Origin of the sequence: uncultured Shewanella sp. (genome assembly GCF_947501665.1) — a bacterium.
Taxonomy (GTDB): Bacteria; Pseudomonadota; Gammaproteobacteria; order Enterobacterales; family Shewanellaceae; genus Shewanella.
Window position 1 is genome coordinate 1 of record NZ_CANMWS010000036.1, and the last position, 48552, is coordinate 48552.

General features: G+C 42.1%; 34 protein-coding genes, 1 tRNA gene and 2 pseudogenes. 24 read left to right on the top strand and 13 right to left on the bottom strand.

All coding sequences use genetic code 11. The features are described 5' to 3' along the window. The first annotated feature begins 1128 nt into the window (after window positions 1–1128). Together Q0976_RS21310 and Q0976_RS21315 are read left to right on the top strand one after the other, a co-directional pair. Window positions 1129–1521, top strand: coding sequence for a hypothetical protein (locus Q0976_RS21310; RefSeq protein ID WP_299496255.1), 393 nt, complete (start codon window positions 1129–1131; stop codon window positions 1519–1521). 556 nt (window positions 1522–2077) lie between these two features. Then, on the top strand, window positions 2078–2737 hold the full coding sequence (locus tag Q0976_RS21315; RefSeq protein ID WP_299496257.1) for a hypothetical protein: 660 nt from the start codon (window positions 2078–2080) through the stop codon (window positions 2735–2737). Window positions 2738–3138: 401 nt separating this feature from the next. On the opposite strand, the gene nirC is transcribed toward Q0976_RS21315, so the two are convergent. Continuing rightward, a complete protein-coding gene (nirC, locus tag Q0976_RS21320; protein ID WP_299496259.1) occupies window positions 3139–3918 on the bottom strand; it encodes a nitrite transporter NirC in 780 nt (259 codons plus the stop codon). A gap of 324 nt (window positions 3919–4242) precedes the next feature. Between nirC and Q0976_RS21325 the strand changes: the two genes are divergently transcribed. After that, window positions 4243–4791: a hypothetical protein gene (locus Q0976_RS21325; RefSeq protein ID WP_299496261.1), complete on the top strand. Its 549-nt coding sequence runs from the start codon at window positions 4243–4245 to the stop codon at window positions 4789–4791. A gap of 94 nt (window positions 4792–4885) precedes the next feature. Here Q0976_RS21325 and Q0976_RS21330 read toward each other — a convergent pair whose 3' ends face one another. Both Q0976_RS21330 and Q0976_RS21335 read right to left on the bottom strand, forming a co-directional pair. Continuing rightward, window positions 4886–5617 (bottom strand): DNA/RNA non-specific endonuclease, encoded by a 732-nt coding sequence (locus tag Q0976_RS21330; protein WP_299496263.1) that lies wholly within the window; start codon window positions 5615–5617, stop codon window positions 4886–4888. 329 nt (window positions 5618–5946) lie between these two features. After that, window positions 5947–7197: a multidrug effflux MFS transporter gene (locus Q0976_RS21335; RefSeq protein WP_299496264.1), complete on the bottom strand. Its 1251-nt coding sequence runs from the start codon at window positions 7195–7197 to the stop codon at window positions 5947–5949. Window positions 7198–7470: 273 nt separating this feature from the next. On the opposite strand from Q0976_RS21335, the gene Q0976_RS21340 reads away from it, so the two are divergent. Both Q0976_RS21340 and Q0976_RS21345 read left to right on the top strand, forming a co-directional pair. After that, on the top strand, window positions 7471–8358 hold the full coding sequence (locus Q0976_RS21340) for a LysR family transcriptional regulator (RefSeq protein WP_299496266.1): 888 nt from the start codon (window positions 7471–7473) through the stop codon (window positions 8356–8358). A gap of 49 nt (window positions 8359–8407) precedes the next feature. Further along, window positions 8408–9109 carry an alpha/beta hydrolase gene (locus tag Q0976_RS21345; RefSeq protein ID WP_299496268.1) on the top strand — a complete coding sequence of 234 codons (702 nt, stop codon included), beginning with the start codon at window positions 8408–8410 and terminating at the stop codon, window positions 9107–9109. 14 nt (window positions 9110–9123) lie between these two features. Here the strand turns inward: Q0976_RS21345 and Q0976_RS21350 are convergent, their stop codons facing one another. After that, window positions 9124–9957, bottom strand: coding sequence for an alpha/beta hydrolase (locus Q0976_RS21350; protein WP_299496270.1), 834 nt, complete (start codon window positions 9955–9957; stop codon window positions 9124–9126). A gap of 315 nt (window positions 9958–10272) precedes the next feature. On the opposite strand from Q0976_RS21350, the gene Q0976_RS21355 reads away from it, so the two are divergent. Further along, window positions 10273–11079 carry a DUF1295 domain-containing protein gene (locus Q0976_RS21355; protein WP_299496272.1) on the top strand — a complete coding sequence of 269 codons (807 nt, stop codon included), beginning with the start codon at window positions 10273–10275 and terminating at the stop codon, window positions 11077–11079. A 76-nt stretch (window positions 11080–11155) separates the two neighbouring features. Here Q0976_RS21355 and Q0976_RS21360 read toward each other — a convergent pair whose 3' ends face one another. Further along, window positions 11156–12220, bottom strand: a complete 1065-nt coding sequence (locus tag Q0976_RS21360) for a potassium channel family protein (protein WP_299496274.1) — start codon at window positions 12218–12220, stop codon at window positions 11156–11158. A 166-nt stretch (window positions 12221–12386) separates the two neighbouring features. Here Q0976_RS21360 and Q0976_RS21365 point away from each other — a divergent pair, with 166 nt between their 5' ends. Beyond that, window positions 12387–14471 (top strand): methyl-accepting chemotaxis protein, encoded by a 2085-nt coding sequence (locus Q0976_RS21365; RefSeq protein ID WP_299496276.1) that lies wholly within the window; start codon window positions 12387–12389, stop codon window positions 14469–14471. A gap of 108 nt (window positions 14472–14579) precedes the next feature. On the opposite strand, the gene Q0976_RS21370 is transcribed toward Q0976_RS21365, so the two are convergent. Together Q0976_RS21370 and Q0976_RS21375 are read right to left on the bottom strand one after the other, a co-directional pair. Further along, window positions 14580–17501, bottom strand: a complete 2922-nt coding sequence (locus tag Q0976_RS21370; protein ID WP_299496278.1) for an Ig-like domain-containing protein — start codon at window positions 17499–17501, stop codon at window positions 14580–14582. 410 nt (window positions 17502–17911) lie between these two features. Next, window positions 17912–18445, bottom strand: a complete 534-nt coding sequence (locus Q0976_RS21375) for an MgtC/SapB family protein (RefSeq protein ID WP_299496280.1) — start codon at window positions 18443–18445, stop codon at window positions 17912–17914. Window positions 18446–18861: 416 nt separating this feature from the next. Between Q0976_RS21375 and astE the strand changes: the two genes are divergently transcribed. The 13 genes from astE (at window position 18862) to Q0976_RS21440 (ending at window position 38291) form a co-directional block, all read left to right on the top strand. Further along, on the top strand, window positions 18862–19923 hold the full coding sequence (gene astE, locus Q0976_RS21380) for a succinylglutamate desuccinylase (protein WP_299496282.1): 1062 nt from the start codon (window positions 18862–18864) through the stop codon (window positions 19921–19923). 178 nt (window positions 19924–20101) lie between these two features. Further along, window positions 20102–21280 (top strand): thiamine pyrophosphate-dependent dehydrogenase E1 component subunit alpha, encoded by a 1179-nt coding sequence (locus tag Q0976_RS21385; protein ID WP_299496284.1) that lies wholly within the window; start codon window positions 20102–20104, stop codon window positions 21278–21280. Window positions 21281–21282: 2 nt separating this feature from the next. Next, window positions 21283–22260 (top strand): alpha-ketoacid dehydrogenase subunit beta, encoded by a 978-nt coding sequence (locus Q0976_RS21390; protein ID WP_299496286.1) that lies wholly within the window; start codon window positions 21283–21285, stop codon window positions 22258–22260. Window positions 22261–22269: 9 nt separating this feature from the next. Then, window positions 22270–23874 (top strand): dihydrolipoyllysine-residue acetyltransferase, encoded by a 1605-nt coding sequence (locus Q0976_RS21395; protein WP_299496288.1) that lies wholly within the window; start codon window positions 22270–22272, stop codon window positions 23872–23874. 162 nt (window positions 23875–24036) lie between these two features. Beyond that, complete coding sequence (gene nadA / locus Q0976_RS21400; protein WP_299496290.1) at window positions 24037–25179, top strand: quinolinate synthase NadA; 1143 nt, start codon at window positions 24037–24039, stop codon at window positions 25177–25179. A gap of 197 nt (window positions 25180–25376) precedes the next feature. Beyond that, window positions 25377–25466: transfer RNA gene (locus Q0976_RS21405), tRNA-Ser, on the top strand. 90 nt (window positions 25467–25556) lie between these two features. Beyond that, a complete protein-coding gene (locus tag Q0976_RS21410; protein ID WP_299496292.1) occupies window positions 25557–26585 on the top strand; it encodes a hypothetical protein in 1029 nt (342 codons plus the stop codon). 1099 nt (window positions 26586–27684) lie between these two features. Next, window positions 27685–28704 carry a restriction endonuclease gene (locus Q0976_RS21415; RefSeq protein ID WP_299496294.1) on the top strand — a complete coding sequence of 340 codons (1020 nt, stop codon included), beginning with the start codon at window positions 27685–27687 and terminating at the stop codon, window positions 28702–28704. A gap of 327 nt (window positions 28705–29031) precedes the next feature. Beyond that, the gene (locus Q0976_RS21420; RefSeq protein ID WP_299496297.1) at window positions 29032–31746 is read left to right on the top strand and encodes an N-6 DNA methylase; all 2715 of its coding nucleotides are present in this window, start codon (window positions 29032–29034) and stop codon (window positions 31744–31746) included. Beyond that, entirely contained in the window at window positions 31739–33004 is a 1266-nt protein-coding gene (locus Q0976_RS21425; RefSeq protein ID WP_299496299.1) for a restriction endonuclease subunit S, read from the top strand. Before Q0976_RS21420 ends, Q0976_RS21425 begins: the two co-directional genes overlap by 8 nt. Before the next feature lie 88 nt (window positions 33005–33092). Next, window positions 33093–37079, top strand: coding sequence for a type I restriction endonuclease (locus tag Q0976_RS21430; protein WP_299496301.1), 3987 nt, complete (start codon window positions 33093–33095; stop codon window positions 37077–37079). Then, on the top strand, window positions 37079–37759 hold the full coding sequence (locus tag Q0976_RS21435; protein ID WP_299496303.1) for a SprT family zinc-dependent metalloprotease: 681 nt from the start codon (window positions 37079–37081) through the stop codon (window positions 37757–37759). The genes Q0976_RS21430 and Q0976_RS21435 overlap by 1 nt, the downstream gene beginning before the upstream one ends. 130 nt (window positions 37760–37889) lie before the next feature. After that, a complete protein-coding gene (locus Q0976_RS21440; RefSeq protein WP_299496305.1) occupies window positions 37890–38291 on the top strand; it encodes a hypothetical protein in 402 nt (133 codons plus the stop codon). Between the two features lie 137 nt (window positions 38292–38428). Here Q0976_RS21440 and Q0976_RS21445 read toward each other — a convergent pair whose 3' ends face one another. Continuing rightward, entirely contained in the window at window positions 38429–38923 is a 495-nt protein-coding gene (locus tag Q0976_RS21445) for a hypothetical protein (protein ID WP_299496307.1), read from the bottom strand. Between the two features lie 545 nt (window positions 38924–39468). Between Q0976_RS21445 and Q0976_RS24210 the strand changes: the two genes are divergently transcribed. From Q0976_RS24210 to Q0976_RS24220, 3 genes are read left to right on the top strand one after another with little or no spacing between them, the layout of a single operon-like run. Further along, window positions 39469–40497, top strand: coding sequence for a class I SAM-dependent methyltransferase (locus Q0976_RS24210; RefSeq protein WP_366525092.1), 1029 nt, complete (start codon window positions 39469–39471; stop codon window positions 40495–40497). 33 nt (window positions 40498–40530) lie between these two features. Further along, complete coding sequence (locus tag Q0976_RS24215; RefSeq protein WP_366525093.1) at window positions 40531–40965, top strand: hypothetical protein; 435 nt, start codon at window positions 40531–40533, stop codon at window positions 40963–40965. Between the two features lie 32 nt (window positions 40966–40997). Continuing rightward, entirely contained in the window at window positions 40998–41300 is a 303-nt protein-coding gene (locus tag Q0976_RS24220; protein WP_366525094.1) for a hypothetical protein, read from the top strand. Window positions 41301–41466: 166 nt separating this feature from the next. On the opposite strand, the gene Q0976_RS21455 is transcribed toward Q0976_RS24220, so the two are convergent. The 4 genes and pseudogenes from Q0976_RS21455 to Q0976_RS21470 all read right to left on the bottom strand — a co-directional run bounded on the left by Q0976_RS21455 (window position 41467) and on the right by Q0976_RS21470 (window position 46667). Then, window positions 41467–44766 carry an Ig-like domain-containing protein gene (locus tag Q0976_RS21455; RefSeq protein WP_299496309.1) on the bottom strand — a complete coding sequence of 1100 codons (3300 nt, stop codon included), beginning with the start codon at window positions 44764–44766 and terminating at the stop codon, window positions 41467–41469. An 83-nt stretch (window positions 44767–44849) separates the two neighbouring features. Beyond that, window positions 44850–45482, bottom strand: a complete 633-nt coding sequence (locus tag Q0976_RS21460; RefSeq protein WP_299496311.1) for an outer membrane beta-barrel protein — start codon at window positions 45480–45482, stop codon at window positions 44850–44852. 242 nt (window positions 45483–45724) lie between these two features. Beyond that, a pseudogene (locus Q0976_RS21465) lies at window positions 45725–46003 on the bottom strand (IS4 family transposase); the annotation flags it as partial. A gap of 109 nt (window positions 46004–46112) precedes the next feature. Then, window positions 46113–46667, bottom strand: coding sequence for a transposase (locus Q0976_RS21470; protein ID WP_366525095.1), 555 nt, complete (start codon window positions 46665–46667; stop codon window positions 46113–46115). A gap of 341 nt (window positions 46668–47008) precedes the next feature. On the opposite strand from Q0976_RS21470, the pseudogene Q0976_RS24225 reads away from it, so the two are divergent. Then, a pseudogene (locus Q0976_RS24225) lies at window positions 47009–47167 on the top strand (hypothetical protein); the annotation flags it as partial. Between the two features lie 89 nt (window positions 47168–47256). On the opposite strand, the gene Q0976_RS21475 reads toward Q0976_RS24225, so the two are convergent. Beyond that, the coding region (locus Q0976_RS21475; RefSeq protein WP_299496313.1) for an Ig-like domain-containing protein at window positions 47257–48552 on the bottom strand (1296 nt) is incomplete at its 5' end.

A 48552-nucleotide genomic window follows, 5' to 3' on the forward strand; every position in this document is an offset into this window, starting at 1 on the left:
GATTAGTGTAACGTTCATATTGGACACCTTTTGTTGATTATTGAACATGCAAACTCAATATGGCGCAAATGACGCCGATTTAACAAGAGGTGTCCATCCCATCATCCCTGTTTTGGAAGCTCTAAATCGTATTTACACTGATTTGAAAAGAAAAAGAAGCACAAAGTAGGTTTTCTTCGAATGGTTGTATTTGTCTTCCAACAACACCCATGTTTAAGAGCTAGTTCGATCTGATGTAAACGGCCTTTACTGTTCCAGACAGCAATTAGGCATTTCCAATATCGCTATCGGTTCATATTAGTCCATATCGGTCAGATTATGAATGCTGTGCCTGTTGATGTGTAAAAAAGAGAGATGTCAATGAACGACCTGACTCAACTTAGGCTATCTCGGCACTGATGTGAAGGGATCCACAAATGCAGTGATAACATGGACGTTAAGGAACTGCCGTCCCTCGTTCACGTAATAATTGATAAAATATTTTCGGTCACTTCGATGGGGAGCTTTAACAGCAAAAGCTTTAAAGTCAGAGTGTTTCTTCGAATTGTGTACGTATGTTGTAAGTCGAATCGTTATGGATATTTATCGCTTCCAGAGGGGGTTGTGCAGGTACTTCTGCGAGACGCTGTGAAGCTATCTGATCTGCATGGATAGCAGTAAATGCCTTAAAATGTTGGGAACATTTTTGGCCTTGGCCGCTTTACGGTTTCAAATGGCATCCTTGCCTAAGTGCCAGCCAAATATCTCTATTTGTCGCTCATCAAAGTCATATTTATGACCTTCGCCTTGAAATGGAAGCCCTCGAATTCACATACACTGAGTGGTAAAGCAACACTGTGAATATTGTCGAATGGAAGGTGTTATTGCAAGTATCTGATCTGCATGGATAGCAGGGAATGTCTTAAATTATTGGGAACAATTTTGACCCTGTGGGCTTAATGCATCACTGCCATCGCGTTAAATTCAGATGACATGACGACATAGACACCCAAGATTATTTGCCTGGTTTATGTTTGCACTTCTACTTTGAACAAGTGCTTCCCTTTTAACGCACAAATTATGAAAAAATATTGGTATACTTTCAAATGAACTATGTCGACAAAACATGATATCAAACAAGGAAGTGATATGGTAAGTGTTTATTATACCCATAGAGTGGGGGATAATCCTGAGTTGGTAGAATTTAAATGTGAAAATATTAGTTGCCAACGTGCTTATGAGATTATTGATGATTACCCTTGGGCTGCTGAAATTAAGTTTTTTGAGCAGTATGGTGAAGGGGGCAGTTTTTACTTTGTACTGGGTGATATGACAGGCCTTCATGCGGCTTTTCAATTTATTCCTGTTGATGAAGGTAATGGCTTATTGGATGTCGATATTCTACTTAAAAAGGGCTTTTTGGGGATCTTTGGCAGGAAGTCTAAGTCTATACATTTTGATTTACTTGCGATTGATGAAGCGAAATTAAAAATCAGAGATATGTTTCAATATAGCTTAAGTGCTTTGTACAATAAGTATTGATAATAACTTGAAATTTCGTTAAAAGTACTCTTATCCTAACTTCCTTAAGCATTTTAAAAGGATCTTAAGCTTGCCTACCTCTGATTGTTATAAAGCGTACAATGACAATGCGACTCAATTGTCTGTCTTGAATAGATATAGCCGTTCATCTTTGCTAAACAACTGTTTGCCTGTTAAACGAGGTGAACAATTGTGTCTCGTTATGCTTATTTGTGGGGACTTAAGCATTAAGATAATGAGCTAACAATATCTAATTAAACCTTTGTTAATGCATTACCGAATATTTAGCTTTTAAATACTAAAAGTAAACACTTAATCAGCTTATTATTGCACTGTTACCTAATGAAAGGTAATAATATAATCGGTTGATATTTAAGGTTATTTGTTTTGTCTTTACTGACGCATACCCGAAGGTTTTACGTTGATTTACTTTAAAATACATTAACTTAGTTAATGTATTTTAATATTACTTCAGTCAATTGCGATATATTTGCTTTAAAACAATAAACATAATTGATGTAAAACAACAAACTTAATCGATTAAGTTGGAGGGTGAATGAAAAGCAGTAATAGAACAAGCTCAACTAAAGCTACAGGCAATGATAAAAGTGTTGATTACACAATCACCAACAAAGGGCTTAAGGTGGTGTCAACTTTTTCCTACTCAATGACCACAGGAGCCAAAACAAGTATCACACTTGGTGCAACGAATTCGACTCAAATTGGGATTAAAACCAGTTTTTTTGCTGGCGCAAGTCTAGGGGTTACGCTTGGCGTAAAAACAGGCATTACCATTGAGGGGGATAAAACTTTTGCCATTGAAGATGGAAAAGTACAAAGTTCATCAACCATTGCGGCCGCTAAAAAAGCTAAGTTGATAGCGTCACTAACTGAAGTTTTTAATGGTCAGATCACTACATGCAATGAAAAGATAGCGAATAATTTAGAGAAAATTGAAACCAATGGACAAAAAGTTGAACAAAACACACAGAAAATAGTAGACTCGGATCTGGAAATAAAAAGTAATACAACTAATGTTCAGGATATTAATCAGGAAGTTAAAAAGGTGAGTAGCGCTCTTATGACATATGACACAAGTATGAAAGAGGTCACCTCTCAAATAAATACTATTAAGACTGAACTAAGTGAAAAAAGCACAGTTTTATTAACCTGTGATCTCAATGTGATAGATACCGACTTGGTAATGATGGGCTGAAATGACAAATGTGTTGCGTTAAAGCACTGTGAGATAAAAGCGCTGTAGATCACTTGTTGACCATCATCGTCATGATTGTTGCGAGCGAAAGATAGAGTCCCCTCTTTTACAGATCAACGGGCAAGACATTCACTGAGTGATAGGTATATTGTCAATACTTATATTAGAAATACCTGAATTGTAAGTGCCTGTATTAGAAATGCCATGGGGTTTTTGGGAAAATGCTCTTTTACAATGGAGCAGGCGGTTAGACATGGATGTCGTTATAAATCTTTACCTACATATCTACATACCTTTATGGCTAGAGGCTAACTGCACCGTTTCCATTAAGCTTCAGGCTTTCCTACATGAGGCCGAAGATTTTCCCCTTTTGTCTCTGTATTTCTAGGTTTCAAACAGTATTATTTGAACTGAGGTCGCTCGGCTTTGGGGGTGGCGTACCAGTAGCCGAGTCCCATCAATACGACACCGGATAACAGATTGCCTAGGGATACCCAAAGTAAGTTTCGGCCCATGCCCGCAAAGGAGAACGTGGCCTGATGTTCGCCAAAATAAGACAGGGCAAAAATACTCATATTGGCGATTGAATGCTCATAACCACATCCAATGAAAGCCAATAAGCACCACCAGATAGCGATAAATTTTCCTGTGCCTTCAAGCCGTTGGCACATCCAAATAGCAAGGCAAACTAACCAGTTGCATAACATACCTTTAAAGAAAAGCACGCTGATGGGCGCACTTGTTTTTGCCATGGCCACTGTGTGGAGTAAGCTGTCGGTGTGAGTCAGGAGTTGACCGCCTCCGGATAAATAAAATAGTCCAGCGACGGCGATGGAGCCGAATAAGTTATATAACCAAGTTTTAGGGAGAATTCGCAGACTATCTTGCCAGCCAATGGCACCGGTTTTGATGCCAAAGGTTAAGTACATAGTGTGGCCTGTAAAGAGCTCAGATCCTGCTATGATGACTAAGGTTAGCGCTAAGCCAAAAGTGGCGCCCATGACAAGTGGGCGTAGGGCTGGCTCAAGTTGAGCTCCTAAGGTGAAGACTAAGATGATTGCCAGTCCAATGTAAGCACCTGCCATGGCACCACTGATAAGAAAACTGACAGGGGAAGTGTTGTTTAACGCCACTATACGAATCGCGTTGGTTGAACATTTTCTGATGGTGTCTGCGTACATAAGAGAAGTCCGTTATTCATTATGTGTGATCGAGCATGGGTGAAGTCTCATGCATAAAGGGCCATGTTATCGTGCGTGATAGCTATACCGATTTAGCTATAGTATATACTCGCGTGTTTAAAGTGGAGTAAGAATGCCAGTGTGCCAAGGCCTTATGCGCATAAAGATGATCCAGATCAATATACACTTCATTTTTATTCGCTGAAAGTCGAATAGACTATGATATTTAAAATCAATAGGTTAAAAATAGAGTCATGATTGGGACATTGTATGATGAACCATGATTGCAGATCTGTAATGGAACTTTATTTAAAGGAATCGAACATGAAGTTAGCTCAAACACTTATTTCTGCCATAATCCCTTTTGCTTTTTTCAGTATGAGTTTTGCCAGTCACGCTGGCGGCGTTAAACAAGAAGCTTATTGTATTGATAACGGCGGCACGGTTGAAAAAATGATCGCAAAATATGGCAGTGATATGAATGGTTTTTCTAAAGCATTTTGTACTTTCTCAAAAGATAATGGTTTTGTGGCAGTGGGCTTAAGTACCTTTGCATCTAACACACCCAATATTGCAGCCACGTTAATGACACAATTGTCACCCATTGCGGAGGATTCCCCCCTTTGGGAGGGGGATTTCTTTAATCCGTCGATGAATGTATGTAAAAACTTAGGTGGCGCGACCATGAGCGAAAATGTGGTCTCAGGTGGCTTTACCAATGCGGGGGGCGCAAATGACATTTGTGTGTTTGGGGATACATCTATGGTGAGTGCTTGGTCATTGATTTATATCGCCAATGGTCGAGATCACTATGATGAAGTCAAAAATGCGGTTCGCTCATTACCTATCGATAATCTGTACATTCCAGAATAAATTAGGTCGTTCTAGGTATTCAGCGCAGTGCCGCGCTGAATACTCCTTGTATGTTAGGGGATTACTTGATTATAGCTTTTTGACTATCCCTGTATTACCATAATGTCCATTTAACGGCTTCAATGTCATTTTCAATACTGTCATCTAATTCACTGAAAAAATCTAACCCCGTGAGCGCTTCAACAGCATCTACGGTGGTGATGTAGTTGGCTAACTCACTGCTTGAAATACTTTCGTGAGGTAAGATAAAGGCAATAGCGTCGTTAAAATAAGGATCGAGGATCACTTTATAAAAGTGTGTGGGAATATACACACCGTTACCGATATATGTTTCATTACCATCCCATATTGGGCCAGTAACCACATACAGTGAAACATATTCATTGGCCCATTCTCGAACAATCTCTTCGAGACCTTTCCAGCCTCCACGATTGAAGCCGGCCAGTTGTGGTGCCATGTTAGACATCAGGAAACTTTCTTGCATTGAATCTTCGTTAAAATCCATTGTGCCAGATGGGGCTAAATGGCCTCTATCATAACCAGAGAAAGTATAATCATCACTGATAGATTGATAGTCACTGGGCAGATCACTGTCAGTTTTAAAGTAATTAGAACGCTCATAATAAGCATTAACACTGTCTGTCGTAATATAATAGGCGACCCAATCAGCGACTTTATTTTGATAGTTATAGCCAAGAGCGTAACCTTCTCGACATAATAGTTGATCGCTATCACTTGGTGTACCTAAGGTTAAATGTTCTCCACAGTCAGCGTATGCAGTAGTGGATATCACTAATATAAGTAAGGTGATAAGTGTCTTTTTCATGTTTATTCCTCAGGGGAGATATTATTGTTTGTATTATTTTTATTTTATAGCTAAGTGTATGTTTAAATTGATTTATATAAACACTGACTCAACAGGAATAGTACAAGTTAATGGATTAAGTTGTATTTATGAATGATATAAAATTGACATCTTTATGTTAATTTACTTACAAAGCGACTTTTTGTATTATTTTTGTATTAAATGTGAATCATATATTGTTTTTCGGTTTTAAAGTTGTTTTGTTTTAAGGGTGTTCGATAGAGAAACGGCACTCTAAGAAGAGTGCTGTTTATTGGTAAGGCAGAAATGGCGAAGAGAAATAGCGATGATTAAGCGTTGGGGATCGCAGTGAGAGCAGTATTTTCTTGTACTTGTAATTGTCCTAATCGCCTGACTAATATAAATAATACTATAAATAAGGTGATGTATATCCAGCCTAGAGAGGCAAGCGAGGACCAATGTAATTTAGCCATGGTTGCGGTAATGATGGCTGTGCCCACCATTTGAAACACGCCTGAGAGTGCGGCGGCAGCGCCAGCTTGATGTGAAAACAGCGCTAGCGCACCAGCCATTGCATTGACGAAAATAAAGGATACAGCTAATCCGTTAAAGGCTAAAGTGAGTAATATCGCGGTTAATGACGTGATGTTAAACGTATGCTGGATCAGGAAAGATAGCCCAACGACAGCAAGAATGAGCATACCCACTTGCAGTAATTGTTGCGTATTGACTGAACTGGGTAATCGGTTTTGCAATAAGTTACCTATGAGGAAAAAACTCGGCTGAACCAGCATTAAATAGCCCACTTCTTGGGGGCTGAATCCAAATTGGTTAGTGAGTAAAAAGGGCGTGTTCTCTAAGCACAAAATCATGGCAAGATAGCCAATAAGCGTCGAGATAGCATAGCAAATAAAGGGTTTATTTTTTAACACATGGGCATAATCAGCCACAATATTAGAGAAGGTGAGTGTTGATTTTTGTGATGTCATTGTTTGGTTATTATCAATGGGAACATCTTGGTTGCTTTCAGCCATTTTGAAAAAAATGATCAGTAGTAATAAGCCACTATAAACCGTCAAGATCATGAAGTTACTTCGCCAATCAAAGGTTTCTTGTATATACCCTCCAAGTGTTGGTGCTATGACAGGGGTAAAAGAAGCGGCGATGGCGAGCATATTGATGGCTTTTCTTAAGGCTTGGCCTTGAAACAGATCCCGTAAAATCGCTCGTCCGAGTACAGAAAGTCCGCCGCCACCGAGTCCTTGCAGTAACCTGGCGAATAATAGTTGTTCAAAATTATGGGCATAGACAGCAAGTAGACTGCCGCAAGTTAAAATGCTGATACTGACTAACAGCAAAGGCTTGCGGCCAACATGATCCGATAAGGCACCATAGAAGAGTTGCGATAGGCCAAAGGTGAGAAAGAACACACTTAATGTGAGCTGTGTCTGGCCTATGTTTAAATGCCATTCCTGTAAAATAGCTGGCAGAGACGGTAGGTATAAACTCACGGCGAGCTGAGAGGCGACAACGCCTAATATGACTAAGATAAAGTTTAGATTTCCAAAAGTGTGTTTCACGTGTTGTACCTTGTTTATGCCTGTAAAAGTCAATGAGACGAAAATGAACCGTTAAGAAGACGAGATGACCGTTTGAAGGTTTTTATTCTGTGTGTTTATTATAATTTATTTCCTATTAGATGATAATATTGTATTTTGGAAATTAATTACGTCCTAATTGGAATTAATTGTTTTATAGGTACTGTAGAATTAACAATCAAATGGGTCATCGGGTTAAAGGTTAAATGATGACCGAGATGAATAAGTAATAGACAGTCAAGAGGAGGAAGTAAGATGGATTGGCACAAGTGTTCGCAGAGTTTTATTCAAATTGTTGAAGATCAAAGTTTTACTCAAGCAGCGAATCATCTTTATACGTCTAGCTCCGCATTAAGTAAACACATCAATTGGTTAGAAGATCAGCTTGGCGTGCAGTTGTTACAGCGAACGACCCGTCGATTGGATTTAACCCTTGAGGGGGAATATTTTTATGAGCAAGCCAAGTCCTTATTGAATGAATGGCAGGACTTGAAAGAAACCGTGCGTAATCAGAGTGATGAACCGCGTGGCGTGCTGACCATTGGCATTTCCGTTATCTTTAGTAGTTTATATATTGCGCCATTGTTACCTCGGCTCCTTGAGCAATACCCTGAGCTGACCATCAATGTTAAAACCCTGACTTATCCGCTGTTATATCATGTGGAAAATTTGGATTTATATTTTAGTCATAAATCCCCTGATTTTTTTTCGGTGAATATGGATCATCATGTGATAGGTCAAGCGCATTTGAAATTGTTTGCTTCTCCCACCTATTTGCAGGAAAAAGGGACGCCGCAGACCTTGGCGGATCTATCAAAGCATAACTGTTTGATGAGTATGGGGAGCGATGCACCACAAGTGTGGGCCTTTGATAATGGAGAAACGGTGGCCATTCAGGGTAATTTAATCTCCGATAATAGCACCACTTTGATTAAGGCCGCTGTTGCAGGGTTAGGCATTGTGTTTGCCAGCCCCACGGCTTTTAATGATGAAGTGAAAGGAGCATTAGTGCCGGTGTTGCCGGAGCATCAATCCCAAACGTGGACGATTTATGCTTATTACCCTAAATTGAAGACGCTGCCATTTAAAACCCAATCTTTTTTAGATTATGTCGAAGATAAATTAAGAAGTGCGTTGAAATAGGCACCAGATTGACTATAGTCGTCATATTTAAACGCCATGTTTAGGGGAAATGATGACGTTAAATGTGTTATTTATTCCGGGCTTAGGGGGAGATGCGCAGATGTGGACAGCGGTAGGAAAGGCGATGTCTCCTCAGCTGAAATTGCATTATGCTTCGGTTTTAAAAGGGAAGAGTGTGACCCAGCTTGCTCGCAGCATTTTAAAGGATGCACCAGAGAGATTTGTGGTTGTTGGTTTTTCTTTAGGGGGCTGGGTTGCGATGGCGATGGCCAATATTGCTCCAGAGAGGGTATTAGGGTTAGGATTGATCAGTACAACAGATGGCACGATGTCACATCAAACCATCGCAGCAATGAAGGCATCACAAAAGCAAATTATTGAACAAGGTTTGAACAGTGTTGTTGAGCAATCTCTTTCCCATTACTTTACTCAAGAAGATCGCCACTGTGATTCGATAATTGACACTTATCAAGCAATGATGTTGAGGGTTGGTGCTGAGGTTTGCATGGCACAATACCAAGTTATTATTGATTTTCACGGGCCAATGCCATTTCTATCTGCCATTAGTTGTCCAGCTTTGGTGATTAGAGGGGAACAAGATGAACGGATCCCTCTATCAATTAGTCAAGATTTATGTCAAGCAATCCCTTTGTCCCAGTATGAGGTGATTGATGACTCATCTCATTACGTGCCATTAAGCCAGCCACAGTCAGTGGCTAATTGCCTTAATCAATGGTTAAGTCACCTGTAGTGAGGAGGAGACTATCATATCAAGTTAGCTATCCATTGGTTTAAGTGAGTCACAAAAATATCTGGCTGTTGTTGTGCACAAAAATGTGAATCGGTGTGTTTCATCATAAAAGTAGGAATATTGTTTTGTTCCAGAAAAGGAAGGTTAATGCGCTTTTTACCTTTATCGGCTAAGCAATAGAGTTTTGGTATCGCCAGTTTTCTGAAATCTTCGCCTATTTGACTGGTAAAGGTTTGCCTCGGTATAGCATATGCTAGGGATTGGGTGAGTAGACATTGTTTGATAAAGCAGGACTGATCGACAAGTTGCAGACCACAGAAATAACGCTGCATGGCTCGCTCACTGAGTCCAGCTTGATAAATACGCTGGCAAAAATCGGTATACCAAAGAGTGAAATCACCTCCTTGGTTAATGCATTGAGCCACTTCTTTAGAAATAAAAATACCATGTTGAGTGACAGTGGTTTCAATGGCATAGACGCCTTTAATAAGAGGGGCAAGTTCACTTTTCGCTAACTGATTGGCGTAAATACCGCCTTGTGAGTGGGCAATAAGAAAGAGGTTATCATATTGACGTTCCAGTGACTGAATTTGTTTTATGATCCCTTGGGTTCCCAGCTCAAATGAAAATGGTGTTGTTTTTAAGTGACCACTTTTTCCATGACCCAGTAAGTCAGGAATGAAGATGTCATAGTTTTTGAGTTGGCTTGAATGGGCAAAATCACAGTAATTTAAATGTGAATCCCCACAACCATGTAAAAATACCAGTAAGGTATCACTGTGTTTGCTGTATAAGCGTGCAAACAAATGGCAGTATTCTGTTTGAGTGTAAAATTCAGTTATCATCATGATTATCTTGACATTGAATGGAATATAATGAGTATAGACTTAAGATGTGGTTTTTATATATTATTGATTATTAATGATTTAATCTCTTTTTTACCTTTATTGAGTGTATTCAGTGATCAACATGGAATAATGAGAATGGAACGACTTGACTATCTCGAGACGCATTTATCTCAATACACATTTTTTAACGGAACAAGCACTTTTAGCAGAAGTGAATGCTGATTTTACAACACTTGAGCAGTATCAATTATCGGCTTAAGTTTTTTCCGTCTTACCGACTATGCTTATTGTAGGATTTCATTACTTGGAAAAGTCATGATAGAAAGCATTATGCTGGCTTGGTTATGGGTGGCTGGAGTGATGATTTTAGCTTGGTGTATTGGCTTGTGGATCCACAATCCCAGTGTGATTGATGTGTTTTGGCCAATGACAATATTGCTTGCCAGTCTTATTCTTGCTGGGGGAATGGCAAGTGGTTTAATATCTCAATTACTGCAGTTATTACTCTTACTTTGGAGTCTGCGCTTGGCGGGATACTTGCTGTTTAAGCGTGTGTTACCTCATCATTTAGATAAACGCTATACCTATATCAGTTCGAGTTGGGATGGCTCTAAGAAGATAGGCTTTTTTCTTCACTTTCAGCTTCAGGGGGTGTTGGCTGTAGTGATCGCGCTGCCTTTTTTATTTATCGATCATCATTTATCCTTTAACTTTTTTAATGGTATTGGGCTCTTGTTAGTGTTGATTGGTATCATTTTTGAAAGTGTGGCAGATGTTCAACTCATTGGCGCTAAAGAGCAAGGTCTGACGCTTTGTCAGAAGGGGTTATGGCAATATTCACGGCACCCTAATTATTTTTTTGAGTGGATTATTTGGCTAGGGTTTGCGATGGCAGGTTGGAGCGCCAGTTTGCAGATGACACTCAGGGATGAGCGTATATTGGATTTTGCTTGGCTCAGTTTATGCTCACCAGTGTTACTCTTAGCTATCATGTTAAAAGTGACCATACCGCTCACGGAGAAATTGTCGATACAAGCCAAAGGAAGCATTTATCGCCAATATCAACAAAGTACTTCCATGTTTGTCCTTTTACCGCCTAAAAAACGCCTTCCCAAAACATAAAATATTGGAGCCATACATCAGGGACTCACCGCTGCGAATGGCTTCAATGATTGCTTACTCCATTTTATGACGGTCGTTAACTTACAAAATGCCAGTTTACTTCACTTGCTAAAATTCGCTCTGACGCAATATAGTGAATAAAATGCCCAGAGGTGAGCTGGCGATTCGAAGGAGGATTGAGCTCGACATCATCACCAGACAACATAGTGGAAATGGCGATAAGAGTGGCATTGTTGTCATTTTTCATTTGTTGCCACAGTTGCCCAACGGTGAAAGAGGGGACATTGTCAGGGATCATCAATGAAAATTGTGTTGCACCGGTTTGTGGGCTGAGCAAGTGACTAATGACTCTTGATGAACCGGGATCTTGCATAGAACGAGCCAATAATTCGGCTGAGCGGTTACTGCCGGATTCAATATTAGGGCAATGTTTATCTAATAAAGCGGCATTTTGCTCATCGTTAAAATAGGCAACAATGTGGCAATCGGGTTTTACTCTGGGGGAAATAGCGAGTGCCGCCATGAGGGTTTGATCATCGCTTTCTCCGTAAATAATGACTCGATTGGCATTATCCACACTGATCCGATTTAATGCCTCTTCATTCGAGAAGGAAGGCATTTTGGCAAAGTCCACTTGATCATTGTCTGGATAAGGATGGGTTTGTTCATCATTATTCACACAGAGCACAATTTGTCCATTTTGTCTGCGTTTATCCGATAAAATACAATCAATGAGTTTGCGAGTGCCTTTAGGGTGCCAACCGATAATAATGACATGATTACTGTAATGTGAAAAATTTCTCATACCGTTGATATTCCGTTCAATAAATGTTTTTGTTGTGGCAATAATTTTGGCCAAAACAGACCCAAAAATACCGATGCTGGCAGGTATTTGATACCAAGCGACAAATTGTTGCCCACCTGTGGTTATGGGTGACATATCGCCAAATCCTACTGTACTGCCCACAACAGACATGAAGTAGAAAAATTGAGGCAGCTGTACCAGCTGTGTTTCTCCTAAGGCATCGAGGGCTAACCAGCAAATAAAATAATGTGCAATAGCGCCTAATAATAGCGAGGGCCAGCTGATTTTATGTAAATGCACTGAACATAATAGGTAAATACGTCTAAATAAGTACATGACAAACTACCCGTTTGGCGGTTGTTGAAGGTGTATGAACCATGGATGACTCTGTCCTTTTTGTTTAATTAGCGAAATAAGTGTAAATAAATTTCATTGAGATTGAAAGATTTACAATATTGTAATGGTCTTATCTGAATAACAATTACAGTAAGGATACCCTTCTATGATGTCCCCGAAGAAATGGACAATCTTTTTCTTGGATCAATTGAACTTCAAAGCGAAGTTTTCGTTATTAGCGTTTTTATTTTATTTGCCACTGATTGCTTGTTTTGTGTGGATAATGAAAGATAAGTTACTCGTGATGAAACAATATGAAAATAGGATAGTGGGACACACGATAATTAGCGAAATAGCTGCTATTGAGCGAGGGCTAAGATTTAAGACCGATACTCCCGCGCCAGACAACGATCTCGCCCCTTTTTGGTTACAACTTAGGGAAGATAAGTACATTTTGACACCTTGGCAGCAGTGGCAAATGCTGTTGAATACACTAAAAAATGTTCATAGTCGTGCAATGGAGGCTGAGCTTATACGTGGATACGAGCAATCTTATGCACTCAGAGAGGATGCGGCGAGCTTAAGTGGGTTAAATCGTGACACGGATAGGGAAAATTTTTATTTTACGAAATTGATTGTTGATGATCTTCCTGCGTTATTTGAATATGTTGGCCGTTTACAGGTGATTAGCCTGACTATTTTGCAGCAAGGGCATTTTACGGCAAATTCTTATACCCATATTGTTGCTTTAGATAAGCGGGTGAATGAATTACAGGTGGCTGTGTCAAATAATATGTCTCAGTTATTATCGCGTTATGGGGTAAAAACGGCCATTAATGGCAAGGAGAACATTGAACGAGAACAAACAAGTGAAAACGCCTCTTCTCAAGAAAAGCCAAGGTTTAAATCAAGCATCCAAACCTTATCTACCGTTAAATATGACAAACTTGAGCATACAGCTATCGATGATTTACACTCTCTGTTACTTGAAATTGACCAATTTCAGACAGTATTACGGCAGTCTCTCATCGATCCCGATACGATTGTATTGAGTCAGGACATGTTAATGCCTTATTTTGAGAACGTGTCCCAGCAAAGTGAGATAGCAGCGTTGAGCACAGAACAAGCTTTATTGAGTCGTTTAACGCAAAGTGAAACGCAGCATTTTAATGAATTATTATTGTTGGCTAGCTTACTGCTATTCGTAATTTTTCTCATTAGCTATGTATTGATAGCGATTTATCGTTCACTCAGTCAACATGTTAAAATGATCACTCAAGCGTCTGCTCGGCTTGGAAAAGGGGATTTTTCTCAAGTGATGAATATTGTATCAAAAGATGAATTTGGCGATATTGGGCATAATTTCATGAATATGCAAAACAGTATTCATGCTCTTTTGTATGGGATATCTAAAGAGGTTATGCAATTAAAAGTGGCTGCGACGCAAATTGACCGGTTAACCCAAAGCATGGCAGATAATTTGTCGATACAAAGGCAAAACACCCACAGCGTGGCTGATGGTGCTGAGCAAGTGACTCATTCGTTGTCGGTGATCCGTAATAGCACTGAGCATGCTAATAACATGATTCATTTAACCAGTGAAAATGTTCAAATGGGAGGGAGGGTTATCAAGGACACGGGGATTGCGATCACTGATATTGCTGAGGAAGTAACGTGTTCTGCTGATGTGATTAATGAACTGGCGGAGCACAGTGTCGAAATAGGTCAATTCGTGAATGTGATAAAAGAGATTGCTGAACAAACGAATTTATTAGCATTAAATGCAGCGATTGAGGCTGCAAGAGCAGGTGAACAAGGGCGAGGTTTTGCCGTTGTCGCCGATGAGGTGAGAACGTTAGCGAGTCGCACGCAAGATGCGACCAATGAAATTCAACGGATCATAAAACAATTGCAAGAAGGTACTGCACGTTCTGTCACTGTGATGAATACGGGGGTGAAGAAAGCCGAATATGGGGTGAGTAAAACCCAAGAAGTGTCGACGGCTTTTGAAGGGGTGACGCATAATGTGAAGGATATTATGTTGGCCACACACGATATTACCGCTGCGGTAGAAGAGCAAGAGAGTAAAGTGGTTGATATTGAAACAAATACGGCCAATATTGCAAAACGTTCGGATGAACTTTCTATTGTGGCAGAGGATGCATTTCAGGCTGGGCAAGCACTGAATTTGCTAGCGGAACGGATTGACCATCAATTATCTCAGTTTACTTTATTGATGAGAAAGAAATAGGGTTTGTCGAGTTCAGGTGACTTGGCCCCTTATGAAGAGAATAAAAGGATTGATATTGGTGAAGTGAATAGACCAATACCAATCCTTTAATTTAAGTGCCCCTAGGCTTTATCTGGTAATGGTCAGCTTCGCCTCACTTTTGTAGGGTGTGCTGTTACTTTGGTCGTAGTAGTTTCCTTTAATATCAACTTCGCCATTCTTATGGGCTGTCACAGTACCAGCTACGGGACCACCGTTAGCGACACTGGCTTTATTATTACTGGTATACCAATCTGTTTGGGCACTGACGTCTATTTGAGCACCACTGTGATAAATGAGATAAGCCGTGAATTTTTTCGTGGTGGGTTTACCGTGAGTTCTTTCGGGGATCCTGGCTTCTTTAGGTAAAATGACAAACGCTTCAATTGTGTCATGGATGACTTGTACTGAAGTGGTGGTTGTGATTGGTTCTGCACCTGGCATAAAGTAGGAAACGGTGATGTCTGTTGTGCCATGTTTATGTGCTGTTGCCAGCCCTTTATTGTCTTCATTATTACTGATACTGACGATGTGGCTTTTATCACTCACCCAGTACGTATTATCATCGTCGGTGATATTTTCCTCACTGCCGTCAGAGTAATGGAGTTTGGCAGTAAAATGGATGGTTTGATTGACATAAAGCACGGGATTATCAGGTTGCAAGGTTAAATGAAGGGGAGTGGGGTTGGTGACGATAAGTGTAGCCTCAGCGGTTAGGCGTGTATTTAAGTGCTTGTCAAAAGTGGCGATGATAGGTGCGGTGCCAGGGCTCCTGCCATAGGTGAGTGCAGTGCCTGGGCTATCTGGATCCATTATTGCGGTATCTGGATGTAGACTGAGCCAATCAACCTCGTTGGTCACATCCGTTTTATGACCATCTGAATAGGTCAATATCGCATGAAAATGGGCTTCACTGCCCAGTGGTTTACTTTGATGTTGAGGCTCTATGGCCAAATAGGTAGGGATGGGAGGGGTAATGATTAACTCTCTGGCTTCTGCATAAATGAGATGATTATTGTTAGCATCATAATATTGGGCAGTGATTTGTGTGGTGCCTTTTTTATATGTGATTACGAGTCCTTTTGTTTCTCTTTGATTGTTTTCTATGGTTGCACTTTGTCTGTTAGAGCTGTGCCAATGAGTATGCGAATTTTTTGTCACATCAATAATGGTTTCATTGTCAAAATGTAGCTCAGCTATATATTGTATCGTTTCACCCGCTGCTCTAGTTTGTGTTCCTTTTGGGCTAATAACAAGGAACATGGCTTTTGCTGGTTGTACGGTTAATTGAGTGTCTGCTTCAAACTCTTCATCATTGGGATAATCTTGGTATTGTACTGAAATTGTTGTTTCCCCTGGCGTTTTTGCTGTTGCAATACCTTTATCTTCGCCAATTTGACTGTTAATACTTGCAACAGAGGTCTTTGTACTGACCCAATGTGTTGCTGGATGATGAGTGACATTGTGAGACGATCCATCAGTGTAAATAATGTCAGCATCGTAAGCTTGAGTACTGCCCACAGGAATATGGACATTACGGGGTGAAATCAATATTTCTTTTGGAATGGCTTCACTGACATAAAGCTCAGCAATATCGCGTAACTGACTATTCTCATTAAGATCATAAATGGCGGTTATTTCAGTGAGGCCAGTTTCACTGTGTGTTGGGCTGGGGTTGGTATCGGCAATGCCGTATTGATCAATGGTGGCTATTTGGGTGTGTTCGCTAAGCCAAGTGACTAAACGGGTAACATCTTCTGTTGTGTGATCGGTATATGAAAGGGTCGCTTTATATTTTACGATATGCCCCTTAGGTACCGTTTTGACTTTAGGACTAATGACTAAGCTGTCAATGATAGCTTCGGTGACGAATAATTCTGCACTCGCGCTGTGCGCTTTATAGGCTGCAGTAATGATTGATTTGCCAGTATTGAGAGTATTAGTTTGCCCTGATGCCACATTGTCCATTAAGGCAACGTGTTCATTATCGCTACTCCACACTGTATCACTGTCATTCGTTGCATTATATGTACTACCGTCACTGAGTAATGCGTTGACCTCAAACTGTTGAGATATACCATTAGGGATAGATGCGACTAAGGGACTTATGATGAGTTCACGCACAGTGGCATTACTCACATTTAATTTAGAAGAGCCGGATAAACCATTAAAAGTGGCGGCAATGCTTGTTTGACCCACAGAGAGTCCTTCTGCTATGCCATTTTCAGTGATATTGGCTATTTGTTCCTCGCTGGAGAACCAAAGGGTATGCATATGGCGGGTAACATCGGCAGTGGTTTTATCATTGTAAATAACGGTGGCGGTATAAGCTTGTTTTAATCCGACAGCAATATTGGCCATTTCAGGTAATACAATGAGTTCAACGGGGATAACATTACTGATGGTTAAGGTGGCATTCGCGGTTAATGTTTCATCATTGTTATATTTTGCGGTGATGTCAGTTGTTCCTTTAACGTTATCCTGTGCTTGGGCAAGACCTGTTTGGCTAATAATGGCGTAATTTGTGTGACTACTTGACCAATCAATATAAGGGTCATCAGTCACATCGACAACAGTGTCATTATCTAAAATTAAATCTGCTGTGTACTGGAGTGTGGAACCTTGTTGAATAGTATGATATTGCGGAGTAATAACGAGCTTTTTGGGGGGGCTGTTATTCACAACCAGTATTGCTGAGGCGCTGATCCCATAAAGCGTGGCTGTAATATTGACTGTGCCATTGTCAATCCCCGTTGCGATGCCAATATCATTAATGATTGCAATTTCTGTGTCGCTGCTGCTCCATTCTGCGTCATCGGTAATGGTTTCGGTATTGCCGTTATTATAAGTGGCTTGTAAGGTATAAGATTGGGTTTCATCGATTGAGATTAATGTTGACTCAGGGCTTATTATAAGAGACACAATCTCGTTACGATTATCGCTTGAATTGTTACAGTTGATGACCATTAAGGTAAAGCTAACAATGGCCATGTATTTTAATATAGTATTCATTTTATGTTCCTTACTGCGTAAACTGGATTTTTAATCGAGTTTTCAGGCATCGTATTGCTAATGGCATGGATACGAATAAGGAACTTGTATCGTTTAATGTCTATAGCAATTTATGTGCTATTGGGTATGTTGATTAAGATACGAATGCTCAAATTGAGGTTGGATGGATGGTGAGAACATTATAAAGGTTAACTGAAGTTAACTTTTGCATGAATTGTAATTATTTGTTTTATATTAACCACTGATTTTAATGCATTTTAAGTTTGTTTTTTAATTAATGTGTGTCTATTTGTGTTGCTGGTTTTTCAAAAGAGATCGATTTGGGTAACTTGTCCCCTATCTGTGTTTATCCTGAGTTCAGGTTAGTTATCATTGAGGGAGGACAAGGTGTTGAGAAACGAGAGCTTGCGTTATTGAGTGTTTTCTTTTTTATGCAGTGAAGTGGGTATGGCAGATGAGTGGGAATGGGGTATTTTATTTATTTTTGCTTGTGTTTTATGCTCTGATCCTGAAAAAAGATAAGACAGAAACACAATAATGGTCATACCAAAACCGATAATGTACATGTTGATGCCGATGGCCATCCCGATCACAGCCGCCGCCCATAATGTCGCAGCGGCTGAGATCCCCCGCACGGCATTATTTCTATCTTCAAAAATCAGTCCAGCACCCAAAAAGCCAATACCCGTTACGACACCAGCAATAATGTTAAAGGTATAATCGACTTGATAGATATAGTAGAGGTGGATGGCTATTTCACTAAACCCACAGGCACTTAATGCGGTGATCCCAAAAATACGGATCCCATTTGGATGTGTTTTTCTGACCGAATACCCCACAATACCACCTAATATCGAGGCAATAGTAATTTTAGCGAGATAGATAACTTCGATCATTTCAAATACTGGAGTCAGATTTTGCAATTCTGTTGAAACAGCGGGCATAGAAAGAGCGTCCTTTTAAGTAAAGTGAGGTTCACTATTTAGTGAGCAGTAACTATCAAGTCTCAGTCTACAATGGAGTGGTATGAGTGAATATACAGATAAGGGGCTTATTTTAATCTGGTTATCATTGGTTGATATTATAAACAGGGATGTGCTTTGCTTGTATGATTTTTGAGGTGATTATGTTTATTTTATGTATGACGGATGGAGTATTATAAGCTGTAAAGCTTGGTATACAGGTTTGCTAATGAAGGTAAACACAGGTAAAGTCAGTGACTTTGTGGCGGCAAGATTTGAGCCGTTATGCAATAAAAGTGGACTATATAGGAGGCTTTTTGGGCGGTATGTTGATACTGAATCAATAAGTGGCCTGCTATATACTCCAATTATTTTACCTAAAGTATAAGGAATTTTACGTGTTAGATACTTTAATGGGATCCAAAGACTTTTTAGCGTTGACATTAGCGCACTCCAACACCCCCACATTTGCCTCTTTTTCATTTGCCTTAAGTGAGCATACTCAGGTTCACGTTTGGGATAGTGGAGTGATTGTATTTGAGCCCCATGCGTGTTTAGGTAAGGATATTGTGTTGTCGTGTGCAGTTCATGGAAATGAAACAGCGCCCATTGAGCTATGTAATGCTTTGATAACACGTTTGTTAGCCCAAGACATCAAGCCTAAGCAACGGGTTATGTTTCTTATTGGTAATCCGCAAGCCATTAAATTAGAGCGGCGTTTTGTGGATGAGAATTTAAATCGTTTATTCAATGGCGGCCATAGCAAAGGAGATGCGGTTAATCCTGAAAGAGTGCGAGCGAAAAAGCTAGAAGACTATGTCGAGCGTTTTTATAACCAGCCTTTGAAAGGCCAAAAGAATGATGAGACCTTAGTAGCTCGAACCCGTATTCATTATGATTTACATACGGCTATTCGCGCGTCTAAACATGAAAAATTTGCCATTTATCCTTATTCACCTAATAAAAAATACAGCAGTGAGCAAATCATGTTCTTAGCCAAATCTGGCATTGATACGATTTTGTTTCATAATGAGCCAACCACCACATTCAGTTATTTCTCTGCTCATCATTTTCAAGCGCATGCCTTTACCATTGAATTAGGGAAAGTGTATCCATTTGGGCAAAATGACATGTCACGCTTTTCTGCGTTAAATGAGCGCTTAATCGGGTTGATTACTGCCCAAGACTTGCCTATTCCTTCGCTGAATATGGCTGACGTTAATTTGTATCGTGTGGCTCGCTCCATCAATAAACATGTTGAGGATTTTCGTTTTTCATTTAGTGATGATGTGGAAAACTTCACGGCTTTTAAGCAAGGAGAAGTACTAGCAACAGAAGGTGGAAAAGAGGTGGTCGTGGAACATGAAATGGAAGCCATCGTGTTTCCTAATGCTAAGGTTCCTGTGGGGCAACGGACCTTATTATGCTTAGTACCAGCTTCGGCGGATAACATCGAATAATGCAAAAGTCACTATTGTAAACCATTATATACATAGTCAGACGAGCTTAGTTGTCATTTTTACTGTGATAAGTATTGATACACAGTTTACGTTAACGTAATGTTCTTCTCGCGTAGGATAATAGACTGGCATGTTGATTCATTCGGTGAAGCTGCCAGCAAAATAACAAGAGCACAATATGAGCAACGCAAAAAACAAGACAGAAACGATCCATCGTGTCAGTTTTCTTGATAAAGACGCGATGTCGATCCCTATTCTTAAAATTCTTCAAGCCGACGGTACGGTTTATGATAAAGCGGTATTGCCTGCCATTGATCAAGCATTGGCGAAAAAAGTCCATGATACCTGTGTATTTACCCGTGTCCTAGATGAGCGAATGCTAGGTGCTCAGCGACAAGGACGAATAAGCTTCTATATGACCTGTACCGGTGAAGAAGCGGCTGTGATTGGCAGTGCTGCGGCATTGGATGATGAAGATGTCATTTTAGCTCAGTATCGAGAGCATGCCGCTTTACGATACCGTGGGTTTAGTACTGAGCAGTTTATGGATCAAATGTTTAGTAATGGACGGGATTTGGGTAAGGGTCGTCAGATGCCCATTCATTATGGTACCGCTCAGTTACATTATCAAACAGTTTCTTCGCCATTGGCGACTCAAATTCCCCAAGCCTCAGGTGTGGCTTATGCCTTAAAAATGCAGAAAAAACGCAATGTTGCGATTTGCTATTTTGGAGAAGGTGCCGCATCAGAAGGGGATTTTCATGCGGGACTGAATATGGCTGCGGTGTTAAATGCGCCAGTGATTTTCTTTTGCCGTAATAATGGGTATGCCATTTCAACGCCAACAGACGAGCAATACAAAGGCAATGGAATTGCCAGTCGTGGTGTGGGGTATGGCATGCATACTATTCGTGTGGATGGTAATGATATGTTAGCCGTTATGGCGGCCACTCAGCAAGCAAGGGCGCATGCCATTAAGCATAATGCCCCCGTTCTCATTGAAGCTATGACGTATCGATTAGGGGCGCATTCTTCATCGGATGATCCTTCTGGCTATCGCTCTAAAGAAGAAGAAGCTAAATGGCAACAACATGATCCTGTTCAGCGGTTTAAATTATGGCTGATTAATAAAGGTTGGCTCAATAATGATGAAGACACGCAATTATATGAGCAATATCGTCAAGAAGTGTTGAGCGAATTGAAGTTGGCCGAGAAACGCCCTCAAATGGAACTGGATAGCATTATTGATGATGTGTTTGATGAGCCTACACCACTGCTGAAGAAACAACTTGCACAGTTAAAACAGCATGTTAACAAATACCCTAAAGCCTATCCCAAAAGTGCGAAGGAGCAATAATAATGGCGAAGATGAATATGTTACAAGCCATTAATTCAGCGCTAATGGCTGAAATGGAAACGGATCCTAATATGCTGGTTTTTGGTGAAGATGTCGGCCACTTTGGCGGCGTGTTCAGAGCAACTTCAGGGCTACAGGAAAAGTTTGGTAAAGAAAGGTGTTTTAATACACCATTAACCGAACAAGGTATTGCGGGATTTGCGAATGGTTTGGCATCAAACGGTATGACTGCTGTGGCTGAAATTCAATTTGCCGATTATATTTTTCCTGCTTTTGATCAAATCGTCAATGAAACGGCTAAGTTTCGCTATCGCAGTGGCGCACAATTTAATGTGGGTGGATTAACCTTTAGAACGCCTTATGGTGGAGGCATTGCGGGTGGGCATTATCATTCTCAATCTCCAGAGGCGTATTTTACGCAGACGGCAGGGTTAAAAGTGGTGATCCCAAGGGATCCTTATCAAGCTAAAGGGTTGTTATTAGCCTCTATTCGCGATGACAATCCAGTGATATTTTTTGAGCCTAAACGCTTATACCGCGCTTCAGTTGGGGAGGTACCCAGCGAAGATTATGAGATTGAGATTGGTAAAGCAGATGTGATGCAAACGGGCACTGATATCACCTTACTGGCGTGGGGCGCTCAAATTGAGATCATAACCCATGCGGCAGAATTAGCCGCTAAAGAAGGGGTGTCTTGTGAACTCATTGATTTGCGTACCTTATCGCCTTGGGATGTGGAGACCGTTGCAAGCTCTGTGAAGAAAACAGGACGTTTATTAATTAACCATGAAGCGCCGTTAACCGGTGGTTTTGCCGGAGAAATTGCCGCGACCATTCAAGAAGAGTGCTTTTTGTATTTAGAATCGCCTATTGCCCGAGTATGTGGGCTAGATACGCCTTATCCGCTTAATCATGAAAAAGAATACATGCCGGATGCGTTAAAGACCTTTGAAGCTATTATGGCTTCAGTGAAGTTTTAGGAGCTTGCAATGATTAAAGAATTTATTCTACCGGATATTGGCGAAGGCGTAGTGGAATGCGAGTTAGTTGAATGGTTGGTAAAAGAAGGGGACAGGGTGATTGAAGATCAGCCTGTTGCCGATGTCATGACAGATAAAGCGTTAGTGCAAATTCCTGCGCCTTATGGCGGGATCATCAAGCAGTTGCATTACGCCAAAGGGGACATTGCCAAGGTACATGCGCCTTTATATTCTGTTGAAATCATGGAGCATGGTGAGGATGAAGCGCTTCATTTTGTTGAAGGCTCGATTGTTGATGACCCCGTCGATGAGGCTGAGCCTGAGCCTGTAAGCTCCTCGATATTGGAGTCAAGCACTTCAAGTGGTGTTGTTTGGCAGATTGAAGAGTTTTTACTGCCGGATATTGGCGAAGGTATTGTGGAGTGTGAACTAGTTGAATGGCTGGTGGAAGAGGGTGATACCGTTGTTGAAGATCAAGCCGTTGCCGATGTGATGACAGATAAGGCTTTAGTGCAAATTCCGGCAATAAAAAGTGGTCGTATTGCTAAATTGCATTATCGTAAGGGCCAGTTAGCGAAAGTTCATGCACCATTATTTTCCATTGAAGTGGCAAGAGAAGTGGTTGAGGCGAGTCACGCACAGATCAATACGGCTCCAGTAAATGCCGGAGAATCAAGCCCAGTATCCAATCAAGAGCAAGTTAATGTCCCCCAAGGCAAAGCGTTAGCGAGTCCTGCCGTGAGGCGCATGGCGAGAAGCTTGGATATTGATATTACCAGTGTGTCAGGCAGTGGTAAAAATGGCCGTGTGTATAAAGAAGATATTAGCCGTCATCAACAAGCATCAATGGCGCCAACAACCTCGGCTATGCCAGCAGTGCAGGCACCAAAGATTGTGACGACTGAGGAGGCCTACCGCGTTGAGCCTATTCGCGGTGTGCGTGCGGTGATGGCAAAAATGATGACAGAGTCCGTCTCGACTATCCCGCATTTTACTTATTGTGATGAGTTTGATTTAACGGACTTAGTGCAATTGCGTGAGAGCATGAAAAAGGCCCATTCAACGGATGAGGTTAAACTCACCATGATGCCCTTTTTTATGAAAGCGCTATCCTTAGCGCTGAAAGAGTATCCTGATTTAAACAGTCAAGTAAACAGTGATTGCACCGAGCAAACGTTTTTTACCCGTCATAATATCGGTATGGCGGTGGATTCAAAGGTGGGCTTACTGGTGCCCAATGTCAAAGATGTGCAAGATAAGTCTATTTTAGCCATTGCGGCTGATATTACCCGCTTAACTGCCGCGGCCCGCAGTGGGCGAGTCAGTCCTGAAGACTTGAAACAAGGTACGATTTCCATTTCAAATATTGGTGCGCTTGGCGGCACCATCGCGACGCCGATTATCAATAAACCTGAAGTGGCGATTGTGGCATTAGGGAAATTACAACATTTACCGCGCTTTAATGGGCAAGGTGAGGTGGAAGGGCGAAAAATCATGCAAGTGAGCTGGTCTGGGGATCACCGTGTTATTGATGGTGGTACCATTGCGCGTTTTTGTAATTTATGGAAGCACTATCTAGAGCAACCTCAAGAAATGTTATTAGCCATGCAATAAGCGATTTTTAGCTTTCAAACACAAAGGCGCCGTCGGGCGCTTTTTTTTATGGCTCACCGTCTTTATTTTGTGCTCTGTTTTCGCTTATCGCCTAAAAAGAGTGTAAAATAAAATAAGTATTCCGTATAATCCCGCTAATTAGTTAAGTACCTTGGATCCTTCATGAGCCAGTTATCCCCTATTGTTGCACCTATTCAGTATCCTTTTCCGCCTAAACCTATGCCTTTGACCGATATTGAAAAAGCCGCAGCAAAAGCAAGAATTAGACAGTTATTGATTGAAAAAAAAGCCGTTTTAGTTGCCCATTATTATACTGATCCTGAAATTCAAGCCCTCGCCGAAGAAACAGGTGGGTGTGTGTCTGACTCCCTTGAAATGGCGCGTTTTGGCCGCGATCATCCTGCGCAGACCTTGATTGTTGCAGGGGTGAAATTCATGGGGGAAACGGCAAAAATTCTCAGCCCTGAAAAAACCATTCTAATGCCAACGCTTGACGCGACTTGTTCGTTAGATTTAGGCTGCCCTATTGAGACATTCAGTTCTTTTTGTGATGCACATCCCGATCATACGGTCGTGGTGTATGCCAATACCTCAGCCGCAGTCAAAGCTCGGGCTGATTGGGTGGTGACCTCCAGTATTGCCCTTGAAATTGTTGAGCATTTGGACAGCGAAGGCAAACAGATCATTTGGGGACCGGATCGCCATTTAGGCAGCTACATCGCCAAAGAAACTGGCGCAGATATGTTGATGTGGCAAGGTGAGTGCATTGTGCACGATGAGTTTAAAGCCAATGCCCTACGCGAACTTAAAACTCAGTATCCTAATGCCGCGATCTTAGTTCACCCAGAATCACCAGCCAGCGTGGTGGCGCTTGCTGACGCTGTGGGGTCAACCAGCCAGTTAATCAAAGCTGCTCAAACCATGGATAATGACACTTTCATCGTGGCTACCGATAAGGGTATTTTTTATAAAATGCAGCAAGCTGCCCCAGGTAAAAACCTCATTGAGGCGCCAACAGGCGGCAATGGAGCCACTTGCCGAAGTTGTGCTCATTGTCCTTGGATGGCGATGAATGGTCTTGTTGCCATCGAAAATGCGCTTAAAGATGCCCCGAATTCCAAAGAGCGTACACTCAAAGAGCGCACAGTGGATGGCAAAAAGGGAGAGCCGCTTACTATTGAGCCGCAAGTCTCACCCCATGAAATCTTTGTTGATGAAAGTTTGCGCCTTGATGCATTAAAACCCCTTGATCGTATGCTGGACTTTGCTCAAACATTGAATATGAAAGTTAAAGGTAATGCGTAAACATTGTCAGAAAAGCCTTGATGCTTGCTTTTTTGGTTAATAATCCACTTATCTGATTAGCAAATGTGCAACCGTTTGAAAACCGTATTTTTTAGCTTGACCACCGCCAAGCTTTTGCGTAAAGTACGGCTCCGTTAACAGGGAAAAGCACACAGAAAGCCAAGTGCGATAAAGATGAACTGTTAGCAACAAATATTGGTGAGGTGTCTGAGTGGCTGAAGGAGCACGCCTGGAAAGTGTGTGATGGGTTAAACCATCCGAGGGTTCGAATCCCTCCCTCACCGCCAAATTGAGAGAAAGCGACCTAAGGGTCGCTTTTTTGCTTTCTGATGTTTTTAATTTTTATTTTGCAGTCTAAATAGAGTGTTTGAGGTGTTATGCGATTTTTAGTTTTATTGTGCATGTTTTCATTTTCAGCTCAGGCTGCAACGGATTGTATGAAAGCCATTTTAAATGATGATATTAACAATATTATGCCATCTTGTGTTGAGCTGGGTGGTGAAGATTTTCAGCAGAAGTGGTATCAGGGACGATTAACGCATGAGTTTGGTACTAAGGAGCAGCCGAGTAAGGCCGCTATCATTATTAAAGGCAAAGCTGAGGCGGGGCAGGCGGATTATCAGTATTTGTGGGGACTGATCTCTCAGTTTATCTATCGTCAATTTTCAGTTGCGCATATAGGCTCACAAATCGATAAAAAATGGATTATTGCTGCTGCGGATAATGGCCAAGTTGCCGCCATGGCACAAGAAATACAAGCGTTTATGGGTACTATTTCAATGCCTAAACGAGAAAGACAACAACAAGTGCTGGATTATGCTGTTGAGCTTCACGAGCAGTATAACAATACTGATACTGAATTATTGATTGCGGCGGTTAAATCACGAGAAACCATTGAAGATGTCATTGAAAGAATGCGTTTTCTATATGACAATTACACTCAGTTATCATCTGAGCAACTCAATTCTTTGTGGCGTTTTTATTTGTATGGTCACTATGAGAGTGCTGAAAAAGTGGTCTTATTTGATAAAGAGTTTTCAGTGAGTGGTCGTTTCGACCCCGATTTGGCTAAGGGAATGAGGATATTAAAATATAATTTCTCTCATTTTAAGAGTATTTCAGCGACAATGACATTAGCAAATATATATAGTCGAAGTTATATTACCGAACAAACGGAATGGAATAAACAAAAAGCTTTAAATTATTATAAGGTTGCAAAAGATCTGAATCACCCTCGAGCAGTCACTTGGTACGGGGATTATTTACACTGTATTGGGCAGAAAACAGAAGGGATCGCGTTATTACGCCAGGCCGCATCACTTAATGATGAAGATGCAAAAGAGTCGTTAGAAGACATTAAACAACTGGGCTATACCGTCAATTGTAGCCAAGGGTGGATTTATTAATTTTATTTTAAATTAATAAGGTGAATTAAATAAAGGGGGGAATTGCTATGTATCTCGTTCATAGTGATCACTATGATGAGCTTCACCTTGCAGCGGGCTAAGGTTGTGAGTTTCCCACTCATAGTGGGGTATTGGATATTAAGCTGCGCTTAATAACAGGCCGTGAGTGCCCACTCACACGGGGCCAAAAGGGGATTAACAGCAATCCCCTCTTGGATCTCCTGTGCCGCCCCAGACGAAGTTGAGCACCTTACTATTTTATTAACAGTCATTGCTATCGCCTCATATTCGCCGTCCATGGCTCAACTAAGGCTATCTCGGCATCCATGCCTCACTCACACGATGACTGATAAAATATTTTCGGCAATTTCGATGGGGAAATTTAAGAGCAAGAGTAAATCAACAGCGTTAAAACGGGTGGCTCTCTTCGATTTGTTGGTGTTTATATTTGATGCGTTTCATATGGCTACCTACATTCTAGTACCTTATTTTAATAATAAGGCCTGTTTAGCAGCTAATGGCATGTTGCTTGATAGTAAGTGTGTGAAAACAGCAAACGCTCACAGTTTGAAGTGAGCTATCACCACTGAAAAATGTACAACAGATAGTTTATGGCACTCGTACTTCACTGCTTAGTAAAAACGAATATAGCTAAAGCGCCTCGAATAAAATAAGTAGGCCAGTAGCCCAAGAAGTGAGAAAAATCATGGTTCGCTAATGGTTTGCTGATGGTTTTTAGAGGGATCTGAGTGTTATTTTTATTTCGCTACCTACATTCTACTTGTTATATCTAAAGAATGAACAGGCTTAGTAGGGTTTAGTCGATGATTGAGAGCGGGAAGGGCGTTGAATGGGTTAATGAGACTGCTCGTTACATTAGGCTCGTCATATTAGGCTCGTTATATTAGTGGTTAATAATGAACACTTAAACGATAAAAACCTGACGAATAGCCTTGTTTATTGTGGTATTATCCGGTTTTGAATGGTCGGCTGAAGTAATACAACAAACGCATCAATTGAATGAAAGCCTCGTGTGGTCGTGTGATTAGTAATGGGCTAACAGCAGGATAAAGGATAAAAAAGAACAATAAGGACTCTTATGATCCCAACCTACCAAGCGTTTATGCAGCCTTTGCTGAAACTGGCAAAGAGTAAAGCTGAGCAAACTGAGATTAAGTTTCGGGATGCCGTTAATCAATTGATTAGTGAATTTGGACTCTCCGAGGCCGATTGCACGGAAACGTTACCCAGCGGTCAGCAGTCTATGGTGGATAACCGTATTGGCTGGGCGAAAACCTATTTAGTGAAAGCAGGGTTATTGGAAGCGACTCGACGAGCACATTTTAAGATAACGCCAAGAGGTTGCGAGGCTTTAAAGGATGCCAAGGCGACTCATGTTACCATAGATAGCGACTATTTAAAGCAATTTGATGAGTTTATCGCGTTTAAATTAAAAGTGAATGATGCCGTTTTTGTGGCAGAAAAACGTGATCCTGCCATGGAGTCTGCATCTGTTAAAGGAGCTTCGAGTACAAAACTAGTATCAATACCAGCACCCACTTCAATATCAATAACAGACAACGACATGACCCCTGATGAAGCCCTAAGCGCGGCTTATCAAAAGATTAACGCTACACTCGCCGAAGATATTTTGGCACGCACTCGCAAAGTGACTCCCGCTTTTTTTGAGCAGCTGTTAATCGATTTGCTGCTAGCCATGGGTTATGGCGGCGCAGGTGACGGAGCTGCCCATGCCTTTGCTCAGGTATTAGGGCAAAGCGGGGATAACGGTATCGATGGCGTAATTGATCAAGATCCTTTAGGTGTTGATCAAATCTACATTCAAGCCAAGCGTTACGGGGAGGGTAATAACGTGGGAGCAGGGGATATTCGTGATTTTTTCGGTGCGCTGAACTTGAAAAAGGCTCAAAAAGGCATTTTTATTACCACCTCGAACTTTACCGCCTCGGCCAGACAAACCGCCAAAGCCTTAGGCATGCGCATCGTGCTGATCAACGGCACTGAACTTGCCAAACTCATGTTACGCTACAACATAGGATCGCGTGATAGACAAGTATTGCATCTTAAGCAAATCGATGAAGACTTTTTTGAACAATGAAGCGTTTGAGCAATAAAGCGTTTGAAGAATAGCTTTGCAGAGTGCAGAGTGGCAATCTTGCCATGCTTATGAGCCAAATGAGACTTGTCAGCTCCCTCATTTTCCCATAATCTCTCACTGCGATTTTGAACAGGCTAACGAACTGAAATATCAGACCAATTTTTGCCCTTAAAATGATAGTGACTGATGTGACATTGGCTGAAAAAAACGACGACAAACCTCACTTTGTATATACCTAATTTTTATATATATCAGGCTTTATACTCCTGAATTTTTAACCGATTTTAAAAACTGATTTGGTCATGCTGGATCAGTAATGGAAATTTTATGCAAAAACTGACGCTTAACAAATTGTCCAGCAAGCTATTTAAGGCGTGTGACATTCTACGGGGAAAAATGGATGCCTCTGAGTACAAAGAATACATCTTTGGCGTGTTGTTCCTCAAACGTATGTCGGATCAATTCCATAAGGACTATCAAGCGAAAGTCAGTGAGCTGACAGCAGACGGGCATGACGATGAAGAAATTGAACTTTTGCTTGAAGATGAAGAGCAGTTTGATTTTTACGTGCCGGAAAAAGCGCGTTGGGAAAACCTCAAGCACTTAAAAACCAATGTCGGCTCAGGGCTGAACAAAGCGCTTGAAGCTGTGGAAGAAAAGAACACCGCTAAGGGCTTGGAAGGCGTGCTCAAGCATATCAACTTCAACCGTAAGGTGGGTAAAAAGCCCATCCCCGATGAGCGACTGGTTGCGTTTATTCAGCACTTTGACAGTATTCCACTGTCAAATGACGATTTTGAGTTTCCTGATTTATTGGGTGCTGCATACGAATACCTGATTAAGTATTTTGCAGACAGTGCGGGTAAGAAAGGCGGTGAGTTTTATACCCCTGCCGAGGTAGTGCGCTTGTTGGTGGAAATCCTTGAGCCTGCCGAAGGTATGGAGATCTACGACCCAACTTGTGGCTCGGGCGGTATGTTGATCCAAAGCCGCAATTATGTGCAAGAAACCGGCGGTAACGTCAAAAAAATTCACTTGTTCGGTCAAGAAGACAATGGCGGTACTTGGTCTATCTGTAAGATGAACATGATCTTGCACGGCTCAGGCGGCGCAGACATTGAAAACGGTGACACCCTTGCGGCTCCGTTGCACAAAACAAAAGACGGCGAAGCGCGTCCTTTCGATCGCGTGATTGCCAATCCGCCGTTTTCACAAAACTACAAGAAAGCGGATATGCAGCTTAAAAACCGCTTCAATACCTTTATGCCTGAGTCTGGTAAAAAAGCGGACTTGATGTTTGTGCAGCATATGCTGGCTTCGCTCAAAGCAAGCGGTAAAGCGGCTGTGGTGATGCCCCATGGCGTATTGTTTCGTGGGGCTGAAGAGCGCACATGCCGCCAAGACTTTATTGAGCGTGGCATTCTTGAAGCCGTGATTGGCCTACCGCAAGGTTTGTTCTACGGTACGGGCATTCCGGCTTGTGTATTAGTGCTGAACAAAGCCGATCGTGAAAACCGCGATGCAGTGCTGTTTATTAATGCTGATCGTGACTATCGTGAAGGGAAAAACCAAAACAGTCTACGCCCAGAAGACATTGAGAAAATCACCAGCGTCTATAAAGCTCTGCTGACAGATGAAGCGCACCCTAGCGTCGAAAAATATGCACGTCTGGTTCACAAAGATGAGTTAGCGGCTGAAGACTACAACCTCAATATTCGCCGTTATGTTGATAACAGCCCAGCACCTGAGCCACAAAACGTCAAAGCGCATTTAAATGGCGGCATTCCAACGGCTGAAATCGATGCGCTGCAAAGCACGTGGCATGATTACCCAGGATTGAAAGAAAGCCTGTTCGTGCCACGTGTTAACGATGAGTTCCAAGACTTTGGGAATGGGTTTGAAGCGCTGTCATCGCTCAAGCCGCACATTGAACACTTTCCCGCAGTACTGGCAAAACATGCAGATTTTCAAGCCGCGTTGGATGGCTGGAAACAAGATTTTGCAGGCTTTGAAGCCCTAGGGGACAAAAAACTGAGCGATAAAAAGCTGAGTGACCTAAAGCTGAGTGATAAAAAGCTCGGAGATAAAGGCGTATTTGCATTGCGCCGCGAGTCCCTCAATACCATAGAGCAGCACCTAATGCCAATTAACCTGCTAAACCAATATAAGGTGCGGGGGGCGCTGGCAGAGTGGTTTAATACGCTTGAAGCTGACTTTAAATCTGTTGCGGCTAGCGGCTGGAATGCCGAGCTGATCCCTGACGAAGTGCTGTTTGCCAGCCAGTGCGCGGATGTGGTGCAAGAGCTGGAAACCAAGCAAGCGCGGATCAGTGAACTGCAAGCCTGTGTCGATGCTGCCGATGAAGAAGATTACGAGCCGACCGATGACAACCCAGCACTGCCGTCTGAATATGTGAAACAGCTTAAAGACGAGCTGAAAGAATACAAGGCAATCATTAAAACCAGCTTGGCCGTGCTAAAAGCCCAGATCAAAGATGCCTTCATCCAGCTTAAAAACAGCGCTGAACTGCCAAAAGGTATCAAGCAAGGGGATTTCACTAAAGGCCTGACGGGCAAAGAACTGAACTTTGCTGTGCATAGCGAAATTTTTGCTTTAGCGGATGAGCTGGATGTTCAGTTGGATAATCGTGAGCGGATCACAGAACACGCGCAAAAAGGGGCACAGGCCGCAGCTGAAGCCTGTGCAATTGAAGCTAAATTTGCCGCCCACAAAGCGCTGGAAGATGAGTTAAAACACCTAAAAGTGCAAATCAAGCAAACCGAACAACGCCGAGATGAGCTGCTTGAGGTTGCCCGTGACGCTATTACACCAGAAGAAGCCAAAGAGCTGATTTTGGAACGCATTAAAACTGAATTGGATCGCCAATACCAAAGCTATGTGCGTGCCTTGTTGCTTGAGCGTATCGCGGCCATTGAGAACCTGCATCGTAAGTACCAAGTTACCGCCAAAAGCATTATTACCCAGCGAGAGCAGCAAGCGAGCAAGCTAGCTGGTTTTATGAAGGAGCTGGGTTATGAGTGATGCTTTAAAGCTAGGGGATGTTGCGGTTGTTAAAGGCGGGAGTGGCTTTCCTGAGAAGTTTCAGGGCGGAAGTCATGGTTTACCGTTTATCAAAGTCAGTGATATGAATTTGCCGGGTAACCAGCGATATATTTGGAAATCTAATAACTATCTAAACACTACAGTATATAACTTACTAAAACCGACAGTTTTTCCTAGGGATACCGTGGTTTTTGCTAAAGTTGGGGCTGCTGTTTATTTAAACAAAAGAAGGATCCTAACTGAAGATACTGCAATTGATAACAATTTAATGGGTGTTACGGCGACTTCGATAGAACCTTTATTCCTATATTATTTGTTGCAATCAATTGATCTAGCCGAGTGGGTTCAACCAGGTGCTCTTCCGTCTATAAATCAGACAATTATTGAGGCTCTTCCTATACCTATTACGGATAGAAAACAGCAAAGATATATTAGCGAAGTTCTTAATGCCATCGACAGTCAAATTGACGCCACTCAAGCCCTTATCGACAAGTACACCGCGATTAAGCAAGGCATGATGGCAGATTTGTTTAGCCGAGGTATCGACCCAGACACCAAAGCCCTTCGCCCAAGGTTTGAAGAAGCGCCAGAGCTTTATCATGAGACGCCGTTGGGGATGCTGCCGAAGGGGTGGTGTGTGAATGTGCTTGGAGAGCTAGCCTCGATTGCTTCGGGGATAACACTTGGAAAAGATTTGTCGGGAGTTCGGGTTGTACTTGTACCTTATTTACGTGTAGCGAATGTTCAAGACGGCTACTTGGACTTATCGGAAGTGAAGAGTATTGCTGTTCCTGAAGTAGATGCTGATAAATATGTTCTGCAATATGGCGATGTACTGATGAACGAAGGTGGAGATTTTGACAAGCTAGGTAGAGGTACAGTTTGGAGAGAAGAAATCCCAGAATGCTGTCATCAAAATCACGTGTTTAGGGTTCGAGCCGATACTCGAAAGCTACGGTTTGATTATTTGGCATACTGGTCCGCCTCACCTTTTGGTAAGCATTACTTTGTTCTTAACTCAAAACAGTCGACTAACTTGGCTTCAATTAATTCGACACAGCTAAAAGCCTTTCCTGTTGCAAAGCCGACGCTTGAAGAACAAGAAGAAATTGAGAGCAGACTTCAAAGTGTTGATGGACTTCTTAGCTCGAGCAAAGATGAGCTACATAAATTGAACGCCCAAAAAGCTGGCCTAATGCAAGATCTGTTAACAGGCAACGTCCCCGTGCCCGTATAACGCAGGATACGCATAACGCAGGATAAGAAAAATAAATAAAAATGGCAGCAGGTCAACGCCTGGCTGCCTGCAATAAGGATATTACACTATGTCAGAGTACCTATCGGTTGAAAAGCCGCTGCTAAAGCAGCTTAGTAGCATGGGCTGGAATGTGACGGATTTAGGGCAAGGTGTGCCCACCGATCCCGCCACCAGCTTTCGTCACTCTTTTCGTGAAGTTATCTTAACAGGCATTTTTAAAAAAGCGCTGCGTCGCATCAATACCACCGAGGACGGTAAGCCGTGGCTAACCGATAGCCAACTCGATGTCTTGCTTGAGGATGTCACCGACTTTGGTACGAATAACTTGCTGGCGGCCAATGAGGCGTTTATTCATCGTTTGCACAAGTGGCAGCTCGACCGTAACGAGCTAACCGGCGAAGAAGACCCAGTGGTGAAGCTGATTGACTTTGATAACTGGGATAACAACACTTTCACTGCTATCAATCAGTTTCGTGTGGATACGCCTGGGCTGAGCAAAGGGCACATTCGCCCTGATATTGTCTTGTTTGTTAATGGGATCCCGCTGGTGGTGATAGAGTGTAAAGTACGCTCAGAGTTTTACAGTAATCCAATGGCAGCAGGCATCGATCAATTACGCCGCTTTGCTGATTTGCGCGAGCCTGAGCACAGCAAGCTGCGTGAAGGCGAACCCGCCCTGTTTTTTACTAATCAGTTGATGATAAGCACCCATGGTGATGATTGCAAAGTGGGCACCATTACCTCAAATGAAGAGTATTACTTTAACTGGAAAACCCTTTACCCAGAGACTAAGCCTTATATTGCGCCAGAAGTTGGCATTCATCGCAGTCAAGAACAGCTGGTTCAGGGGATGCTCTATCCGCAACGGCTGCTCGATATTACCCGTTGTTTTACCTTGTTTATGGATACAGACACGGGTGCTCGAGTGAAAGTGATTTGCCGTTACCAGCAATTTCGCGCAGTGCAAAAAATCATTGAGCGTATGGAGCAGGGCGAAACGGGCATTCAACGCTCGGGCGTGGTTTGGCACACCCAGGGCAGTGGCAAAAGCCTGACCATGGTATTTTTGGTGCGTAAGCTTCGTCGCCATGCAAGCCTTAAAAGCTACAAGGTGCTGATGGTGAATGACCGCAGCGATCTTGAAGAGCAACTCACCCATACCGCAGCGTTAATTGGCGATACGGTGGTTGAGATCAAGCGTACCAAAGATGCGAGAGACAAGCTTTCGAACGACACCTCCAACACTAACATGGTGATGGTGCATAAGTTCCGTGAGCAAGACAGTCGCTTTTTGCCTGACTCTGTTCGTCAGCTGCTATCTAAGCAACTGGCAGAAGCAAAAGCCGCTGGTGATGTCGATCGCATCGAAGCGCTGGAAGCCGATTTTGACGCTGAAATCGTTATGCATTGCCCGTTTGGTGTGATCAATCGTGGTGAAAAAGTCTTGATCTTGGTGGATGAAGCCCACCGCACTCAGCGAGGGGGGAAGGACAGATCCAGTCTTTCAGATAACCTGTTTGATGCTTTCCCTCAATCAACCCGAGTGGCATTTACAGGCACCCCGCTGATTGCCGAGCATCACACTTCTCCAACTTGGAAACGCTTTGGCATTAGTCAAGAAAAAGCCTATATCGACAAATATAAGCTTCAGGATGCGGTCGATGATGGCGCGACGTTACAAATTCTCTACGAAGGTAAAACCGCAGACAGTGCGATTTACGATAAAGCAGGATTTGATACCAAGTTTGAAGATCTCTTTGCTGACAGAACGGAAGAAGAGCGAAGAGAGATCCGTAAAAAGTACGGCGCGGAAGGCGATATTCTTGAAGCAGAAAAACGCATTGAGGAAATTGCGAAGGATTTAGTCACGCACTATCTAAGACAAATATTGCCAGCAGGTTTTAAAGCCCAAGTGGTCTGCTCTTCCAAGCAAGCGGCCATTCATTACCAAACCTACATTGAAAAAGCGTTGGTAAACGAAATCGAGCGATATAAAAAGCAGCCAGAGCAATGTATCGATAAAGCTTGGCTTGAACGCCTTGCGTTTTTGAAAACGGCGGTAGTGATTTCAAGTAACGACACCAATGAAGCAGCGTCATTTGCCTATGCCAGAAAGCAGGCCAAAGAGCTAAAAGCCGTTGAGAGTTTTAAGAAGCCGTTTGATCACAGTAAGCCAAACACTGGTGTTGCTTTCTTGATTGTCTGCGACATGCTGTTAACGGGCTTTGATGCGCCAATTGAACAGGTGATGTATCTCGATAAGAAATTACGTGAGCATAACTTGCTGCAAACCATTGCTCGCGTAAACCGCACTGCAAAAGAGAAAAAACGTGGTTATATTGTCGATTATATCGGGCTTGCAAATCACCTGAGAGAGGCGCTGTCGATATACTCACAGGATGATCAAGAGGATATGCTAAAAAACATAAAAAGCATTGATAGTGAAGTCCCTGTGTTGGAAAGTCGTTATCGTCGTTTGCTTCAGCTGTTTACAGAGCTCAAGGTTCACAACATCGAAGCCTTTGTAAACCAGAAACTCAGTGTTGATGAACACTATCAAGTTCAGCTTCAGGCCATTGCTGTGTTAGAAGACACTCGCCAGCGTGACAGCTTCAACGTGTTTTTGAAGAAGTTCCTTCAAAGCATGGACATCATTATGCCGAATGCTTTGGCAGATCCATACAAAATGCCCATGTACCAGTTTGTGCATATTCAAGCGAAAGCACGTCAGCGTTACCAAGATGACAGTATGAACTTTCAAGGTGTGGGGGCAAAAATTCGTCACCTGATTAATGAGCACTTGATTAGTTTGGGCATTAACCCGAAAATCAAACCGATTGACCTGTTCAGTGATGGGTTTATGACGCACATGGGAAAAGAGCCGGATTTGCAAGCGCAAGCGAGTGAGATGGAGCACGCCATTCGTAAACACTGTAAAGTGAATGCGGATGACGACCCAGTCTTTCACAAAAAAATGAGTGAAAAGCTGGATGAGATAATCAAAAAACACGCCGGCAATTGGGAAAAGATGATCCTAGAATTGAGCGCGTTGCGAGATGAAGTCGACGCAGGGCGTGGCCCCAATGCTCAAATTTCTGATCCGTTTTTTGATTTAATTGTCAGTATTGCATTTCCAGATGGCGCACCCGTAAAGCCACTTGATAAGGTGAAAGTCTGTGTTGAGGCTATTATGGAAGAACTGGGGGAGAATATTAGTAGTCTGGACTTTTGGGAGCGTGAGGACCTTGTGTCTGAGCTGAGAGGGCGTATCAAAAGATGCTTTATTTTAAGTAAAGTGCCGCAACTGAAAGACGCGCGTGAACAGTTGACGATTGAGGTGGTCGCTTTAGCGCGTAGACGCGAGCTGTTGATCCTGTCTGATCAGACACGGAACCTACGTATCGATGACATCATCGAAAAGCTCCGTGGGATTGATCTTAAGGCGTTGCAAAATCAAATCAGCGAGCAACCTGATCTGTCCATGCTGAAATATGACTTGAATGGTGTTGATTTGTATCTGGCTGACGAGCTTGAGCAATATGAGAGTTTCTATGAGCTCGCGTTGATTAAGGTCGCTACTGATATCAATTACGTAGAGAGCGAAGAAGACCATTCATCACTTCCGTATGAGGTACGAAAGCAATTTAATCTGTTTGCTGATGATGTTCGAGAAGCATTGGCCGACATTATTATCGCAATTCAATCAGCGCTCTCATTCCCAGATTTAAAAGAAAAGCCGATTGTTGCGCTAAAGGAAACGGCACAAGGGAGTTTCATCTTTGGTGTGACAGTGGGAGTAATGTCTAATTTCATTTATGACGTTATCAAAACTACTGCATCGAAAGGCCGTCAGCCTATCAAAAACATGGCTTCAAAAGGGGAACGTATTAAATCTGAGCTACCCGCAATGGTAGAGCGTAATCGTGCCGAGTGGGGAGTTAATAAAGCGAGTTACAGCATTTCTCGCACTGAAAAGCAAAACTTAGTTGATGATGCGTTAAAGCAGCTGCGTGACCGCACTTCATCAAAGCAAGATGAGAATAACCATCACTAATGCAATACAAAGATATCAAATACAGCTTGAAACAAAGTAAGCGAAAGACCACTAGTATTCTTATCGAGCGGGATGGGAGTGTCACTGTGCTGGCCCCTGAAAGCTATGATATTGAGAAAGTAGAGTGCATTGTTGAAGAAAAACGGAGTTGGATTTACCGTAACCTAGCAGAGTGGGAAGACCTTAATCGTACTAAGGTTGAGCGCGAATTCGTCAGTGGTGAAGGTTTTCCTTATCTAGGCAGAAGCTATCGATTAAAGCTGGTTGATGAGCAGAAAGAAGGGCTTATTTTGAAAAATGGTTACTTCCTGATGCGCCGCGATAAAGTTGAATACGCAAGTTCGCTATTCAAACATTTCTATCGCACTAAAGGGTTAACACGGATCAGTAAGCGAGTAGCGCATTTCGCTCCCAAACTGGGTGTGGATTATCGTGCTATTCGTGTAATGGAGCTTCAGCACCACTGGGCTTCATGCTCACCTAAAGGTGACTTGAATTTTCACTGGCGCTGCCTGATGGCACCACTTGCTGTTTTGGATTACATCGTGGTTCATGAGTTAGTTCACCAGATAGAGCGTAATCATAGCGCTGCATTTTGGAATCACGTCGATAAAATCATGCCTGACTACCAAAAACAGGTGTCTTGGTTAAAACATAATGGTGCAGGAATGGATCTGTAGGCGTGTATTTGAGATCTTTTAGAGGGGCACCATAGGCACCCATTATTAATCAAAAAATAAAAATCACTTATTCATACAACTCATTCATACAAACAACAATAAACAGGCTGCTTTCAGCCAAGAGGGTCAGATGTTCACGAAAAAATTATGTTGGCTCTTTTATTTAGTGCCTTTTAGCTTAATCGCTTATTCTGGGTTTGATTCTGAAGACTTTAATAGCGATCTGGTTGCGGTGACCTTTGAGCTGGTGGGCGCCGTACTCTCTCTACTTGTGCTTCTGGTGGGCTTTTTGTTTGCTTTTAATCGGACTCAGCTGATTAATGCGATGGCATTAAAAGTACTTTTCTGGTTGGCATTGGTTGATGAAACCATAGGGTTTATCGATATTTTTGCTGGCACAGAGCTGTTATCGGCAAAAGTAATCACTTTTTTATTTATTATCCCTATCTTTATTTTGTTGTGGCTGGCCGCTTATGGTGCTAGAAAGCCGTTTTCTTTGCAACAAACCTCTGGTATAAAAGTAGGGTTGTGAATTAAATAGTATTAGCTCCAGTTTAGAGCTCAGGCGTTTCATCGCTGGTTGAGCTTCTGTTTAACGTATTTTCCTTCATACTTTATATGGTTAAAAACAAGCGCCCCTATGAGGGGGAGCTTGCTTACTGGGTTAGTTTAACGTACACATTCAGCTTCGCGATTTTGCTCAACCTTGTTATTTGAATAACGGCCATCTGGAAGTATTTCAAAAATTGAAATCAAGCAGTTGTTAGCAAATGATGATATATCAACTGAGTAATGCTTGTGTGCTTCAGCCTTAAAAGAGATAGGGCCGACGTTGCATGAGGAGAGTTTATTGCCGGATGCAAGGGAATAGTAGCCCATTAGCGATACTTGAGTGTCTTTAGGGACAAAATAGTCTCTGGTTTTAGGATTGATGCCCATCCAGTGATTGGACACACTGCCTGAATTATGATAATCGGCACATTGGTCAGTGCCGGCGGTGTTGATACTAAAGCGTCTTATTGGGCTGTAGAAGACGGAGCCGCCCCCTAATCTGTCACCAAAAGTGATGACGGGATCTTCTGATGAAGTGCTCTGATAGTGATATTGGGTAGTACATCCACAAAGGGCTCCTACCGCACATAACAAAAAACATTTTAACTTCATAATGTCAGTTTACCTTTACTCTATTTTATCTGTGGATATTGCCTCTTATTATACTATGTTATTAATAATATTAATTTTTTAGGTGATTAAACGATGGAGATAACAACGATTTGAATCATTTGAAGCCCTGAATGCGTAACAAACATTCGATGCTGAGGGAGAGGGACGAATGCAGGGTAATAAAGCCGATGACATTGTGTTTTTCTATCAAGGTATTGTTGAGCATGTTTAGTCGGCGATACCTGAAACTCAAGTATTGATTAAATAACCTGTTTTACCTTCAGGCCTTATATTGGCTCAGCTTTGGCCATTAAGCTTATTTACACTCTTTTGATACTGAATAGGATTCAATTTTTTCATTAGGGCCTGTTGACGCATAAGGGCTTGCTTGAGCGCCTGACTTTGAGTTTTTGTTGATGGAAGCCTATATTGGTTTTATTTATTTTGCGCAATAGGCTTTTGTTTATCTTTAGGTTTATTTGTCATTTTCTGGTATAACAGGGTATGAATTTGTTGAAGTTTCACGGGTATAAAAGGATCTTAGCTTGTCTACTTCTGATAGTTATAAAGCGTACAACTTAGATTACAATTATAATGCGGCGCAATTATTTGAGCAGTATTTATCGGTGCCCTGCGAGCAGGTGCATGGGGCGTGGCTGCATCATGTGCAGCCGCTATTTACCGCTGACTCTTCATTTGAGCATAAAAGAGGGGGCAATAGTGCGCCGCGTATTCTCGATATTGGTGCGGGAGCGGGACGGGATGCCAAGTACTTTGCTGAAAGGTTTGCCGAGCGTCTTGAGGATAAAGGCGCTCAAAAAGCCATGGGGAAGGATTGCCAAGTATTTGCGGTGGAGCCAGCGGCTGTGCTGGCGAAAATGGGGCAAACTCATACGAAAGATTTACAGGTGAAATGGCACGAAGATTCTTTGCCTACGATTGGTAAGGTGAGCCGATACGGGGTGAGTTTTGATCTGATCTTATTAAGTGCTGTGTGGATGCATATCCCGCCCTCATCAAGGGAACGTGCTATGCGCAAGCTAGCTAATTTATTAAAACCTGGTGGAAAATTGGTGATCACTTTGCGTTTTGCTCAAGGAGAGGCAGAGCGACTTGCACAAGCTCAGCGTAATATGCACCAAGTGTGTATCGATGAGTTGCAACATTTAGCCCAAGGCGTGGGCTTAGTGGTGGTGGATAAAATCCTTAGTCAGCCCGATAGTCTTGGCCGCTTAGATGTGCAGTGGCAAACCTTAGTCTTGATGCTGCCCGATGATGGTGTTGGCGGGCTACCCATATTAAGGCATATCATTGTTAACGATAATAAATCCTCCACTTATAAATTGGCATTATTGAGAGTATTATTACGCATTGCCGATGATCATCCTGGTACTGCGCTGCGTTATGAAGCAGACAAGGTGATTTTACCTTTGGGGCTTGTCGCGCTTTATTGGTGCCGCCAGTTTAAGCCACTGTTAGATGGCAAACAGGGTGGCGGGAATGACAGTATGACGATCAGGCAAAGTAGCGATCCCAACAAAGGCTTGAGCTTTGTGAAAGCGAGTGGTTGGTAGCAATTAACCTCAAGAATAGCCGATGATTATCAGGTGGGGAATCTGTTTGTCGGCGATGAGGCTAAAGCGCTGCATCGGACTTTGTCGGTGGCGGCGCAAACCATACGGGATATGCCTTGCAAATATATTCGTGTGCCCAATAGCACTGAGCAATTGTTTTCTGTAGATTATCAAAAAGTCATTGCGAAAGAGACGTTATTTTTAGATCAAATGAGCTTATCGGCTTGGGGTGAGTTTGTGGTGCCCGAGTCTATTTGGTTAAGCTTTTCTCGTTTGGCCTGCTGGGTTGAACCTGTGTTGGTCAATGAATGGGTGAATGTGATGCAAGGCTATCGAGGCAATGAAGGTGTCGATAAGCTTACTTTGCTCAATGCACTTCACTGGACAGAGGCAAAGCGGAGGTGCGTTGCCGCGTCTATACGCTCAAGCAAGAAGCGTATAATTTGCAGTGTGTGTGGAGTGAGGTAAAGTTAACTGCACAATATGATATTGATCATTGCATGCCTTTTGTTCGCTGGCCCAATAACGATTTGTGGAATTTATTGCCCAGTCGCGCTCGCCTGCAGCAGTCTGAAACACGTATTTGTGATTGGTGGCAACAAGCTTGGCTAGGTTCAGATAGCCACAACTTACAGAGCGATTACTTAGAAAGTAGACATACCTATACGCAGCGCTTCTTTGCCCAAGCCAATTTGGCTCTGCCGGGACTGACGCAGACCAATAGGAGTGTCAGTGATGTATTTGAGGCCATGTTGCTGCAGCGTGTGCGCCTCAAAGAAATGCAGCAGTTAAGGGAGTGGTGATTGTGGCTTGAACGTGGATGGTTTAATTCATCTCAATGGCTACTGCTAGCATGCCACTCATGTCCAGAATGTCCCTTGCGGGAAAAAGTGTGAAATCTGCATGAAAAATAGAGATGGAAATGCCAGTAAGCTTCACTTACTGGCATGGCTTTTTTAGGTTTTACTTCTATTCTACGACTAAAAACAATGGTGTCACATAGACATGAGTGAGGTCATCACTAGGCGTGACATCAATGTACTCTAAGGGGAGCCTCGCTCGAATATCGGCAGGGGAGTCATGTGTGTTGGTCTGTGTATTTGTTTCGATTGTGACTTGGTTGTATTCTGTTTCACCTTGAGTGATAGTGGCGATTCCATTAGTTGTGCACCACTCAGTGGACTCTTCTTGGGTGCTGACACACCATTGAGTGATGTCACTGACATTGCGAACGATCCCGCTTTGGAAGTGTAAATAAGCATATAAGGTGCTATTAGAATTTGTTGACATTGAGATGGTTTTGTTAACCTTGTTTTTATCATAGACTTCATTTTCTACATTTGTAATCCAGTATCCAGATATTTTATCTTCAAGTACGGAGCGTGTGATTGATGTGGTTAAGGGCTCCAATTGATCTGGCAGTAAGAAGGTGAGAGTGATGGTTATATCGTCACCTACGGCTTCGCCATAGGCTAATCCTTTAGCATTGGTTTGATTACTAATAGTGAGAGTACCATTGTCACTACTGCTCCAGTAACTACTGGCATGTTGGGTGATATTTTGGCTTGGTGTACCGTTATCATAATGGGCATAAGCCTGTAATTGTATAATATTTCCTTCATAGAGCTCGTTGTCGACTGTTATGCTAATGTTTGTCGGTAGACTGCCGTTCACGGTCAGTGCACTGTTATCGTATAAATTGATCGATTGACTGCCTTGATAGAAGGCATTGATATGGGTATTTCCTGACGTTTGTGTATAGGCCTTATTATCAAAGCTTATGGCCACGGTTTGTTGAGTCTCATCAGTAAACCAAGCTAATTTGTCACTGTGGGTTACATCCATAGTGCTGTTATCATCAAATGTCAGTATGGCAGTATAGGCTTGCTCAATGAATGTGCCTCGAGAGTGATCATCATTATTGGTGTCGATGATATTGCTTGTTAAAGCTTCAGTTGTGTCGTCGCTCAATGAAATAGCAAGGGATGACGGTGAAGTCGATGAAACCGTGAGCTGAGTGTCAGATGTTGCTATACGGGTGTCATTATCAAATTGATAATAGGCAGTAATGTTCGTATTTCCAGCATTAAAGGTATTGACATAACCTTGTTCAATTGTGGCAATATCAGGATCGCTACTTTGCCAATAGGTGTTAGGATGATATGTGACATCGGCAGTCATGCCTTCTGAATACCATAAAGTGGCGCGATATTGTAATTCGCTGGTCAGACCGACTGTTTGAGTATCAGCGGTGAGGGTTAATTGATAGGGCGTTGCATCAACTATGGTGAGAGAGCTGGTATCAGATAAAGCAGTGTTTTCATCGAGTATATAAGTCGCGGTGAGTGTGGCGGTACCTGAACTATTAGCTTTTAAGGTCCCTTGCTGGATACTGGCAATATTATTATCGCTGCTCCAAAAAAGTTGGGGGTTGTTGGTGACATCGATAACGGTGTCATCATCAAAGGTGAGTTCGGCATAAAATTGTCGTTCAGTTCCTGTGGGGAGCTCATGATTTTTATTGATAATACTTAATTTCAACGGTGTTGCATTGGTAGCAAAAAGTGGACTCGTATGTGTTAAGGCCGTATTGGCGTCGACTCTAAATGTTGCTTGAACCTCAGTATTACCCTCTGTGATGATTGTACCTGTGCCTGTATCATCGATAAACGCAATATTTCCGTTTGCCACCGACCAAGAGAGATTAGGATCGGTTGTGATATCTCTGGTCCAGCCATTAGAATAAGTTACTGACGCACTGTAAGCTTGTTCTGCATTGAGACCAAGGTGCAAATTTTGAGGCGTTACGGTGATATAGCTTGGACTGGCAGTGTTAATATTGGCAGTTGTACTGCCTTGCAAAATGCTCCCATCCAGTGTTTGATAAGTGACTATAATCTCTGCGCTGCCTGCTTCAATCGCGCTGACCAACCCATTTATGACAGTAGTATTTTCGGCAGGTTTTGATTGCCAGGATGTATTGGCTTTATCAGTGATGTCTTCAGTGAAGCCATTATCATAAACCAAAATTGCTTGATAGTTTTGTTTATCGCCTTTTGACAGGATCTGGTTTTGAGGAATGACTTTGACATACTCAGGTTGTGCAGAGGAAACAAATAATGTCGCGTTCGCTTTCAAATTAGAAAACATCACGCTGATGTCAGTATTTCCACTCGATAAAGCTTTAGCGACTCCTTTATTGATATCGGTGTTGCTAATTATGGCAACGATTTTATCACTGCTTTGAAATGTGGTGCTACTATTATGAGTGACATCTTTCGTCGTATTATCGGTATAGGTGACGATGGCGGTATAAGCTTGAGAAGCTTGATTACCAATGGTTGCCTCTTTGGGGAGTAGGTCAATGGATTGAGGCTGGGCTGTTGTCACTGTGTGTATTGTACTGATACTGTGATCGTAAAAAGTTGCTGTGATAGTGGTATTTCCGGCTGCGATAGACTCGACATAACCAGTGTCGTTAATGGTTGCCACATTGGGATGACTGCTAGACCAGCGAATATTGGTATCTTTTGTTGCATTATAGATTTCGCCATTGTCATGTTGTATCAATACTTTATATTGGGTTTCAATGCCTACTGGGCTTCGCTGCGTTTTTGGGGTTAGACCAATATTGGTGATTTTAGTGGGTATGTATGTCATAGCTAATTGGGAGGAAAGGGCAGTCATATTTCGATATTGCCCTAGTATGGTGGCTTGACAATTTTCTTCTCCCTGTTGAGCTTGAATACGTTTTTGTTCAGTAGTGGTAATGGAAAAGCAATTATTTTCTTCAATCGATATGATTAAATCGTCATCAGTGCTGATATCTTCAGTGGTGCCGTTATCATTTAAGAGTGTTGCAGTGATAGGTTCTTGGGCGAGTGTGATTAAAAAGTTACTATTATTTGATAGTATTAATGATTCTGGTAGGGAATTTGCCACATAAAGATTTGCGGAAGCGCTAATGCCGTTTATTGTAGTGGTAATAAGGGTTTCCCCCTCATCTATTCCTATTGCCACACCAGTATCAATGGTGGCAATGGCTGTATCACTACTACTCCAATTGGCAACATTCGTGACTGTAGCGGTACTATTATCGCTATAGGTAGCAACGAGCGTATAAGTTTGAGTGCCATTGAGATTGACGTATGCGTTACTGGGAGTGAGGGCGAGACTGGTAATATCATCTCTATTTGAGTCTGAACTATCACATGCCGTTAGCATGAAGAGAGATAAAAATAAAATGAGACATTTTGTTAACGAAGTCATCAGCTTATCCTTTATTTTAAATTGTTCCAGCATTGGATACGGCTGATGTTGGAATGAGGGATATTGGTTATGCTACAGATTATTTATTGTTCAAATTGAATGACAAAGCCAAGCATGACACTTAAGGAGCCAAAATCTTTTATGGTATCTTTGCCTGCATAATCATTGACGTTAAGGTTCAAATCATACACATCGTAACGGACACTCAAATCGACCCCCATGTGTTCGGAAAACACATAGGACATACCCGCAGCGAATGAGCCACTTAAGCTTGTTGCACTTTTAGATTCAATGTCAAACCCAGCAATAGGGCTTTCTTTCCAGTCGGCATAAGCTAAACCAATCCCACCAGAAAGGTGCAGTAATAATTCTTTTTGCTCAAAGGTAAAGTCGTGTCTGATCCCCGTGGTAAACAGGTGAATATTCCTATCACTGTGCTCCAGTAAGGCATAATCGAGATAGGGCTGATAAAGATCAGCTAATTTTTTTGCAGACAATATATTGAGGTTGTAAGCGGCTCCACTGTTATCGTAACGATATGAGCCGTCTACTGTTCCATAGCGTTGGTTTTTGCTGTTGTAGGCTTTGCTGTATCCTGCTGCTATGGTGAGTTTATCAAGTGTAAAGAGACTTGATGATGTTTGAGGAGGGGGAGTTTGAGCAATGCTTTGGCCTGAGATTAATAATATAGGGAGCATCCAAGTTGCTTTCATCATTCATTACCTTTCTATTAATTTATATGAAGTATAGAAAGATAATGAATGAAAGCTATTTTTTTACTCAAAAATGGGTTTAAATAATAGGTGGTTCAAAGAGCCAGAGTGTATATAAGGCATAAAGTTAAGTTTATTGGTATCCCTGAGAGTTATGATTAGAAAGCCTGTTAGAGGTTAGTGATATTTTTTGGTGTATAGATAAGAAAAAGTGGCCTTTAAGGTCTAATGCCGATAAGTTAAGCTTACTGGCATTTTTTATTTCTAGCATATCGCTGTGGTCTTTGTTTGACTGTTCTGGGAAAGGTTCGTGTTCGTCTGGGTTCCAGAATTAAACTTTCAACCATTGCATAAAAATGTTTAAGTTGGCGGGGTATTGCGCCCGGTGTAGAGTAAGGTAACCCCACTAATAATCTTAAAATATGCGCTAAAGCGCCATTAAAACTTAACTGATAAGGAAGATAATCTCCTTTGAGCTGATGGCACATTTTTACCATCTGATAACGGACAAGGTTTTAGGTCACTGATGTTACGCAGCCGTCCGATATCGCTGAAGTTCGGCATAAACAGATCGTGATGCATTGATGAGTAACTTTCGACAAATTGCGAAGGGATTGAGATTGGTTTTGATATTCAAACTTTCGAGCTTAAAGGCTGCACAAATTGACATGAATATGACATGAATATGACATGAATATGACATGAATATGACATGAATATGTGGTTACTTTGAGTTCTTATCATTCGGGTTGGCGACTTTGCTAGGTTAGTATTTGACTTCAATGATTTGTGAAACACCTCCACTTTCCGCCGTCTTTTGTAGGTCGTGGAGATGACGTTATTGTCGCAAGTTAAGTCACTGCAAACCAGATGTAATACCCCTGTGCTGCCGTCTTTGTTTGTAAAAACTTGGAGAATAAAAAGAACCGCTTTCTCATATCCTTTTAGCCAACCTTGCACTGCGGTTTGTTTTGGGAAATTCAGCTTATCTACTCGTACAAAACGCTTATTTTTTCTGTCTTCCTCGGACAAGGCTATTAACCTGTTGTTCTTAAGTGCTGCAATAAAATGCTTATCATTACTTGTGATAAAATCGACATTATCTTTTGATGAAAACCAGCTATCTGTAAGAATAAAAAGAAATTTTAAATCATTACTAATACTGGTTTTGATCATTTGACGCATCATTTCGTTTTTGGTTATCTCGCTTTTACGTTTGAGCTTCCTCGTCTTCAGAACACTATATTGAAAGGGTTTTTTACCAACTCAAATGCTACTGGAATAGACATTTTGCCTGAGTGGTACAGTGCATTCAGCAGGTTGACGCCTTTGACGTTGTGGCCACTGCAATGATCGTAATGCCAGCACATTAACTCACTTTTATCCGTCCAAGGTTTTTCTTGGATCGTTTCGTCAAAAATTAAAACGCCATCGTTGCACTCAACGCTTCTCAATGTCGATTTAACCTGCCGCCATAATTCTTTGGAAGTGTAATCCTGCTCGGATAAAAGTTAAGTGATCTTGTCACTGTACGAAAGCGCCGTTTACTACTTGATTATGTTATTTGGTCAGTGATTGGAATGAGTTCCTATCGGAAACAATCTGTATGGGACTTAGCGATTCATATGGCGCTGATGTTATTATGGGAAAAGGCTCATTGCGCCAAGTACTCTTCTTTAGGGACGTAAGAGGTTAGGTGTTCAGAGTAAGAAAAATGCCAGTCATCTTAACTGACTGGCATTAGAGCTATTGATCGATTTATCTATCGAAACAAAATTTATTCCACAGTAACGGTGATGGTATCGGTGCAGGGAGAAATGGTACAAGCAACAGGTGGATTGTTATACGTTGCCTTAATGTTACTGCTGGCCTCGCTGGGTGCATTGTGCTTAATATCAACGCGCCCCTGTCCTGTTACCGTCATCACCTGGTCATTATTTGAGGTATTTTCCCAATGGGTATCCGGTTTCTTTGCGACATTCACCGGCGACTCATTTGGGGTGAAATACCAAGCATCAAGATAATAATCATGTCCTGCTTGTCCAGTAAATGATTGAGGATAAATCTTCAGGAAGGTGGTTGTGACTTCTTCAACGGTTAATGTGTCGTTCGCTTCGTGAGCTTCTCCTTCATATAAATAAAGAGCGGAGACTATTGCTGTACCAGGACTGGTTCCTGTGACGACGCCTTTATCATGTACTTCTGTGCTTGTATTGGTAATTGATGCAATATTACTCGGTGTGACCTTCCAATGTATATAGGGAGAGTTAGTCACATCTTGAGGTGTTCCTTCATGGTAGTTCACTATTGCTTTGTACTGCATTCTTTCATGGACATAAATTGTGTCGTGCGGTGAGGTTAATGTTATGGATATAATTTCGTTAGTTTCAACCGTTAGATTGGCACTATCTGATTTTTCATAAATAGAGTTCTGCCTATAGGTGCCAGTGATTGAGGCTGTATCTGTCTGGGATCCTGCGGTTGCTAACCCTTTTGTCTGGCTAAATGGACTGTTATCGATTGTTGCGATACTCGAATTATCACTTTGCCAACTCATAAAATATGAATCGGTGACAACACCGAAGGTGCTATCACTGTATTCTACAACCGCAGTATATTGTTGCTGTGCACCTTGTGACAATGTAATGTCTTGCGGTGTAACAGCGATGGATGTAGGAGAAGCGGCGGTGACAGTGAGAGAAGCCGTATCAATTAAATGGGTATCGTCGTTAACTTGATATCTTGCTAAAATCGTTGTGGTACCTTGGCTTACTGTATAAGCCCGCCCTTTATGGCCTAAAGAGCCATTATCGTCAATATAAGCAATACTCGGTTCAGAGCTGCTCCAAGACAGTTCCTCGCTATCTGTTACATACCTGATATGGCCATCGGTGTAAGTTAATATCGCAACATATTGCTGTTCAGCTGCGAGTCCAAGGCTATCAGTTTTGTAGTCAATATTTAATGTATCAGGGGTGGCGGCCGTGACGGTTAAAGTACTGCTGTCCAGTAAGGTGGTGTCACTGTCGACTTGGTAGTGGGCAATGATGTTTGCACTTCCCTCCGTTAACGC

Coding starts and splice junctions, on each gene's coding strand:
- Q0976_RS21310 (WP_299496255.1), top strand. CDS start 1,129: ATGGTAAGTGTTTATTATACCCATAGAGTGGGGGATAATCCTGAGTTG.
- Q0976_RS21315 (WP_299496257.1), top strand. CDS start 2,078: ATGAAAAGCAGTAATAGAACAAGCTCAACTAAAGCTACAGGCAATGAT.
- nirC (WP_299496259.1), bottom strand. CDS start 3,918: ATGTACGCAGACACCATCAGAAAATGTTCAACCAACGCGATTCGTATA.
- Q0976_RS21325 (WP_299496261.1), top strand. CDS start 4,243: ATGAAGTTAGCTCAAACACTTATTTCTGCCATAATCCCTTTTGCTTTT.
- Q0976_RS21330 (WP_299496263.1), bottom strand. CDS start 5,617: ATGAAAAAGACACTTATCACCTTACTTATATTAGTGATATCCACTACT.
- Q0976_RS21340 (WP_299496266.1), top strand. CDS start 7,471: ATGGATTGGCACAAGTGTTCGCAGAGTTTTATTCAAATTGTTGAAGAT.
- Q0976_RS21345 (WP_299496268.1), top strand. CDS start 8,408: ATGATGACGTTAAATGTGTTATTTATTCCGGGCTTAGGGGGAGATGCG.
- Q0976_RS21350 (WP_299496270.1), bottom strand. CDS start 9,957: ATGATGATAACTGAATTTTACACTCAAACAGAATACTGCCATTTGTTT.
- Q0976_RS21355 (WP_299496272.1), top strand. CDS start 10,273: ATGATAGAAAGCATTATGCTGGCTTGGTTATGGGTGGCTGGAGTGATG.
- Q0976_RS21360 (WP_299496274.1), bottom strand. CDS start 12,220: ATGTACTTATTTAGACGTATTTACCTATTATGTTCAGTGCATTTACAT.
- Q0976_RS21365 (WP_299496276.1), top strand. CDS start 12,387: ATGATGTCCCCGAAGAAATGGACAATCTTTTTCTTGGATCAATTGAAC.
- Q0976_RS21370 (WP_299496278.1), bottom strand. CDS start 17,501: ATGAATACTATATTAAAATACATGGCCATTGTTAGCTTTACCTTAATG.
- Q0976_RS21375 (WP_299496280.1), bottom strand. CDS start 18,445: ATGCCCGCTGTTTCAACAGAATTGCAAAATCTGACTCCAGTATTTGAA.
- Q0976_RS21385 (WP_299496284.1), top strand. CDS start 20,102: ATGAGCAACGCAAAAAACAAGACAGAAACGATCCATCGTGTCAGTTTT.
- Q0976_RS21390 (WP_299496286.1), top strand. CDS start 21,283: ATGGCGAAGATGAATATGTTACAAGCCATTAATTCAGCGCTAATGGCT.
- Q0976_RS21395 (WP_299496288.1), top strand. CDS start 22,270: ATGATTAAAGAATTTATTCTACCGGATATTGGCGAAGGCGTAGTGGAA.
- nadA (WP_299496290.1), top strand. CDS start 24,037: ATGAGCCAGTTATCCCCTATTGTTGCACCTATTCAGTATCCTTTTCCG.
- Q0976_RS21410 (WP_299496292.1), top strand. CDS start 25,557: ATGCGATTTTTAGTTTTATTGTGCATGTTTTCATTTTCAGCTCAGGCT.
- Q0976_RS21415 (WP_299496294.1), top strand. CDS start 27,685: ATGATCCCAACCTACCAAGCGTTTATGCAGCCTTTGCTGAAACTGGCA.
- Q0976_RS21420 (WP_299496297.1), top strand. CDS start 29,032: ATGCAAAAACTGACGCTTAACAAATTGTCCAGCAAGCTATTTAAGGCG.
- Q0976_RS21425 (WP_299496299.1), top strand. CDS start 31,739: ATGAGTGATGCTTTAAAGCTAGGGGATGTTGCGGTTGTTAAAGGCGGG.
- Q0976_RS21430 (WP_299496301.1), top strand. CDS start 33,093: ATGTCAGAGTACCTATCGGTTGAAAAGCCGCTGCTAAAGCAGCTTAGT.
- Q0976_RS21435 (WP_299496303.1), top strand. CDS start 37,079: ATGCAATACAAAGATATCAAATACAGCTTGAAACAAAGTAAGCGAAAG.
- Q0976_RS21440 (WP_299496305.1), top strand. CDS start 37,890: ATGTTCACGAAAAAATTATGTTGGCTCTTTTATTTAGTGCCTTTTAGC.
- Q0976_RS21445 (WP_299496307.1), bottom strand. CDS start 38,923: ATGAAGTTAAAATGTTTTTTGTTATGTGCGGTAGGAGCCCTTTGTGGA.
- Q0976_RS24220 (WP_366525094.1), top strand. CDS start 40,998: ATGCCTTTTGTTCGCTGGCCCAATAACGATTTGTGGAATTTATTGCCC.
- Q0976_RS21455 (WP_299496309.1), bottom strand. CDS start 44,766: ATGACTTCGTTAACAAAATGTCTCATTTTATTTTTATCTCTCTTCATG.
- Q0976_RS21460 (WP_299496311.1), bottom strand. CDS start 45,482: ATGATGAAAGCAACTTGGATGCTCCCTATATTATTAATCTCAGGCCAA.
- Q0976_RS21470 (WP_366525095.1), bottom strand. CDS start 46,667: ATGATGCGTCAAATGATCAAAACCAGTATTAGTAATGATTTAAAATTT.